A 56,041-nucleotide genomic window follows, 5' to 3' on the forward strand; every position below is an offset into this window, starting at 1 on the left:
ATCCACCGCCATCGGGATACCTCATTCTCCCGGCATAGCGCGGCCCACGGCAGCCGTCACGACCCGACGTAACCCGCACCGTTAAAGATCTCTAGCGACGCGTGCCTGTTGTACGGCTCGTCGCAGTACGGCCACGGCTCGCCGGCGGGCCACAGGAGCGGCCCGCCGGCGAAGCTGTCGTGCACGGTCGGCGACCCGGGCCCGTGGGTGCGGCCGGGTCGCCGTGCGCGCCAGCGGAGCCAGCTGAGGGAAGAGCGCGGTGATGTCGAACGGCCGCGGCGGGGTGGTAAATATGGCGCTGATGGCGGTGATGCTGCCAGCAGCGTCTGACAATGGGTGTACCGATCCCGGTCAGCTGACACCACACAGCTTCCCTGAGTCAGCAGGCAGACCAGAGGAAGATCCCAGCAACATGGAGTCCGGCCAGGTAGATCGTCGCGCTCTTCTCGTAGCGCGTGGCGATGCCCCGCCTCCACCCAGACCAGCAACGCCTCCTCACCCACATCGGCATCACAGGCTGAGACCGACGTGCCAGCATGTCTCCGGTGCATGGCTTCGACGCTCCTTCCGTGCCGCACAAAGCCACTTACCGTCAATTGCATGGCCCACGGGGTGTTTCACACAGGTACGGCATAGAGATCAACCTGACGCGCGAAGACCTCGAGCACCCGGTGGTTTCGTTCCATGGGGTCCTGTTCAGCGGCTCTTCACATCGGACGCCAGCCCACCGGCTCGTGCGCCAGCCGCCGGACACGGTGTCACGCGGTGCGCCTTCGCAGCCGTAGCGCCGGCACCACTGGTCAGGCTCGACGACCCGGCAGGCCAGCACCGCCCGATCTGGTTCGAGCCGTTGGCCGGTGACGACGAGGCCGAGCTCGTCAACCCGGCAGAACGTGGTCAGATCAGGGCTGGTGAAGCCTGCACGAGGCGTACCTCGGGCACGTCGAGGTCTTCCAAAGGAGGTGCACAGAACCGGAAAACTCGATCCGACTCAGGTTGTCCCGCTCGTCTTCGGCGGCAGCCGAGGACGACTGGTTTACTAAGCGCGTATCCGTTGCCCTCAGCCCGGTGGGAAGAGCACAGGCATTTCTCCGGCTGGCGTCCCGGGACGTCAGCAATTCCTGCATATCCGCGGACATCCGGGCGGCGGTCGGGTCGTCGAACGGGAAGTACGCGCATAATCCTCGAACTTCGAGGTCAGCGCGGCCAAGCTGTAGTGGTGACGGGGCGCGCCTCGCCCCCGGTCAGACGCCCGGCACCGCGACCGGCCTGGCCAGCACCTGGTCCAGGACGTCGGCGAGGAACCGTGCCGGATCCGGGACCGGCGCCGTCACCCGCATCGCAATGATCGCGTCCGGTCGTACGAGCAGGGCTCCGTCGTCGGACAGCCAAGGTGCGGAGACCCGGTGTGCCGGCAGGCCGACGTGCGCCGCACCGGCGAGCCACCGGTCGCCCGCGGCGCCTACCAGCAGGGTCCACCGGGACGCGACCAGGTCGAGCGTGGAGACCCCGTCGACCCACGCGTGGGGCACCCGTGAACCCGGCGACCCGTCCAGCGCCACCGCCAGGTCCACCGTGGACGGGAGTTCCGGCTGTGGGTCGACGACGGCGGCCGAGTCGTACCGCTGGCCGAGGTGTACGACCGGCGCCGCCCAGACCCCCGCCGCCGCCCTGGCGGCGTCGGCTTCGGGTCCACGCCCCCAGTGCAGCTCCGGATCGGCGAGCCTGCGCATGGCCTGGTCCAGCGTCGCCGCGGCGACCGGCTCGCGCTCTTGCGCGTAGGTGTCGAGCAGGCCGGCACCGGCCTCACCGTGGTGGACGGCGGCCAGTTTCCACGCCAGATTGTGGGCGTCGGCGACGCCGGTGTTGAGGCCGAACGCGCCCAGGGGTGCCACGGTGTGCGCGGCGTCGCCCACGAGGAACACGCGGCCGACGGCGAAGCGGTCGGCCAGGGAGCTCCGGGGCCGCCACGGCAGAACGCTGCGCACCTCGACGTCGAGGCCGGGATCGCCGACCGCCGCCCGGATGACCGCGACGCAGCGCTCGGGCGTGAAGTCATCGGGCCGCTCGCCCCCGTCGATGTCGCAAGCGATGTGGAAGACCCAGTTCCTCTCGCCGTCGACGGTCACCAGTAGGCCGGGCGCCTCCGGCGTGGTGATCGTGCAGGTACCGAAGGACATCCCCCGCAGTTGGGGTCGCAGATCGGCCCGGAACAGGATATTGATCTTCGACTTGCCCAAGTCGCCCGCCCCGGAGGTGCCCACGCCGAGCGCGGTCCGCACGGCGCTGTGCGTGCCGTCCGCGGCCACCACGTGCGCGCAGCGCAACGAGTAGCGGCCGTCGGGCCCCTCCAGTTCGACGTCGACCCCCTCGGCGTCCTGTGCGATGCCGAGCAGGCGGGTCGACCAGCGCAGATCCGCTCCGCGGCGCGCCAGGTCGGCCGCCACCACGGCGTCGAGGCGGTCCTGCGCGCAGACGCCGCGCAGCCTGAACGGCGTCGTGTCCAGTTCAGCGGCGGACGGAGTCGCCATGGCCACGGTCACGACGTCGCCCGAACCCAAGTCGACGACGGTCCGCGCCACCGCCTTGCCCGCGGCGCCCCGGAGGTCGACCGCGGCGGCGTCGACGGCGGCGTCAAGCCCGAGTTCGCGCAGGACCTCGACGGTGCGCGCCCCGATGCCGGTGGCGCGCGGGTGGACGGACGGCCCGGACCGGCGTTCGACGAGCACGGCGGGGACGCCGTGGTGGGCGAGCAGCGCTGCGGTGAGCAGCCCGACACTGCCGCCTCCGACGACGAGCACCGGCACTTCTGGATACACTGTTTCCGTCATGGTTACAGCGTAGCCAGAAGATAGGATGCCGGGCAACGAGGAAAGGAACCACCAGATGACCGAGCCTGCTCCTTCAACGGTGTGGACCAGGCCTCGCCCCGAACCGCGCCGACGCGCGCCAGGGGTGGACCAGTACGTGGCCGCCGCGCTGGCCGTCGCCGACGCGGAGGGCTTGGCCGCGGTCTCGATGCGCCGGGTCGCGGGCGACCTCGGTTCCGGGACGGCCACCCTCTACCGATACATCGCCAACCGCGACGAACTGATGGACCTGATGGTCGACGCGGTGCAGGGCGAGGACCCGCTCCCCGAGCCCACGCAGGACTGGCGCACCGACCTGGCCGCGGTCGCGCACTCGCTGCGCACGACGCTGCTGCGGCACCCATGGTTGGCAGGAGAGCTGGCAGGCCGGCCCTCACTCGGCCCCAACTCGTTGCGACGGTCCGAATCCGCGCTGCGCGCCGCCGTCGCGCTCACGCCCGACATCACCCTGGCCTCACAGGCGCTCGGAGCCGTGCGCGCGTACGTGCTCGGCTCGGTGGCCACACAGCAGGCTGCTCGGCGCGCCGAGCAGCGCACCGGCTTGACCGAGGAGCAGTGGCAGCGCAGCGTCGGACCCTATATCAGCGAGGTCCTCGCGGCGGGCGAGCACCCGATGCTGGCCCGCCGCGTCCACGAAGGCGAGGAGCTCGACCCTGACGTCGAGTTCGCGTTCGGCCTGGACTGCGTGCTCGACGGTCTCGCAGCCCGATTCGGTCGCTGACCTTCAGCACGGCTACCGGTTCACAGTTCCCGACCGCTGCACCCTCGTCTGTGAAGAGCCTGTTCAGCCCACCCTGACCTTCCACGGCCCGTCAGGGCTCAAGGTCGACGGCTTCTTGCGCTCGGGATGTCGAGCGGCACTGAGACCTGGTCGCCTGCCGCCGCGACAGGCGACGGGCGACTGCGTCGGCGGTCAGAGCCCCGGCCCGCAGAATCGTCGCGAGGCCGGCGACGAGGTGCTCGTGCGCGATGTGCCACCCCATTAGCAGAACCTCGATCAGGGCTCGGGTGCCCTCTGCGTCGCCGTGGGCCTTGACGGCCGCCGCCCACCACGCGTTGTGCACCGGGGTCAACCTGCCTGCGAAGCGGGCTTGCTCCAGCGCGGTCGCACCGGGGAAGGCGCCCGGCTTGCGGATCAGGGCTTCGAGGTAGTGGTCCAGTTCCAGGCGACAAGCGCCCTTGGTGATCAGCCGCTCGTGCCGGGCCACTTCCGCGTTCTTGTCGTAGACCACCAGGTGAGAGGCGTGCAACAACACCCTAACCCGCCTGCCGATCAACCGGACCGGCACCGAGTAGCGGTTGGTGCGGACCACGATCTGGCTGTAGCGGTCGACGCGTGGGGTGAACACCCGCCCGGTCTTGAACGGCTCCTCCGGCAGCGGCATCAGCAGCCGCCACTCGACCTCGAAGTACTCGTCGATCGTCCGCGGCCGCGAACCGATTCGGCGCTGGCCGTCGTGCCGGTCCCATTGCTCGACCAACTCGTTCAGCTCCGCTAGTGTCCTGCGCCAGTAGCGCTGTGACCGCGAAGGTTCACCGGGTTGGGTCGTACCGATGGCTCCCTGCACCAGTACAGTCGGCGCACTGAAGGAGCAGAGGAGTCTCGGTGCGCAAGAGAGACAGCAACGCTGATGGCCAGGGGCAGCGGGCCGTGGCCATCAGGTGGATACAGGTCGTGCTGTTCGGAGTCGTAGTCCTGCTGGTCGGATTCCGTGTCTGGGAGCGGGAGCATGGTGGTGGTTCGAGTTCGATCGTGTTCGGGCTGATGGCCGCATCGGCGCTGTCCATCGGCGTGCTGGAACGCTATCGGGCAAACGCCGCCAAACGATCTCGGTGACTCACCTTCCACCGGTTCAGGCCGCTACTGACAGGGGTCGGCCACCCCAACGGATGCCTTTCTCACTGCGGATGCGGGCGCGCTCACGCCGTTGGGCGGCCAGCACGTCGGGATGCCGGGCGTTCTTGTTCCGCCAGCGCAGATAGGCGTGCAGGGCGCATGTCTGCGCCCGGGACGCATAAGCCGGGGTGAAGCACAGCTTGACCTTGTTCATCTTCGCCCAGCGGCGGATGTCGGCGCCTTTGTGGGCGGATAGGTTGTCCAGGATGACGTAGATCGGAGCGCCGTCAGGCCGGGCAGCCCGGATCGATTTCAGCGCGGCCAGCGTGTTCGCGGCCACCCTTCTTGCGGCGGTTGACGCCCCACAAGGTCTCGTCGCCGATCGAGTGGCAGCCGTGGAAGTAGCGCACTCCATGGGTGCGGGGTAGGTCGCGGGATGCCGCTCGGGCCGGCCTTGCTCGGCCCAGCACGATCCGGCGGTGGGCCGGATGCCGAGCGGCCCGAAATCGTCGAACGCGAATACACGGTCCGGGAAACGCTCCAGCACCTCCTCGATGCGGTCCAGCTTGGTGTCACGCTCGGGGTCGGGCGACTCCTTCCATGTCTTGGTCCGCTGGAAGGTGACGCCGCGGCGGGCGAGCAGGCACCGTAACGCCTCGCGTCCGATCCGGATGACGCGGCCGTGCACTTTGCGCAGGTAGGCGGCGAGTTTGCGCAGTGACCAGCGGGTGAAGGGCTGGCCGAGCTTGGTCGGGCGGGTGGTGGCGGCACCCGGTTCCCGCCGGCCGAGGCCAGCAGCATCATCGCGCCGCCGGTAGCGCACCGAACTGGTACTGCCCCAGCGCATGAGCTGCTGCAGCTTCTGACCCTCCCGGTCGGTTAACCTGCGCACACGGATAGGCTCAGCCACCACACCCCCAGCAATCGCATGGACGTCACCGCCCATCCACCCGCCGGAACCACCACCCCGGCCAACCTTCCCGGTCAGAGCACCAGCCAGGGCAACGCCCCGGCGAGCGCATCAGATGTGCTGCTCGGGGGGAAAGCCCGTCCAGCGCAGCTCGGTGGGCAGATGCCTCATGTCGTTGGCGATGAGGACGGAGGCCGGCCGACTGGGCGCGTATCGGATGACCGTGAGTGCCGCGTTGCAGTGATTGAGGCCGAGCCAACGCCACTTCGGCGCATGCATGGCGTCCCGGACGAGCCAGGCGACAAGGAAGTTGTGAGTGACGACCAGCTCGTGCCGGTCCTCTTCGCCGTCCACCGGTCCGGTAAACAGATCCAGCGCCTGGCGGGCCAGCGCAGGTCCGTGCTCCCGCTCCTCGTCAGTGGCACCAGCGAGAAACCGGAGATAGTAGTCTGCCGATTCCTCCGGAAGCTCGCCCCTTTCTGGCATATAGGGTACGTAGTCACCGGCAACCTCTGAGACCTGCAGAGGGACGTTCTTCAGTTGGTCGCCAATCAGGTGTGCGGTCTCCTCTGCCCGCGACAGCGGACCGTGGTGAATGGCTGCGAAGGGGATGTCCCGGAGGCGTTGGCCGAGCAGCGTGGCCTGTCGACGGCCACCCTCTGTCAGCCCGCTCTCGTCCGGCGATGCCTCGCCGTGCCGGACGAGATAGAGGTAACGGGTGGCCGTGCCGGTCATCTCAAACTCCTCTGCGCTCACTAGCGATCTTGTACATCAATGGACGCTGCCTCCTCCGTGCCGGTTCCCTCTACCCGTCAAAGAGACAGGATCTAGGCCGAGTTGGCAGATCGCCAACTGGGAGGAGACCGATCCGTCCGGCACGCTCAGCCGAAGGATGGTCGCCGGGGTGGGGACCCACTGGGCGCCGGTCTGGGACGTGATGCGGACGCTTGGCGAGTTGCATGGCCCAGAGCACGTGCGTCTCGTGGTCTGGTTTGACTGATCACGGAACCGGCTTCTGCCCCTCGACACAGCTTGACTTCCCCACACAGCTTGACTTCCCCACACAGCTTGACTTCCCCTTTGGGAAGCCACTGAGCACGTAGATGGGCACACGGTTCCGTGCGAGCCGTCCCACTCGGCATGCCGGCAGGCTCCGGCCAGCGGCGTCACGCCGTCAGCGCCGCCTCCACCTTCGCCAGTTCCTCCTCCGGATCGACCGCCCGGGACAGTACGTCCAGGTCGTCCCAGTTGTAGTGGGCGCTCACGTCGTCGTCCCAGCGCGCGGCGGCGGTCCGCAGCGGCTCGATGGCTTCCGCGAGGCGGCCCAGCCGGTGCAGGACGAGTCCGTAGTACCCCGCGGCCTCCGTCCTGTACGCGGAGTCGCCGCCTTGTTCCCACGCCATGCGGAGAAGCGGTTCCGCCTCGGGGTACGCGCCGCGCTGGGCCTTCAGCTTGCCAGCGAGCATGGCGTTCAGCGGGGACCCATCAGAGGCCGCGCGCGCGTACCAGCGCTCGGCCTCCTGGTAGTCCCGGTGGTGCTCGGAGAGCCACCCCATCTTGCGGCACGCGTCGTGGTGGCCCGCCTCTGCGGCTGTCCGGTACCACTGGTCGCGCAGCGCGGGCCTGCGCAGCGCGCCGTACAGCTCCGCGAGGTCGTACGCCGCCTGTGGGTCCCCGGCCAGCGCGGCAGGCTCGATCCAGCGGACCAGGTGACGGGCGGCCGCGGCGCCCCAGTCACCGAGGATCTTCCCGTACGCGTACGAGGCGTGCACGTCGCCCGCCTCGGCTCGCTCGCGCAGCATTGGCAGTCGGCGCAGGTCCTTGCCCGGGGCGACGGCGCCGCCCTCTCGGATCGCGGCGATCCGGGTGAGCTGCTCGACGACGTCCTCGTCGTCCTCGCCGACCTCCCGGAACCAGCGCTCGGCCTCCTCGTACCGCCGCTGCCGCTTGCACAGGATCCCGAGGTTCCACTGGCTCGGCCGATGCCCGTGGGCGGCTGTGAGGCCGTACCAGCGCTCGGCGTCGTCGAGGTCGCCGCGCTGCTCGTGCAGGACACCGAGTGCGTACGCAGCGCCTTCGTAGCCCTCCTCGTGGGCTTGGAGCAGCAGGCCACGGGCCTCGGGCCAGGACGCCTCGCCGCCGGTCTCCGTCAGGAACACGGCGTGGTCCACGCGGGCGGAGGCACTGAGCGCAGAAGCCCTGCGGTAGTAGCCAGCTGCCTCGGTCGCCAGGCCCGGGTAGTCACGGAAGTGCTGTTCCAGGGCGAAGAGCGGGCGCAGCGCCTCAGCGGCGGCATCCCCGTCCCCGGCGGCCTCGGCGGCATCGAGCCCCGCCGCGACGCGGTCGAAGTCCTCCCGGATCGACCTGAACAGCTGCGCCCAGCGGAAGACCGCGATATCGCCCAGATCGATGTCGCTCAGCAGGAACTTCGCCGCCTCCTCGAGTCGCCCCTCGGCCGCGAGCAGTTTGCCGAGCTCGATCTTGCAGTCGAGGTGGCGCCCACCCTCCCAGCCGCGGCGGAACCATTCGGCGGCCTCCGGATTGCCGTCCTCGCGGAGCAGTACGCCGAGTCCGTAGGCGCACCCGGCGTGCCGGTCGGCGACGGCGCGGTAGATCGCGTCCGCGGCCTGCCGATCACCCCGGATCTTCCGGTACCGGGCAAGGGTGTAATGCGAGAAGGCATCACCGGCCGCCACGGCCTGCTCCCAGTACGGGATGCCCTCGTCCACGTGCGAGCGCAGCACGAAGAAGTCTGTATGCCGACGGGCGGTCTTGGTGTCACCGGCGCGGGCGGCGGCGACGAGCGCCTCTCCGTGGGCCTGTATGTCCTCCGTCATGATCACATCGTGCCAGGCAGCGCCAAGGGCCAGCCACTGGGTACCTGTTGCCGTCCGGCAGAGCCGGTGCGCAAGGGACCGTCTCGACACGGCCGGGTCCGTCGAGGCGCGGTCCGGCCCCGACGTCGAGTTGGAGGCACATCCACCACGCTGGCCCCAACACGAGGTCTACGACGCGGCACGCGCTGCGCAGGAGAACGGACTCGAGATCCCCGGCAAGCGGCCGGACTGCTGGGGAGCGCGCGGCTAACGGCTGGGCTGGGAGCCCGACTGGCTCTCCACGACCGCCGGCCGCTGGAACAACCCGTACAGCTGGCTCCACGCCGCCGACGACGGCGACTTTGAGCTGTAGCACCGCCCCGGGACAGCCGCTCTGCTTGCCGACGTCGTCTGCTGCCCCGGGACCCATCCCAACCCGTACGAGACGAGAGGGAGATCCTCATTATGGGCTCAGTTCTGCACGCACAGGCCCGGTTCGGGCAGCGTGCACTCTTACTGACCACCGCCGCCATTCCGCTGACCGGCTGGACCGTTTACGCCATCGCCCTGCACCGGCGCCTGGCCGCCGCGAAGAAGGACCCGCTCACCAGGCTGCTGCGCCGCGACGCCTACACCGCCTTGGCCCGGCAGATCCCGTCCCGCAACGGCGACGACGTGTGCATGGTCCTGGTCGACGCCGACCACTTCAAGGACGTCCACGACACGCTCGGGCACCCGGCTGGGGACGCCTTCCTCGCCGCGTACGGCACCCGGCTGACCGCCTGGGCAGGCCGCAACGCGTCCGTCGGCCGGTTGGGCGGTGACGAGTTCGCTTTCGTGCTGCCGATGTCCCGCGACCGCCGCGAGGCTCGACTCGCGACGCTGGTGACGATGCTGCACACGCCGTCGTCCTGGACGACGGCCAGGTGGTGAACGTCGCCGCATCGGTCGGCGCCGCGACCCCGGACGTGATCGGCAGCCGCGACCTGTCCCTGCTGCAGCGGGCCGCCGACGCCGCCCTGTACGACGGCAACCACTCCGGCCGCGCCCACCTCGCCACCGCCGCACACACCACAGTCCCATCCATCAACGGACGCCGGGCCGGGCGTCCCGGCACGGCGACGTGGGGGCATGCGGCATGAGCACCGGAACCCTTCCGCCGGCGGGCGACTGGCTCCACGGCATCAGCGTCAAGCAGCCGTGGGCCGCGTGCATCGCGCCGGGGCCAAGACGACCGAGAACCGCCCGCAGCGCTGGTCCTGGCGCGGCTGGCTCCTGCTGCACGCGGGCCTGCAGGTCGACCAGCCCGCCCTGTGCCTGCCGCTGGTCGCCCGCACGATCCACGGCTGCGACCTGCCGACCGGCGCCGTGATCGGCGTCGCCCGGCTGACCGGCTGCCGCCAGGACCCGGACGGCTCCCCGCCCTGCGGGCCGTGGGCAGAGCCCGGCCGGTGGCGCCTTGAGCTCACGGACGTCCAGGAGCTCGCCCTGCCGATTCCTGCGCGCGGGCAGCTCGGTCCCTGGAAGCCGACCGAGGACCTGGTCGCGCAGGTACGTCAGCAGCTGCCCGACCTGCGGCCGTGAGCACCCGCCGTCGACCCACACCCGCACCGCCCGAGCCGCCCGCCGTACCGGTCCAACTCTGGACTGGCACGACGGGACGCACTTCGCCTGGCCCGAGCGGTGCGTGCTGCCCCCCGGCGCGTCCAGGACGTCGTCCTGAACACCCCCGGCGCCCGTGAACTGCTCGCCAACCTCGCCGACCTTCCCGCCGGGCCGCGCCGCATCGCCATCGCATGCGCAGGCGGCAAGCACAGGGCAGGTGGCCTCACGGAACTCCTGGCCCGCGAACTCCGCGACCGCCAGGGCGACGTCGAACACCTCCACATCCATCTGCCACGCGTGCTCACCACGACCGACCCCACCCGCACCACCACCGAGCAGGAGCCCCCGATGTACGTCGCCGGAATCGACGGCGCCGCTGCAGTGCAGTTCGACTGAGACCTCGTCGCCTGTTCCTGAGCCACATCTCCCTTGGGCTGGGCCACCGAATCGCCAGCAACACGTGCGGCCCGGACCGTGACGTCCTGGCCGCACGCCCGAAGCCGCGCTGGATCCGCAGGAGCAACTCTTCCGACGACCAGTCGGACGGACACGCGCCGCCCGGTGCAGTACCGAGGCGGCGCGTCACATCACAACGGAGCGAGCGGTGCCTGATGCGGCATTAGTAAAGGATCCGCGGGCTCTGCACATTCATGTAGTAATGCAGCCCGGAACCGAAATCCGCCCAGAAACCGACCTGCACTACCACCGGCCCCCCGGTCTTGGCAATGTCCACCGAGGCTCGGTTGAAGTAATGGTTCCCGGATCCACCTGGGACCCAACTGCCGGTCCACTGGTCGGCACACCCGTAGTCGAACAGCCACCTGCCGGTGTCAGCATCCACGAGCTGTGCGCAGGGGTCAGACGGGTAGGCGTTGTTGACTCCGACCCCCGCAATGATCGAGGAGGGGTCATTCGCGTTGTAGGCGATGCAGGCGTCTATGTTGGCGCCGCCCCAGTTCGCCCACGAGTGGTTCGGCGTGTTGTCGGACCGGCACGCGTAGCCAGCTTCCTGCGCGGAGGCGGCGGGTGCCACGGACAAGATGCCTGCCACGGCGGCACCGAGTGCAGCCGACGTGGCAAGAAACCGCTTGAGCATGAGGTCTCCTCTATTCGTGGACATACCCCGAAAGCTTCGGAGGCATGGTCGTACTGGCTTGTCCGGCTTATCCTCCGCAGGTCGTGGCCCGCTCGCGACGTACTGCCATCCCTTGTGTCACGGCGGCTCGAAGCGCGCTCGCCGCGAACCTGTGCCAGGAAACCGAAGAAACAATCAACTCTGCGGCCTCGCTGTGGTCCTGAGTGGAGGCCAAGTGTGTCTTCGACGATGACCCTCTCCTCCGGCTTCCGCCGGAGGAGACCCTGGGTCACCTTGGCCTCCGGCGCCGTGCCGGAGGCCCCATCGTCGCGACCAACAATCGTCTCTCCGCACCCCGACGGCCAGGCTTTTGCGCGAGGATGCAAAGGATCCACGACCAGCACGGCCAGGGAACCGCGCCAAGGGATGCCACGTTGATACAGATCCGCCTGACGACCGACGACCTCGAACAGATGCAGGTTGCTATCCTGACTTCGAACATGAACTTGCCTTGAGCGGCAGGAACTTGGCCGTGCGACTCCCACAGGCCGCCGCCTCTCGGCGTGGCGCCTCGAAGTCGCCCGCAACTGGAACCCGCATCACAGCCACACGGTGTGCTTGGACCGGATCCGGGCCCACTAGGCCGTGTTTGAGATGTGGTCAGGATGCTTGACATCCCTGCACGCATGGAGATTCAGGCGCTGGGTTTGTCAGCGTGAGGGACAAGGACACGCGACGACACGGTCCGGTACGGGTTACTGATCTCTTCGGGTTGTTTTCGGCAGCTGGGTGAGAGTGAGTCCGGTGCCGGTGAGGCAGCCGTCGATCATGTCGGGGCGGAGCTGGATATGGCGTAGGCCCCCGCGGAAGGTGCGTTCGACGTGCTCGTCGTCGGTGAAGGCGGTGTTGGCCAGTGGGCCACGCCGTAACAGCGACCAGGCGCCCTCGACCGGATTCAAGTCCGGTGCATAAGAAGGCAGTTGAACGATGGTCAGCCAGTCGTGTGCGGCCGCGTACTCACGCATTCCGGCTGCCCGGCGGGTGTTGAGATGGTCCCAGATCAGCACGATGGGAGCCTGGAGCTGGATGTGGGCACGCACGACCAGGTCACGGTAGTCGCTCCAGGCGAAGGTGTCGCGTCCCTTGCCCCGATGCCTACGGCGGCGGCGTGGCCGGTAGATCAGCCGGGACATCTCGCCTGGCCTGTAACAGCACATGGCGGCGATCGACAAGCGGCGCCAGGACCGGCCCCGCACCCGCACCACCGGCGTGTGCCCACGCCGACCCCAGGTGCGGGCACGTGGCGGCGTCATCGAAACCCGGCCTCGTCCTCGAAGACGACGTACACCCCCAGCACCGCCGCAGTCATTCCACCTGCGGCCACACATCCTTCTTCCAAAGACCCACCGCATGCTCATCGCGCTCCAGCGCCCGGCGGGCGGGACACTGCCAGGACCATTCGCGCCGGTGCAGCAGCCGCCACACCCCCGCCGAAGAACAGTCCAACCTGAACTTCCGGGCAGTCAGCACCCCGATCCGAGCCAGCTCTCCAGCTCGGCGAACTGCTGGTCGGACAGCTTGGGCTGTTTCGGCGGCCCCGCAGAGGCGGGCGCGGCCATCCCGCCCCCGCCAGGCGCGACGCCAGCGTTCCACCGACCGCTCACTCACCCGAATGTCCTTCGCGATCACGGCAGTTCTCTCACCACGCCCGAACCGCTCGCCAGTCTCGTACCGGATCCGCTCGCGAAACCGTCGGCGCTCCGGGGGTCAGTCCACCACCCTGCGCATACCGCATACCGCCGGCCTATCGCAGGGATCACCACACGTCACCACCCCCGACAACAACCCGAAGACCTCACTAGTACAGGGCCTCGCCCATCGGTGAGGCGTCGCCGACGACGTAGCCGCGGATCGACGCCAGGTATTCGTCACGACCCACCCGGCCATCGCCGTCGGCGTCCAGTGCATCGAAGGCGGCGGCAGCGTTTCCGGGCGCATTGTTCAGGGCAGTGCGCAGGACCGTGAATTCAGCCTTGTCCAGGGCACCGTCCCCATCGGCGTCGGCGAGGTCGAACAGGGAGCCCAGAGCGAACCGGCAGATGCTGTCGAACTTGTCGGCACCGACCCATGCGTCGTATTCCTCGAAGGTCAGCTTCCCGTCGCCGTCCGCGTCCATCGCTCCCCACGCCTTGTGGGCTTCCCGGCGGGCGGCGACGACGAGCGGGTCGCCCTCCGAGCGTCCCGTGGCCTGGACGGCCCGGTCCACCCTGGAAAGGTAGTCGTGCGCCGAGATGACCTCGTCCCCGTCCGCGTCCATCATGGCGAAGATACGCCTTCGCGCGATGGTGGCGGCTGCGACGCTGGTACGTCCCACTGAAGATCTCCTCCTGCTCGTTTCCTGCTCGACGAGGACTCGTCCGGCGCTTGCTACCCGTCGACTTCCAGCATTCATGCGACCGCAGCCGACCGTATGGAGTCCGACGGGAGTACAAGCGCGTCTAACCGCGCACGGATTGGGCGTGCGCGGATCATGCGCTTCTAGGCGCCGGGTCATGGGATGCGCCCCTGGGTAAGCCAAGGGCCGTTGGTGAGAGCAGGACGTGCTGGAGGGAACATGGTCGGTAGGCGTGGTGTCGCAGTGGCCCTGGGGTCTGTGGTGCTAGCGGGATCGTCGGTGGTGTGGGCGCCCGCGGGTCAGGCCAACACCACGGAGGAGGGGAGCGTCGGCTGCACTGGCCGTAGCGAGAGCCGGTACGACCCGCCGCTCACGCTCCTGGCCCGGCCGACCCATGTTCACGCGGACATCACCTACACATGCGGTGCCCACGGCCATACCGTCCCCGCCATGGGCTCCTTCAACTCGGACGTACCGACTGCTTCCTGCGTCGCTGTGTCCGGCGGAAGTGGGACGGAAGCCGTCCGGTACGCCGACGGCGGCACGTCTCTGATCGTCTACGACAGCGCCACGACCCTCCGCGTCGCAGGGGTCCTGGTCGTGATTCAGCGGGGCCGGGTCAGCGAGGGACGTGGCCATGGGCATCCCGTACAGCGGACCATCACCGGGCTGCCCCGCGAACTGCCCACGGAATGCCTCACATCCGGCCTACAAGGAGGCGGTAACGAGGTTCAGCTGGAGATTGAGCCGTAGCTCTCGAGCCATAGGCAGGCGTGCGAACTCTGATTCCGAGGCGTGCTGGTAACGGATAGTGGCGGACCCCGTGTCCGCCTTGCACTCCGAGGTGCGCAGATGCCGTACCGTTCAGGCTCGCAGACGGCCACGTCCGCCTGGCCATCACGTGATTCACCGGACAGGCCCTAGCGCTGGATTCCTCAAACGGAGTACACGTATCGGCGGCGTAGGACGCGGTTGAAGGTGCAGGCCTTCCCCATACCCAGGGCCGGGCTCGTGTATTGAGCTGGGCTGTTGCCAGGCGAGTGGCTTGGTCAATCTCGGGTGGCCCGGCGAAAGACTGGCCTGCGAGGGCAGCGTTGCGGAAGATGCGCCACCACCTTCCTGGAGGTTGAGCCAGCAGGCGCCGACGGGGATGAAGACGTGCCGGATTCCGGGATGGTCCTGAAGCCATGTCCGGGTGGACAAACTGTTGTGCGAGGACAGGTTGTCGGTGACCACATAGATGTCGCCAGCCGGGTTGGCCGCCTCGCTTTTCCCTCGAAGTCCGCGTCCTTCGACCGGGTCCAGGAACGGGTGCGGCGCCAGCGCACGCCCTCAGCCAACAGGATGCGGCGGACCTGGCTGCGACCAACCTCGATGCCCATCCGTCCGGCCTCGGCGGCCAGCGCGTCGAGGGTCCACTCCGGCGGCCCGGACTCATCCGCCGCGGCCAGCTCGCCGTCGGCCTGCACGTTCAGCCGACCTAGAGGTGAGGGACAGCGGGCGGCAGCGGCCATCGGCGCTCAGGTGGACTTTGGTGGTGAACCCGCCACGGGAGCGGCCCGGGCCCTCACCCGCTGCACCGCCACCACCTGGCGGCCGAGCAGCCTCAACCCGAGCCTCTCGCTCTGGTGTTCTGCCGTGACGGCCCCCTTTGAACAATGCGGGGCCAGCGGTGGGGTTCTGCGGGCGCCGGCTGCGTGCTGGTGGGCCCAAATCACCGTGGAGTCCACCGAGATGTGCCAGTCGATCTCGCCGTCGGTATCAGCAGCGGCTCGGACCTGCTGGAACAGCCGCACCCAGGTGCGTCGGCCGACCAGAGCCCGTGGCGCCCGCACCCGGTGCAGTATCCCGTAGATCACCTGCCGATGGTCCCGGCAGCGACGGCTCCAGTTGCTCCCACTGCCCGTCCGAAAGATCTCCCCGCCCCATCACGCCTCGGTCAACGTTCCAGGCCGGTGGCCGCACACGGCCCTACAGTGAGGACACGCCAGAGGACAGCACCACGTGGACGTGGACGACGACGTCGGGATCCCGGTTCCCGCCGACGGCGAGACCTGGGCAGTCGGCGCGGTCATCCTCAACCGGGACGGCGGGGCCTTAGCTCAGAAACGCAGTCCCCACAGGCAGCTCTTCCCCGACTGCTGGGACATGGTCGGCGGCCACGTCGAGCCCGGCGAATGACTCCTGGAAACGCTCGCCCGTGAGGTCGAGGAGGAGACCGGCCGGCGCCTGCTCGGCGTCCGGCGCCTGCTCGGAATCACCACCCACACAGGCTCTAGGCGTCCTGACGGCCGTAGCGTGCTCTGTTCCACACCACTTGCTCGGCGGTCAGTGATGACGAGATCTTGTGCACGTCGCCGACGAGGTCGTTGCCGCGCCGCCGAGGCCGCCCCCACTCGCGTTCCCGGAAGGCCATGACGGACACCTGGGAAGCGGGCTGCCAGTGCAGGGTGAAGGCCGGGGCATTGGCGTCCGGGACGTCCTCCAGGCACACGCCGCGGTTCGACAGCAGTCGCTGCAGTTTGTCGAAGCGGAGGTGACGGTCAAAGCGACCGTACCGCTCGCGAATCGCCTTGTTGACAATGCTGCTGCCCCAGTTCGAAAGCCGATGCACCTGCAGGGCGAAGTGGTGCCCCTCCCATGGATGGTCGGGCGATTCCCGGACCCAGAAGAACTCGACCAATCCGTAGTCGCGCCACATGCTGTAGTCGTCAGTGGAGTTCTCGGCGAAGTCGGAACTCAAGATCGCGCTGACCTGGTCGGGACTGTCCGTCGGCTTGGCGCCGAGGACCGTTCCAGACATGACCACGTCCACGTAGAACGCGAGGGAATGCGGAGTCAGCTGGTCTCTCCTTGACTGAGCCGAGGTGGCCGGGAGCGGCCGCCTCACCATGGGCGACAGGGGCACCACGAAGATCCGACGGGCAGGCCCTACGCCCGGTTGCGTGGGTGGTTACGCGCGGTGCGCTCATTGCCGTGCTTGTAGGCCCCTGTCCAGCGGGCCATCACCAGTTGGGCATCCCCCGCCTCGACCTCCGCAAGGAACTTCTGGGCACGCGCGCCGCGCAACGTGCCCGCCGGACGGCCCTGGTGGGTGATTGTCACGGTGCCGTCAGGGCGCTGGGCAAAGGCGAATCCGAAGGGTCTTGGCATGGCCGGGATAGTAGGCAATCGAGCCGACAATCCGCATCCGCATTTCGGTCAGCGAGCACCGGCACTGTTTACACACTCGGTGCGGTGTGGCTTGAGGCCGAACGCCCGCCAGATCCATGACACCGTCGACTGCGACATCCCGGACCGACGGGCCATCGACCGCGTCGACCAGTGGGTGGCGTTCTTCGGCTTTGTCTCCAGGGTGAGCCGCACCAGTTCGCTGACCTGCTCGTCGGTGACCGTGCGCACCCGGCCGGGCCGGGGCGCATCGCCCAGCCCGTCCAGCGCCGGTGCTCGCTGTGACGGGGCGCCGCCCGATCTCTGCCACTGACCAAGGCCGCATAGCGGCTATCGCGGCCGCCAGGCCGCTGTGGCGCGACGAAGTCGGCGTGGGCGGCAGGACAGCGGGTCCGACGTGGCGCACTCCAGCACCGCGCAGATGATGTCCAGGTCATCGAGGCGGGCAGTCGTCGGCGTTCCCGACCACAGCGCGAACATCTTGCCGTGCTGATCTCCAGCCCCGCCTCCGCCAGGCGGCGGCGCATCTCGGTCAACTTCCAGATCCCCGCTCGGCGGCTTTCATCCGCAGGTTCCAGCGCATGTCCTCCTCCTCGCCCCAGGCCTAGGCGGGACATGACCCGCTGGTTCACCGCTGCCCACGTCTGTTCGATGAGGTTCTCGTGCACGTGAATGCACTCCCGGAGTCCGTGGCACTGGTCGAGGAGATCCTGGGCCCTGACGGACCCCATGCCGTCGGCAAGTTGATCACTGCACCGCGCAGCCCGGCCCCACTCCAAGAGCGCACGACGCACCAGGTCGACCTCGTGATCGGCCCGCAGCTCAGCCACGAAGCGATCGCACTACCTGGTTAGTCGTGAATCGCCACGCCGACGGGCAAGCGGACCGGACGGCCTACCTCCGCATGCCTGCCCCTCACGAAGGCGCCAAAGTGGATCACAACAGGCCTGTTGGAAGGGAGCATCCGCCCGTGGGGATCCCGAGCCCGTGTCAGTTCCTGAGGACGGGCACAGACAGAGGCAAGCGCCGGCCAGGGCGCCCCCGGCTTCGTGCCGCAGCGGTCACGGGCATGCTCGCCACGGCAGCGGCGGGCTGTGCCGTCTCCGGCCCGACGGACCGCGCCGGCACTTCCGACGTGGCGGTCGACCGGCAAACGACACCCACGGTGGCCGTGGTGAACCACACCTACCAGGTACCCGATCCGCAGCCGACCACGGAACCGGGCACACTGATCGCGGCCACAGACCATGGCCCTGATGCGCAGCTGGAGAGCGCGCGGCGCTGGACGGTGCTGTACCACTCCACCAATGGACGCGGCGCGCACGTTCCCGTCAGCGGCACCGTCCTGCTGCCGTCGGGCAGCGCTCCCCAGGGAGGTTGGCCGGTGGTGTCCTGGGCGCATGGAACGACCGGCGTGGCCGACGCCTGCGCACCCTCGCAGTCTGCGAACCTGGGCTCGGAGGCCTTCGCTCAGGAACTGCGCGCTCTCCTCCGCGCCGGGTACGCCGTCACTGCCTCGGACTACCCCGGACTCGGCACGCCGGGCCCGCACACCTATTTGGTCGGCGCGGACGAGGGCAACGCCGTGGCCGACATCGTCACAGCGGCTCGCCGGCTGGTGCCCAGCCTGGCACCGGTGTGGTTCGCAGTCGGGCACTCACAAGGGGGCCAGGCCGCGCTGTTCGCCACCCACACCCAGCGCCGGACGGGCGGCCAGCGCCTTGGCGCGGCAGTGGCCGTCGCCCCAGCCAGCCACCTGGAGGCAATGCTCGCGGGGGTGAAGGCCTCCCATGTGCCCAGCGAGCTGTCCTTCGCCTTCTACTCGCTCGTCGGCCTGTCCGCCACCGAGCCGGGTGGTCCTGCGGCGGATCTACGTTCGCTGCTGGGGACCCAGGCAGCCGCTACGGCCTCCCGGGTCATCGCCGACTGCGTGACGCACAGCGATCCCTTACTCAAGGGGGTGAACACCGAGCAGATGCTGCCTATGGAAGGGGATCAGCTGCGGCGCATGGGCGAGCGGATGGGCGCCTACGGCGATCCGGACCGCTCCGCCATCACCGTCCCCACACTCGTCATCCAGGGTGGCGCCGACCAGGATGTGCCGCCCGCCTGGACCGACGAGGTCGTGGCCCGCCTGCGTCGCCTCGGCTCCCCCTCACTGGTCTACCGCGCCTACCCCGGTGCAGGCCACGATCAGGTGCTCGGCCAGTCCATCTGCGATCTGCTGGCCTTCCTCCACGCCCACGGCGGAACCCGCCCCGGTGCCTGCACCCCGCTCCCGAGCAGCCACGGTTGAACCGGTCGGGCAGGCCGCCGAAATCGGCCGAGGTGTGAGTGGTGGCCGTCGCGATCTTGTTCACCGACGGCTTCATGGCTGGTGGGGGGCTGCCACGCCAGCTCATGGAGATCTGGCTCGGGTACGGCAGCCGCCGCCCCGGTGCCGGTGATCAGTATGGGGGTGGCGCATGGGCAGTCGTGCCGCCCCACCGCCAGCCACCGCCTGCCACCGCCAGCCACCGCCAGCCACCGCCAGCGGACGGATTCCACGGCGAATGGCGCATGCTGCCGTTTCGTGACCGCACACGATGCTGACCAGCCGGTATGCGCGGCGAGGTCGCAGAATGCGAGGGTGGTCCTCCGTCGAGTCCCCCGAGGCCCCGGTTGCCCCACACCGTGGTCGGCCTGACTCCCCTCTGGCATCAGCGGAGACATGTGTCAGAGTGGGGACATCTGGACGGCGCGGTCAGCGCGGACGAGACAGGGGAGGACAGCCTGTCATGTCCATATATTTCCCTCCTCGCAGTGCGGCGACGGCCCACTCGGTCTCCGCCGACCGGCGGAGCGAGGAGTACGCGGACCTGTTCGGGCAGGCCCCGGTGATCTTCGCTGCGCTCAGTGGCCCGGGACATCTGCTGGAAGCGGCGAACTCGGCATTCTTCGAAACCCTCCGATGTGACCGCGGGCGCCTCGGCGAGCCGGTCGGAGAGGTGCTTCCGGAACTGGCTTCGCAGGGCGTCCTGGACCGGCTCGATGCGGTCTACCGCACCGGCGTGGCATACAGGGCCCGGGACGGGCGACTTCTGCTGGGCGGGCCGGGCAGACAGCGGGAAGGGTTCTTCGACTTCACCTACGAACCCCGCCGGGACGCCGCCGGCCGGATCGACGGGGTCGTGGTGATCGCGGTCGAGACCACCGCGTACCACCACGCGCATCTCCTGGCCGCCGAGCAGCGCCTGCTGCTGGAACAGATCGCACGTGACGCCCCGCTGGACGAGGTCCTCCGTGGCATGGCCACGGCGATCGAGGAGCTCTCCCCGGACATGATCGTCTCGGTGCTGCTCATCGATCCCGACGGACAGCGCCTGCGGCACGGCACCGGCCCGAGCTTGCCCGACTTCTACAACGAGGCCATCGACGGGGCACCCATCGGCGAGGGCATCGGCTCGTGCGGCACGGCCGCCTTCCGGCGCGAACCGGTGATCGTCACGGACATCGCCACCGATCCCCTGTGGCAGGACTACCGCGACCTGGCGCTGAGCGCCGGAGTCGCGGCGTGCTGGTCCACACCCATCCAGGACGCGGACGGCCGCTTGCTGGGCACCTACGCGATGTACCACCGCACCCCCAAGGCTCCCGAGGACAAGGACGTGGCGCTCAGCGCCTCCTTCGCCCGCATAGCCGCGCTGGCCATCGAACGACACGCCGCGGTCGAGGCAAGCCACGCCGCCCAGGAACGCGAGAAGGCCGCCCGGGAGGATCTGGCCTTCCTGTTGGAGGCCAGCACCGCCATCACCGGCGAGACACACTATTCGGACAGCCTCCAGCGCATGGCCCGGCTGACCGTCCCGACCCTGGCGCCGCTGTGTGTTGTCCACGTATCCGAGCGCGGCCAGACCCGCCGCATCGCCATCGCTGCGTCGACCCGGGAGGGGGAGAAGCTCCTCTCCTCCCCCGCGCTGTGCGACGAGGTGGACGCCGCTGTCGCCCGCGTGCTCGCCTCCGGCGCCACCGAGTCCGCCCACGCGAGCGGCCTGCGCGCACAGCTCGGCGTCAGGGATTACGTGTGCGTGCCGCTGGCCACCAGGGGCCGCACCTTCGGAGCCCTGACCCTCCTGGCCACCGACCTGCCCCTGGACCAACGCGAGGTCGCCCTGGCCCAGGAACTCGCCCGCCGAGCCGCTTCGAGTGCCGACAACGCCCATCAGTTCACCGACCGCGTCCGGCTTTCCCACGATCTTCAGGCAGGCCTGTTGCCTCCCGAGCTACCCAGGATTCCCGGCGCCACCCTGGCGGCCTCGTACCATCCGGCCGGTGAGGGCCTTGACGTCGGCGGTGACTTCTACGACGTCTTCCCGCTGCCCGCCGACCGCTGGGCATTCATGATCGGCGACGTCTCCGGACGTGGCGCGCTGGCAGCCACCACCACTGGATTGGTCCGCCATACCGCACGCGCCGCCGCCCGCCTCCTCGACGAACCGGCGGCCGTGGTCGCCGCCATCAACGACGCGTTGACGGGGAACACCACCGATGACGACCAGTTCGTTTCGCTCGTCTACGGCGAGCTGCGGCACACCGCGTCCCACCTCACGCTCAACCTGATACGAGCAGGGCACGTACCGCCGCTCGTGTGCCGCGCCGACGGCACGGTCGTAGAACTCACGCACCCGGGCCCGCTGTTGGGTATCGGTCCTGATCCCGCCTTCTGCCCGTGCGGCATCGACCTGTACCCCGGCGACAGCCTCGTCCTGGTCACCGACGGCATCACCGAGGCCCGTTCCGCCGACGGCGAGTTCTTCGGCGAGGAGCGCTTGTCCGACGCGCTCGTCGCCGTCCGGACCACGACGCCCACAGCCCCTGCCGTCGTCGAGTCCATCACCACCGCAGTCACCTCGTTCGCGGGCAATGCCACGCTCGACGACCAGGCCGCACTGGTGATCACCGCCATCTGACGGTCCCGACGGCGCGGCATACCTTGGGCCGCCGCCTGGTGCCGGCCCGACTGTGGTGCGACTCCCGGTTTCGAGGCATCTGCCGCAAACGATCAGTGCAGGGATCTTGGCGGCGCTGTTCACCGGACGGACCCGACAGGGCAAGTCACCCGAAGGGCCCAACAAGAATCACAACACTCGTACGGCGGGCCTGGCGTGCCGCCGGTCGACGCTTCCGGAAGCCTAGGATCCGGCACCGGACGAAGGGGTGTCGTCTGCCCTGCCTTGTACGGGCGGGCTCACCTCACAACCGGAGGAGATGGGATCTTGCATCACGCCGGCAGAACCTGCTGGAAACGTTTCGCCGCCGTCCTGATCCCCGGCGTCGTGGCCTCCGCAGCCCTCGCCATCGCCATGGCACAGGGAGCCCTGGCCGCGTCATTCTTCATCTCCGGCCAACGATTGCAGGTGACCGCGGACACGCTGACCATGCGCGGCTTCAGCCTCTACGGAATGGTGGACGTGCCGAAGAAAGGCACCCCCACGCCGGTCATGGTCATTGGAGCGCGACAGGCCACGGTCAGCGGATTGTGCCAGTCCGTCGTGGTCGACATCCCGGTACTGGGCCCACAGACGTTGAGACTCACCGGCGGCAACGATCAACCGGCCGAGGCGACGAACCTGTTCCTCGACGCGACATCCGAGTCCGTCGGACGAGCGCATTTCAAAGGGGTCGACACCGGTGTCGCGCAGGGGGCGATCACCAAGGGACCGATCAATCCGGGCGACAGGGACTCTCGGTTCTTCGACCCCAACGGTGTCGGGCAGCAGGCCGTGTCCGCCACGCTGACCAACGTGCGCGTGACGGCGGTCGCGGTCTCGGCCGGCACGTTCAACATTCCCGGCCTCTATGAGCAGCTCAAGCAGGGCCGCCACGAATGCTTCTGATCTGTGGCCACGTCGTATGCGCCCCAGGCTCATTCGTCATCCGAGCCCGGAATGTTCTCGCCCCACCCTGATCAGGACAGGACACGTGTTCATCGACTTCCTCCGCCGCCCCGCGAAACTTCGCGTCACCGCCGCCGATGCCCGGCGCAGGTTCAGAACCTGGCGCGGTGAGCGCCCCTTCTGGGCCGGGGTGTTCACCTTCAACGCAAGCCTCCCCATCCTGTATCTGCCATACGCGCACCTTGATCTCGGCGGAATTCCGCTGGCCTTGTCGACCACCTCGGGCTCCGGATCCCTGATCATCGGCATTCTGCTCATGGCCCTGGGCCTCAGCCTCTGGTACCAGCAGCGCCTTCGCGTATTCGCCGGCATCGCCACCCTGCTGCTCGCCCTCGTCTCCTTCCCCGTCGCGAACTTCGGGGGCTTCTTGCTCGGACTCATCTCCGCCCTGATCGGCGGCTCCTTGGCCTGCGCCTGGATCCCGCCCACCGCCGCCGAGCGGCCGGCTGCTTCGGGAGCGACCGAGATCGCGAATGAGACGCGCAGCGCCTCCGTAGCCGTACCGGCGGCGGGAGAGCCGACGTGACAAGTGACAACCGCACCGGGCAGGCCGCGGACGCACCGGTTGTCGAGCCCCGCCGCTCGAGCCGCAGGGGGCCGCACACCAGCGGCATGATCGGCCGGGTGCAGCGGCCCCTTGTCTGCATACTGGCCGCGGCAGCCGTCCCCCTGGCCCTGCACCTCGCTACACCCATGGCGACGAATACGCTCGCCCCCGCCGACACCGCCGAATCCGAGACTCCCTCGAGCTTCACGCCGACACCCACGGACGCCGGGCCGGCACATGCGAGCAGCACGCCGACACCCACGGACGCCGGGTCGACACATGCGAGCAGCACGCCGGCGCCGTCAAGCTCAGCGCGGGCATCTGTGAGCACCGCACGAGCAACCGCGAGCGCGTCCCCGGCTCTTTCCAAGGCACCGCTCGACCGGCCACCCGTCCGTCCCGCGAACCCCTCCTGGGTACTGCGAACCGACAGACTCGTACTCCGCGGTGCCGGCTTCGAGGGTGTGGTCACCGTCCGCACCGCGGCTGGGGCCGTGCGGGTGCTGAAGTTCACGGCCAGATCGGTGAACGCCGTCGGCCTCGACGTGACCGCAGGCCGTGGCCGCGCCGCGATGCGGCTGCGAGCCGGACCCAAGACCACGGCCACACTCAAACGTAAAGGCGGCAGCGGTGTGGTGACCCTCTATGTGCGCAAGCTGTCCGGCACGGTCACAGGCCTCGGTGGCGCCCCGCTCCCGGCCGACCGCACCGTCACCATCACCCCCGGTACCGTACCGAGCTGGTTGTCCCACCCTGCCGTTCCCGCCCGCACGCTCTCCTTCAACAACGCGACCGTTGCACAGATCGCCCAGTTCGGGGGCGATCTGACCCTCAGTGGCGCGGTCTACCGAGCCACGGCCGGGTGACCGCCGACGCATGGGCCCCTTCCCCGCGCCGGGAGAACAGAACCACCTCCGGATCGAGCCACACACTCGCACAGTGCCGGTGCCGGAGGTACCGCACACCGGCCGCGCGCGCCATGAATGCCCGACACTCCGCCGCACCACAGGCAGCAGCGCGACCCTCGCGAACTCCTCCCCGGCGCGAAGCCGGATCGTGTCCCACGGCCTGCGCCTACCGACCGGACGCGCCACACGGACGGCGCTTCTGGCACAGCGGTGGTGGGCCGCATCTTGCTGCCCGAGCCCACCCCCCTGCATCGCCCGCACCCGTCGGCTCCTGGCACGCCGCGGCGGCAACGTTGCCGTGGTCCTGGTCGACCAGGACCACTTGAAGGCCGTGAACGACACGATGCGCCAGCCTCGCGGGCATTGCCGCCGGGTCCTGCTGTCACGCGTCACGTCGTCGCGCTGAATCCGGCGCGGCGGAGGGTGCGGGCCCGATTCGTACCCCGAGGAGCAGACGTCCGGACCAATGCGGGATCCGTCGTCTCGTCCACCTGGACGCGGTCCACGGCCGTGCACTGCTGCAGCTCTGCCCCTTCCCGAGGTGGGCTCGCAAGGCGTCGCACCGGCCCGACTCCTGCACCGGGCTCTAACATGCATGCGGGGCACAGGTCCGCTTGTCAACACCCCAAGGCGCCGCACCGGTAGAGCACTTGACCACCGAGCGCACCAGTGCACTCTGCGCGGCAACGCACGCCGCAGCCGGGTGCGCATCATGCAAACCGCCCGAACAACAGGCCATCCCGTCCACCAGCCACGCCTGTTCGGTCCAGCACCAAGCCTGGAACGACGGACTGCTCGACCATGTCGCCCCGCCCACACCGCCTGCGGGCACGGCGAACGAGTACGTACAGGGGCTGCGGCCGCGCCACCTGTGGCCGTGCCCTTCCCGGGCGCTGGTGAAGGCGTTCCCGACCGGCCACGGTTTGGCAGGCTTGCCTCCATGAGCAGTGTTGATGGGGGCGTGCGTGCGCCGAGGATTCTGGTGGTCGATGACGAGCCCGAGGTGCGGTACGCCGTGGAGGACGGCCTCGCCGTGGAGGGGTACGACGTGCGTGGGGCGGAGGACGGGCAGGCCGCGCTGGCGGAGGTGGCGTCCTGGGAGCCCGACGCCCTGGTGCTCGACGTGATGCTGCCGGGTCTGGACGGGCTGGGGGTGTGCCGTCGGCTGCGGGCGGTCGGCGATCGTACTCCCGTGCTGGTGCTCACAGCGCTGGGCTCGGTGAGCGAGCGGGTGGACGGACTGGACGCGGGCGCCGACGACTATCTGGTCAAGCCCTTCGCGCTGGACGAGCTGGTGGCGCGCATCCGGGCGCTGCTGCGCCGCAGCGCACCCGCCGAGCCCGCGGAGGCGGCGGGGCTCGTCTTCGCCGATCTGGTGGTCGACCCGGCCACCCGGACCGGGCGGCGTGGGGCGCGCGCCATCGAGTTCAGCCGGACGGAGTTCGCGCTGCTGGAACTGCTGCTGCGCAATCCGGGCCAGGTCCTGACGAGGGAGACGATCCAGGAGCGGGTGTGGGGGCGTGCCTTCGGGCCGGAGTCCAACTCGCTGGCCGTGTACGTCGGTTACCTGCGGCGCAAGCTGGAGGCCGACGGCGAGCCACGGCTGGTGCACACCGTGCACGGCGTCGGATACCGACTGGACCTGCCGTGACCGCCCCGCGGCGGCTCCAGTGGCGGGGCGGAGCCCCACGCCCCGGGTGGCCCCGGCGACCCCTGCGGACCCGGCTGACCCTGGCCGCCTCGCTCGCCGTGGCGGTCGTCGTGGTCGGGGTGTGCGCCGCCGCCTTCCTGGTGATCCGGTACCAGCTGCTGCGCCAGCTCGACCTGCACCTGACCCAGTCGGCGCGGCTGGCCGCCCAGCAGTACCGGCACGAACCGGCCGGCGTGGTGCAGGGCGAGTGCCGGTACCTCGCCGCCCCGGCCTGCGCCCAGCTGGTACCCGCCCGGCCCGGCGACGACCCCGAGAAGTCCTATCTGCTGCCCGTCACCGGCACCACCCGCGCGGTCGCCGCCGGCACACACGGCGCCTACTACAGCGAACTGCGGCTCGCGGGCCACCGCGCCCGCATGTTCACCACACGGCTGGACGACGGCCGGGCCCTGCAGGTCGCCGTGCGCGCCGACACCGTCGACCGGGGCGTGCGGCAGGCAGCGGAACTTCTCCTCGCCGTGGGCGCGGGCGGCATCCTGCTGGCCGGTGGCCTCGGCTTCTGGGTCTCCCGTACGGGCCTCGCCCCGGTCGGCCGGCTGACCGCGACGGCGGAGCGCATCACCGCCACCCGCGACGCCCGGCACCGCATCGAGCTGCCGCCCGGCCGCGCGGGCCGCGAGGACGAGCTCACCCGGCTCGCGACGGCCTTCAACACCATGCTGGAGGAACTGGAGAAGTCCGTCAGCGCCCAGCGCCGGCTGGTCGCCGACGCCTCGCACGAACTGCGCACTCCGCTGACCGCGCTGCGCACCAACGCCGAGCTGCTCGCCCGGTCCGCCCGCCTGACCGACGCCCAGCGCGAGCGAGCCGCCGGGGCGCTCGGCCGCCAGCTGCGCGAGGTCACCGTACTCGTCAACGACCTGATCGAGCTGGCCCGGGAGGAGGAACCGGATCCCCTGGTCGAGGACGTGCGGCTGGCGGGCGTCGTCGGCCACGCCGTGGACGCGGCCCGTGACCACTGGCCGGAGGTTTCCTTCCGGCTCTCCGTCGCTCCGGGAGCGGGAGGCGGCACGGTCGCCGGCGTACCGGCCCGGCTCTCCCGGCTGCTGTCGTGTCTGCTCGACAACGCGGCGAAGTTCAGCCCGCCCGGCGGACCCGTCGAGGTGACGCTCACCGGCTCGGAGGACAGGCTGGAGGTCACCGTCCGCGATCACGGGCCCGGCATCGCCGGCGAGGACCTGCCGTACGTCTTCGACCGCTTCTACCGTGCCCGCACGGCCCGCGCCCTGCCCGGCTCCGGGCTCGGCCTCGCCATGGCCCGCCAGATCGCCCACGCCCACCACGCCGGCCTCACCGCCGAACACGCACCCGGCGGGGGCGCACTGTTCCGGCTCCGCATCCCGGCCCGGCACCGAGAGCTCTCACAAAGTTCTTAGACCGCCCCGTGACAGTGATGCCCCATGAAGGCCAGGAAGATCAAGAAGACCAAGAAGAAGATCGTCGCGCTGAGTGCCGCCCTCACGGTGATCGGGGTGGTCGGCACGGCCACCGCGTTCGGCACGGGCGGCCGGGACGGGCGGCAGGTGGAGGCGCACGGCAACCGGGTCACCGTACCCGTCGCCGGTGGGAAGGCCGTGGTGGACACCACCTCCCTGGCCGTGCGCGGCCAGGCGGACGACGGACACGCCTGGCAGCTGTCCGCTCCGGCGGCCGACGCCCTCGGACCCGCCGGGACAATCTCGGTGCACGGGGACAAGGCCACCTGGGGGTACCCGGCGAAGGGGCTCATGGTCACCGCGGCGGCGCGCGACGGGCGGCTGGCGGTGACCGTGCGCTCCACCCGCAAGGGCACCCTGACCTGGCCGGTGACCGCCGTCGACCCGGACACGAGCGAACTGCAGGTCCCGCGCGGCGAGGGCCTGTCGGTGCCGGTCGCCGACCGCTGGTGGAACTCCACGGGGGCCGGGCTCGCGGGCTCGGAGGCGGGTATGTCCGACGGTCTGACCATGCCGTTCTGGGGCACCAGCCTGCGCGGCGGGCACGGCGCCAGCTACATCGCCGAGTCCGACATCGGCACCACGCTGAAGTTCGTCTCCGCCGACGGCCGGCTGCACACGGAGACCGAGCACGCGTTCTCCCCGTCGCAGGACACGCTCGACTACACGCTGACCTTCGCGCTCACCGACGGCTCACCGGTGGCCGCCGCTCGCGACTACCGGTCCCGGCTGCAGGCCGACGGCGGCATCACCACCCTGCGCCAGAAGATCGCCCGCAACCCCGAGGTCGGCAAGCTGGTGGGCGCCTTCCACGCCTACACCTGGGGCCAGGCTCGCACCGCCCAGGGCATAAGGCGCCTTCGGGAGCTGGGCATCGACAGGATGTGGCTCGGCTACGACGCCGACGGCTCCCCCATGGACCGCTCGGCCGTGAGCCTGGCCGAGCGGTCCGGCTACCTCGTCGGACCGTACGACTCGTGGGCCAACGCCCAGGACCCCGCCTCCGCCGACACCTCGGTGTCCAAGTGGCCCGCGCCCGTGTGGCAGGAGGCCTGCGTGCGGGGAGCCGACGGCAAGATCGTCACCGGTTTCGGCGGACGCGGCTGCTACGTCAGCTCCGAGGCGTTGCGGCGCGCCGAGCCGACCCGGCACTATCTGACCGACCGCACCCGCGAGATGACCGCGAACGGCGCGAACAGCTACTTCCTCGACGTGGACGCCGCCGGCGAACTGTTCACCGACCACTCCCCCGCGCACCCGATGAACCAGGCGCAGGACCGCGAGAACCGGCTGCGGCGGATGGCCTGGCTGTCCGGCCACCGCAAGCTGGTGCTCGGCTCGGAGAGCGCCGGTTCCTGGGCGAACGGTGCGCTCGCCTTCAGCCACGGCTCCGGGACCCCGGTCCCCGACCAGCTGTGGGCGCTGGAGCGGGACCGCGCCACCTGGGGCGGCTACGCGCCGGCCGGCGCGCCCGGAATCTTCTTCAAGCCCGTCCGGTTGCCGGCCGACGTCGCCAAGGCGATGTACGACCCCAGGTACCGGGTGCCGCTGTACCAGACCGTGCTGCACGACTCGGTGATCAGCACCGAGCGCTGGGAGTTGTCCTGGTCGAAGCTGCCCGACCAGAGCCGCACCCGCGCGCTGCTGGCCATGCTGTACAACGTCCCGCTGAACCTCGTCCTCGACAAGGCGGAACTGGACGCGCACGGCGAGCAGATCGCCCAGCTGCAGAAGTACTTCGAACCCCTGCACAAGGCCGCGGCGACCCAGCCTATGACCGGCTTCCGGCTGCTGACGCCCGACCGGCTGGTGCAGCGCACGACGTTCGGTGACGGCGTCCTGACGGTCACGGCCAACTTCTCGACCCGCACCCACGACGGTCTGCCCGCAGGCTGTGTCGACGTGGTGGTCAAGGGCGGCAAGGCCCAGCGGTTGTGCCCGGCCGCCCTGTGAGGCCAACTGGCGTGCCAGTACGTACGAGGCGCAGGACGCCAGGCTCGCCGACACGGCGATACAGGCACCGGTGGCGATCCCGGCAACGGCAACACCGTCCCACATGACAGAACCGCTCGTCGACCCCGTCCAGGTACGCCAAGGGGGTTGCTCCGCTTGACGCGATGGTGCTGGCTGTCCCTCCAGTGAGTTCCGTACTCGTACTGGTCGCCGCACCGGAGTCGCGGTGCCGCGGTCCTCGTCACCGGCTCCATCACGGACGCGACCTGTGCGCGCTGGGCCGTGGCGGACAGCGTGGCGGACCTGCGCACCGGCCGTCCCATGAACACCACCGACCGGCGCGCGTGGGCAGCGTCACCAAGACGTTCACCGCGACGGCCGTCCTCCAACTCGCCGCCGAGCGGCGGCTGTCCATGCACGCGCCCGTCAAGTACTACCTGCCCGGCCTGATCCACGGACACGGGTAAGGACGGCCACCGGATCACCGCCCGCGGTTCCGGCGGCACACCAGCGGGCTGCCCGACTACCTCGACGCACCCGAATGGAACCCCAACTCGCCGAGATGCGGCAGACGGTGACAACGAATCCCGACCGGTTCTGGCCCGGCGCCCGCTACGGCCTCGACCTGATCCCCTCGCCCCTGTCCTGCGGTGGCACATGGTGGGGCCGCGGGCAAAGTACCGGGCGGGCGCCCAATGCGCCGACGTGACCGTCCCGTTGGATTCCGTGCGGGCGAGGCCGCTGCCCGGGTCCCAGAGTCGGCCGTCCCGGCGCTGGGGCGATGAGTTGCCCTCCTCCCCCGTACTGCCGGCCGTCTCGTCACATCCCCCGTCGGAAACATGCGCGGCAGCAAGGAGGGCGGTATCACTATGTCTCTGGGAAAGAGCGAAAGCAACTCTTGAATTCACATTCTCACACAGCGAGAAGTTCGATGTTGAACCTTCTCGGGGAGCGAGAAAAAGGTGGCCCTTTCTCGGCTGGTGAGAAATATGTATGAGGCAGGGTTCCCAGTTCGGGGGCGACGCGTGGATGCCCTAGCCTGTCGGCGTACCCCACCCTGCCCCCGTCGATAGGAGTACCGTGCGCGCCATTGTCATGAGGGAATTCGGCGGCCCTGAGGTCCTGCGACTCGAAGAGGTTCCCGACCCCGAACCCGCGCGTGGACAAACCCCGCTCGATGTGCGGCTGGCGGGTGTCAATTACGCAGATGTCCACGTTCGTGGCAACACCTACCTCGCGCCGGTCGCACTGCCGTACGTCCCGGGCAACGAGGTTGTCGGCACCACGCCGGACGGCAAGCGTGTCGTGGCGCTGACGCAGGGCGGCGGCTACGCCGAGAAGGTCGCCGTGCACCGCAGGCTGCACTGGGAGATCCCGGACGAGATCACCGACGAACAGGCGGTGCCCCTGGCTCTGCAGGGGAACAGCGCATACCACCTCCTCTTCACGGTCGCCAGGATCGCCGAGGGGGAAACGGTCGTCATTCCCGCTGCGGCCGGGGGCGTGGGGTCGCTGGCCGTCCAGCTGGCGCACCGGGCGGGCGCCCGCGTCATCGCTCTTGCCAGCACCGCGGAGAAGCGTCAGCTGGCCCTGGAGCTAGGCGCGGCCGTGGCCGTCGACTCCTCCACCGAGGACGGCCTTGCGGAGCGGATCCTGGACGCGGCGGGAGGGCCGGTCCAGGCCGCGCTGGAGATGACCGGCGGCAAGACGCTGCACCAGACCCTCGAAGTGCTGGCTCCGCGCGGCCGACTCGCCGTGTACGGCTTCGCCGGCGGGGAGCTCGCCGATGTCTCCGCGCACACACTGCTCCAAAAGTCCATCACCGCCGCGGGTTTCTGGCTCCCGCACCTGTACACCGACCGGACGCTCCCGCTGGCGGCGTCCATGAGGGAGCTCTTCGACGCCGTCGGCAACGGCACGCTCAAGATCGTCAGCGGCGGTACCTTCCCGCTGGCCGACGCGGCAAAGGCGCACAGCATGCTCAACAGCCGAACCGGCATGGGCAAGTTCAGTCTCGATACAGTCACGCATTAATCTTGGTGCCCGGAACGTATGCGGTAGCACCGACACCGGTGCGGCCGCGTTCCCGAAGAGGGGCGCGCGGCGGGGACGAAGGGGGTACGGCTGATGGGCGGGCAGCGCGGAAGCGGGACCGGTTACGCCGAACGTTTCATGCGAGTGCAGCAGGCGTTCATCACTCTGGGCCCCGGCGCCCACCGGTTGTCCGCACTCGCCAGGGCAGCCGATCTCGATGACTCCACCACTGGCCGCATGCTGACCGCCGGCACCTACAACAGCACCTTCGTCCGGGTCGACCGAGGCTTGTACGAGCTCGGCAGCACGGTCGCCGACCTGGGGCTCCACGCCCTTTCCGAGGACAGACTCTCCGGTGGCGAGGCCAACCGTGTCCTTCAGGGCCTGCGAGAGGCGACCGACAGCGGTCTGGTCTTCCTGTACATGCGGGCCCCGTTCGGCACGGCCGGCAGGCAGTGTCTTGACATGGCGGTGGGGGATTCCGACCTCGTCGAACTCGGCATGACGCCGCGCGAGGTGCTCTCCGTCACCCGTTCGCTGCGCACCGGTGCCTCGGGCCGGACGATCCTCGCCTACATGCCCGCTCAGATACAGCAACGTGTCGCCGCCGACCCGGTCCCGGAGGAAGCGGGCCCCGGCGTCATCCGGGACGGCGACGAGCTGCTCGCCTCACTCGCAGACATCCGCGACCAGGGTTACGCCCTGGGGCGCCAGGAGTGCATGGCGAAGTGGAACTCCGTCGCCGCTCCCGTCATCTGGGACGGTGCGATCTGGGGGGCGGTCCTGCTGCTCAAACCCATGGACGTCATGCCGGAAGCCCCCCACCGCTATATCCATGCCACCATCACCGCGGCGGCCCGGCTCAGCCGACTCGGCGGAGCCTCGTCGGTCGACTGACCGCCGACTCCAGGCGCTGAACGCGCCATGCCCCTACATCGCGGGCGCCCAGCAGCGCTGCGGGCATCGCGGCCAGTGCAGGTCGATGACTCATTACGCCAGCCGGTCTGTACGGCAAGCGTCAGCAGCCCCTCTGCCTCTGCCGAGGCGAGTTCCGCCACCTCGGCGGTGAGAGCTGCCCGGGCGGCAGTGGCCGGCTCCTCAGCCGTTGCCGCTGCGCGGCCTTCTTCTTCGCCTCAGCCTGTCGGACTGCCGCTTCGCACTCGGCCAGGTGACGTTCGACCTGGTCAGCGCCCCGCGCTCCCGCTCCTGGCGCTTCCGCTCCTGGCAAGGACCATGACCAAGTGCCTGTCCACACAGGAGTCTGTGGACACGGCTTGATGATCCAGCTCAAGAGAGTTCGGTTTCTCGCGACGGACACCGCATGCCTCCTCGTAGAGCAGACGAAGGCACCACCTGTACCGCTACGCACCACTGCCCTTGGTCCGACTCGCGAACCCATGAGGTACCTGTGGCTCTCCTCTCCACACTCCGTCTTCACCGCCACCCGCGATCGCGGGGGCGTCTCGCCGTCGGGTTGCTGGCACTCATCGCCGGAACCCTGCCGAGTGTGTCGGCCGACGCCGCCACCCCGCCCTCCGGATCGGTCAGCGACACTGCGCCCACGACCACGTGGAGCGCCGGTCCCTTCGCCGTCCCGAACGTCTCCGGCAGTGCGGGAACGGTGAGCTGCGGGAACGCGCAACTCTGCGACGACTACACGCTGAAGGTGTCAGTGCCCGTGGGCTACGACGCCGCTCACAGCCTGCGCATCGACGTCAAGTGGCCAGACTCGGCCGCCGACTTCGACCTGTACGTCCTCGACGCCAACGGCCGCGAGGTGGCCGCCTCCGCCTCTTCCAGCGACCCCGAGACCGTGCTGCTTCCGGCTGCGTCGGCGTCGTACACCGTTCGCGTGGTGCCGTACGCGCCGCTCGGTGACAGCTTTACCGGCACCGCGAGCCTTATCGCCAACCCGGCCGATCCGCCGCCGAGTACGGCCACCCCTCCGACGTACGCGCACTCCTCGGCACCCGGCAGCATCACGGACGCGCACAACGCAGGTGAACCCTCGATCGGCGTCGACCGCGCGAGTGGCGCCGCGATGTTCCAGGCGTACACTTCGACGCTCAAGGTCACCTATGACAGCGCCGGCGCCGCCACGTGGCAGGACAAGAGCGCGAACGCGGCCAACGGCTGCCCCCAGGGCAGCACCACCAGCCTCGACCCGATCCTGTTCACCGACCCGGTCACCCACCGCACCTTCGAGTCGCAGCTCGCCGGCAAGACCGCCCTGACCTGCTACACCGACGACGACGGCGAGACATGGACACCGACGGGCGGCTCGGGCATCAACTCCGGTGTGGACCACCAGACCATCGGCGGCGGCCGCTTCACCACGGCCCAGCCGGGCGGCGTCACGCCGTACCCGAACGCCGTCTACTACTGCTCCCAGGACATCGCCGACGCTTCCTGCGCGGTCAGCCGGGACGGCGGTCTGACGTATGGGCCGGCCGTCCCGATGTACTCGCTATTGGACTGCGGCGGCCTGCACGGGCACGTGAAGGTCGCCCCGGACGGCACGGTGTACGTGCCCAACAAGGGCTGCGGCGGCCACCAGGCTGTGGCCGTCTCCGAGGACAGCGGGCTGACATGGGCCATCAGCGAGAACCCGGCCAGCACCCCTGGTGACTCCGACCCGAGCGTGGGCATCGGGGCCGGTGGGACCGTCTACATGGGCTACCAGAACAGCGACGGCACGGCCCGTATCGCCGTCAGCCACGACAAGGGCAAGACGTGGCCGTACGACCAGAACGTCGGCGCGGCCCTCGGCATCAAGAACGTCGTATTCCCCGTCGTGACCGCGGGCGACGACAACCGCGCCGCCTTCGCCTTCCTGGGCACCACCACGGGTGGCAACTACCAGGACGCGGGCGCCTTCAAGGGCGTGTGGCACCTGTACGTGGCCACCACCTACGACGGTGGCCAGTCCTGGGTCACCGTCGACGCCACGTCCACCGACCCCGTCCAGAGGGGGTCGATCTGCACGGGCGGCACCACGTGCGGCAAGGACCGCAACCTCCTGGACTTCATCGACGTCACGATCGATGCCCAGGGCCGCGTGCTCGCCGCCTACGCCGACGGCTGCACCGGTACCTGCGCGACCGGCGGCGCGCAGAACTACGACGCACTGGCCTCCATCGCCCGCCAGTCCTCCGGCAACACGCTGTACGGCGCATACGACGCCGTGGTCCGCGGCAAACACAAGCAGCCCGAAGTAGGCCACTAGATGAAGTCATCGCCCTCGGCCGCCCTACTGGTAGGCGCCGTCCTCAGCCTGGCCGCGGTCGCCGGATGCTCGGCGACGAACAGGCACGCCGAGCCCCCGCGGGCAACGCTGTACGCGGCGGGGGAGGCAACTGATCCGCCGGTCGGGAAAACGGCCGGCGCTGCCCACGGCGGCGGCTGTCCCACTACCGCCTCACTGCCGCTCCCCAAGGACTTCCCGGAGAACCTGCCAGTACCCGACGGCGCGGTCGTGACCTTGGTGGAGCACCGCACTGGCGGCCGACTCGTCGTCACCACTGTCGTACGGAGCGGGTTCCACGCCGCCCTGTCCTTCCTGCACAAGCAGCTCCCCAAGGCCGGATACGCCCCGAAGGAGGGCGAGGTGGAGAAGGACGACGCCGAGTCGAACTTCTCCTCCACGACCGTCCGGGGCCGCTGGACCCTGCGGAAGATGCCCGACTGCGAGGGAGGGGTGTACCTGACGTACCTGACGTCCGCCGCCTCCTGAACTCGGCCCGGCCGAGGCCTCTGCCCCGGCCGGTGGAACCGCGAGTGGCCATCTTTCACGGAGAGCGGCAGCGCGTGCGGCGTCGGCCGAAGGGTGGCCCCTCGGGCCACAAGACCGCTGGTGAAAAGGTGCATCGCAAGCCTGACTGCCCGGCCTGCCAAAGGACGGTGACGCGGCAGCCCCGGACCAACGATCAGGGAGATCACCGGCAGGATCCGGCGCCTGCGCGGGCGTCCGGGTTTACCGGCACCGGGAAGGATGCCGTCGACCAGGGCCAGGGTCTGCGTGACGTAGTTGACGTTGGCTGCCGTAGCAATGGCCTTGAACGGGGTGCCCTTGCCGTCGCGTGCAGCTCGGCGATGTCGTTCGTGGCGCGGTCGTACCGGTTCTCGCCATGCAACCGCGCCATCGTCGCGATGTGTTCGAAGACGTGGGGCGCGCCCCGGTCAGTTCGTAGACGGGGCGGGACGGCGGAGCCGGGTTGAGCAGGAGGTGCTACGACCTCCGCCACGTCGGCTGCGGCGACCGGCGAGGTCCGGGCGGAGCCGAACGGAAGGCGGACCGTCCCGTCGCGCAGGATCGAGGAGACCGCGCCCCGGGGCGAAGAGCGGATTGTCCATGAGCACCGTGGGCCGGACATGGACGACGGGCACCCCCGACCAGTCGAGAACGTGCTCGGTCAGCCAGTGCAGCCGCTGCTGCCGGGACTCGGCATCGCTCGTGAGGTTCATCTGGCACACCGTCATCTGCGAGATGTTCACCAGCAGATCGAGGCCGTCGCCCTCCCGGCAGGCTGCTGCTAGCGCCGTCGCGGCCTCCAGTACGCGGGTGACGCACTCATCCCGAAGTAGGCCCGGTGGCAGCCCGCCAACGCCGCCACCACGTCGGCGCCACGGGTGGCCTGGGCGGCCGAAGCGCTGCTGATGGACGGCGTGGCCGATGCCGTTGCCAGCCGGCGAGTACCACATGCCGAAGCGCCGGGCCGCGCTCTCCCGAAGAAGGCGGTCGTCGGCGTTGCGGCTGTCGACCTCCAGCACGAGGTGGTCGACGTAGGCGACGGCACTCCCGGCCCGCACGTCGTCGTATTTTGAGCCAACTTGACAACGGCTGAGCCTCGATTGCCGGGAGAGAGGTTGTCGTGCTCGCGGCGAACTCGTTTACTGCGGGCAGCAGTTGAGACTCAAGGAGGTGCACCAGTCTCATGATCAAGCGAATTGCTGCCCTGACGGCACTTATCCCGGTCATGCTGAGCTCTACGGTCGGGGCCGCTTCGGCGCACTCCGCGCCGCACGTCACCCCGGCTGTGGTCACGCTGACCTACGACGCCCGCGATGCCGGTCAGTGGGCGGGCCCGATCAAGCAGGCCGTGCAAAACTGGAACAACGCGGTGCACAACGTGCGCCTGGAGCCGGCGAGCACCGCCGGCTCGGCCGACTACGTCTACGAGGCGACCAGCGGCTGGCCGCAGACCACGTTGGGGCCGATCTTCCCCGGCGGCAACGGTGACGTGCAGCTAGGCCGGCAAGCGGTGGACGAGGGCTACGACGCGACCCGGATCGCGGCGCACGAAACCGGGCACATCCTCGGGCTGCCCGACCACTACAGCGGCCCGTGCTCGGAGCTCATGTCCGGCCACGGCCCCGGCACGTCCTGCACGAATGCCAAGCCGGACGCGGCCGAGGCGGCGCAGGTCGACAAGAACTACGCCACCGGCACGCCAGCGGTGCGCCCGCATCACCACCAAGTGGTGATCGACATCTGGTCCGGCCGGGTTCTCAACGGCTCGCACTGACTGGCCAGCAGCACGCCTGCCACGGCGACCTGCTGCGGCAGAGGGCCGGCCGGTTGACGGGCGCCGTGGCGTCCAGATTGGCGGCCTCGGCGCGGATTTGAGCATCGGTTGCGTGTCCGACGTGTACCACTTGGGCTTGGGTGCGTGATGCCCTGGCGCGCATGAGTGGGTCGTCGGCCTTAGGCATGGCCAGATCCTCGGGCCCCGAGGTCTGCGACCAGTTGGCCAGTCCGCCCGGGCGATGGCGTCACGTCCGCCGGACGTTCCAGCCCGACGTTGAGCACGGTGGCACCATTGAACGTGACCATGGTGGGCAAGTGGCGCAGGTAGCCGATGCCGCGGACGCCCATTGCCAGCACGAGGAACCGTGTGTCGAGGTCACGGTTGCGGATGGTGGCCATGGTCGATCCTGCGGTGGAGAGTAGGTGTCCGTGGCTGACGGCACGGCCATCCGGCGGCGGTCGGGGAAAGCGCGGCTATTCCGTAGTCGGATCCGATGTCTTTGTGGAACCAGTCTGCGTCGGCTTCGAAGCCCTCAGCCTTCCCTCGGGCCGAGTCCGTCCACGCAGGCCATGGGCAGCTTCGGCAGCAGGGCGGGCACCTGCTCGGGCGTGATGGCCTGGTCCGGCCGGAAGACCAGGCACCCCAGGCACCCCAGGCACCTGCCTGCGCAGCAGCGAAGATCGTCTCGTACACGTCGACAGTGGCAATGTCGTCGGGGGGGCGGACGGTTCGGATGAGCGTGGCGTGGGTGGATCCAGCCGGCCCGTGGTGGGCAGCTGGGAGGACACTCCGCTGGCGAGCCGTGCAGGGAACGGTTGGGCAATTTCATGCCGGCTTCGAAGTCGCGGCGATGTGTCAGAAGTCAGGCCAGAGGAGGCCAGCCGGGTCGTATACGAGTCCGGTCCCGCAGGGGCCCGCGGGTGTCGGTGTCCGCGCCGCGGAGCAGAAGCTCGTGGTAGGGGCAGGCGCGCGGTTCGTCCAGCGCCTTCCACTCACGCCGGTCGAAGACGGTGGCCACGGGGATGGGGACGGGGACCTGCTGATGCTCTGCGAGGAGCGAGGCGGGCCATGTCCCCTGTGGTGGTGTAACCGCGTCGGGGGATCTTCGGTCGTGGGGTAGATCGAGTCCATTCCTTGATGGATGGAGCCAGCCAGGACTGAATCCGGATCTTGAGTGGTGGGTGCCTCTGCGGCAAAATCGACAACCATGATCAAGGGGGAATCGACTTTGGCGGGCAGCACGTTGGCAGGCCGGCTTCCCGGCTTGGTGCGTGTTGTACTCGTGTCGGCGGTTTGCTGCATCACAGCGGTCGGGTGCGGTGGGACTTCCACGGGTCCGACCGACGAGGGCGCTGCCAGTCCGTCCGCTGCCAGCCCGTCCAGCGGCCGAGTACCGGTCGTGGACGCCACGCAACTGCAGTCCGTTTTGCCCACAGGTCTCAACATGCCCGCGGACTTGTCTGAGGAACGAACGGTCCATGCCTGGGACTTAGCGAAGGAGCCTTCCCAGTGCCAGGACGAGGAGTGGCCCGATGGCTGGTGCGCCAGGGCTGGCGCGGTGGGCCTTTCTGCGTTCACCGATCTTGCCGATCAAGAACTCGGGATTCACCTGGTCTCTTTCCCCGACGAACAGTCGGCGACTCAAGCTTTCAAAACGAGGGATAAATCGGATGATATGGGGCGCTATCCAGGTCCGGCCGGAGGGTCTGTGTATACGCTCGACCTCGTTGCGCCGAGGGACAATTTGCTCTGGACGGGCAGAGGCACGACCTTCCAGCAGGGCACGGTCATCGGCAGGATCGAGTACGCATGGAAGCCGGGAACGCACGTGCCAGCCGACCGTCTGTTGGCGGTGACGCGCATGGTGATCCAGCGGATCGATGAGAAGGAAAAGGGCTTGAACCCTACGGCCTCGGCGCACTGAGGCAACGGACGTCGTACGGCGTCGGTCGCCTGCCGTCCGCGCGGAGGTGGACGTCGCCGACCTTCACAAGGTCTCACTGACCTGTGCCCCCTGGACGACGACGCCTCCAAGCGGACTCGCACCAACCACGCCAGGCTCGGCGCGCTCGATGACCTGTCCGTGCTGAGAGCGCACCCAGGCGGTCATGGCTCCTGCGGTGCTGTAACCGCGTCGGGGGGATCTTCGGTCGTGGCGTAGATCGAGTCCATGCCGCTCTTGGGGAGGTAGCTGCGTGGGAAGGCGATCCATTCGTCGTGCATCTCGATGAGGACGGCGGTGGTGAGCCGTTCGAGGGCGGCGGGGTTGGGGAAGATCTGGACGACGTCGACGCGCCGCTTGATCTCGCGGTTGACCCGCTCCAGGGGGTTGGTGGACTGGATCTTCTTCCAATGTCGCTCGGGGAAGTCAGCGAAGGCGGTCAGGTCGGTCTTGGCTTCCAGGAGCATGACTTTGACCTTGGGGAATTGCCGTCCGAGCATGTCAGCGACGGTGTCGAGCTGGGAACGGACCAGCTCGGCGGTGGGCTGGGCGAAGATCGTGCGAATCGTCGCGGCCACCATCTCGCCGGAGTCTTTGCTGATCACAGCGAAGACGTTGCGCAGGAAGTGAACGCGGCATCGCTGGTAGGCGGCGCCGAGCATGACCTTGCGGACCGCCTTGACCAGCCCGGAATGATGGTCGGCGATGACCAGGCGGACACCGGTCAGGCCGCGTTCGCGCAGGGAGCGCAGGAACTCGGTCCAGAAGACCTCGATCTCGCTGTCGCCGACCATGAGTCCGAGGACTTCGGGGCCGCCGTCCTCGCTGATGCCGGTGGCGATGACCACGACTTGGGAAACGATCTGCTGCGAGATCCGGGCCCTGCAGTAGGTGGCGTCGAGGTAGATCTAAGGGAAGCGGACGTGGTCCAGGGGCCGGGTACGGAACACGTTCAGTTCCGTGTCCAGGGCGCCGCAGATGCGGGAGACCTCGCTGTTGGAGATGCCGGTGTCCGCGCCCAGGGCCTTGACCAGGTCGTCCACGCTGCGGGTGGACACCCCGTGCACGTATGCCTCCATGATCACGCTGTAGAGGGCCTGGTCGATTCGGCGCCGGCGTTCCAGCAGGGACGGGAAGAAGGATCCGGTGCGGACCTTGGGAATTGCCAGGTCCAGGTCCCCGGCCTGCGTGGTCAGCACCTTCCAGGCCATCGCGCGTCCTCTCGTGAACTAGCCTCTCTACTCGGAGAGTTGCGCACTGGTCGCCCCATGACCAGGGGCTATGCGGAGATCGCTGTTACACCACTCGGTGGGACACCATCGCGAGGCGACGAAGGGAGTCCGCAGGTCGGGGGTGCGTGCATGTGCTCGTCAGCAAGGTCGTGGCCGACGTCGGCACGGGGATCGGGAAGTGCGGGCGACGATCGTGTTCGTAGCCACGTCGGGCCGCACCCGGCAGCAGTTGTCATCCGCCTCGTCGGGGCCGTCAGGAGCGACGGCCCGCCAGCGTTTCGCGGAGTGGTCGAGACGCGTTCCGGTGCGCTGCCCGGTCCCTGGGAGGGTGTCAGCAGGCGCTGTACCTCTCGTGATGAGTTGAACGCTTCACTTCGTGGGAGGCAAGAGCGCGCGCATGGCCAGGCGGAGGGTGTGCCGCTGCGGGAGACGATGGCTGCCCTGTCGGTGGCGGAGGAGCCCCGGGAGGGCCACCACCCTGTCAAAGAGTTTGATGGCGGGTCGATGCGGAGCCGGGCCGGTGTTCCTTCGCTTCGGCCGCGCCCAGATGCTGCCACTGCGGGCTGCGACCGGTAAAGCCCGGCGCGAGGCAAGGGACGAGTGGGGGTCAGTCGTCCCGTGTGCGCCAGTCGCGGCTGAAGTCACCGGCGAGCGGTGGAAGGCCGTCCACCCCGCCAGCTGGGGCGCCCCACGGGACACCCATCCGGACCCGTGCCACCCTGCAAGCAGCGGCCGTCATCGCCGAGCGCCAAGGCGTACAGACCGAGCCCGACCACCCGGGCACGTGGACCAGAGCGTTCCTGAGCAGAGAGCCGGCGGCGGCTGGCTCTCGCGCTTGCGCACTTGACCCGGGCCGGGCCTGTTGTCAGTGGCCGCTGTGAGGCTGGACGGCCCGGAAGCCGGGCTTTCCAACATGCTGCGTGACTCTTAAGCAGCAAAAATGATCTTTTCATCCTGGTTTGTGGACTGCTAGAAATAGACCATGAAGGGGCGTTTTGTGCTGTCCAAGGCGCTGGACCCCGTCGGCGTCGGGACGCCCTCGCCTGCCCCGGGCCGGCGTCGCTCCCCGCTAAGTGTGCGCAGCCTCGCGGGTCAGGTGTTCGTGCTGCAGCTGGTCCTCCTGATCCTGTTCGGCGTGGCAGCGGTCACGGCTCTGGTGCTCCAGGCCCAGGGGGCGAGCGTGCAGGAGGCGCGGGAACGCTCGCTCGTCGGTGCCGAGGCTTTCGCGAACGCTCCGGGGACGCTCGCCGCAATGGAGTCTGCCGACCCGAGTGCGCTGCTGCAGCCGAGGGCGGAGGCGGCCCGTAAGAAGTCGGGGGTGGACTACATCGTGGCGTTCAGCCCGGCCGGGTACCGGTGGACCCATCCCAACCCGCGTTTGATCGGCAAGCATGTGACCGGCACCTTCAACGAGGCTTTGGCAGGGCATCCCCACACCTCTACTTTCGGTACGCCCGTCGGCCAGGCCGTGGATTCGACCGTTCCCGTCTTGGACAGCCACGGCAAGGTCGTCGGGCTGGTGGCCGTGGGCATCACGGTCAAGAGCGTGCACCAGCGGGTGGCCGGGCAGCTGCCGATCCTCTTCGGCGCCGCCGCTGGTGCGCTGCTGTTGATGACGGGCGGATCGGCGCTCGTGAGCCAGTGGCTGCGACGGCAGACGCGGGGTCTGGAACCGGCTGAGCTCCGACGGATGTACGAACACCATGACGCCGTGCTGCACGCCGCGCGGGAGGGCGTGCTCATAGTCGACGCGGGCGGACGGCTCGTGCTCGCCAATGACGAGGCGCGACGGCTGCTGGGACTGCATCAGGGCGCGGAGGGGCAACCAGTCGCCGACCTGGGCTTCGAACCGGTACTCGCGGAGCTGCTGCTCTCGGGGCAGTCGGCGACGGATGAGGTACATGCGGTCGGCGAACGTCTGCTGGCGGTGAACGTACGCCCGACCGCGCCCTACGGCGGGCCCGCCGGCAGCATGGTCACCCTGCGCGACACCACCGAGCTGCAGGCTGTCACCGGAAAGGCTGCTGTGGCGGAGCACCGCCTGAGGCTGCTCTACGACGCCATGACCGGAATCGGCACCACGCTCGACATCGTCCGCACCGCCGAGGAACTTACACGGTTCACGGTCCCCCGTTTCGCCGACTACGTCAGCGTCGATCTGGTCGACTCGATCCTTCAGGGCGGCGAGCCGGAGGGCACGATGATGCGCCGTGCGGCCGTCACCGGCACCCACGAGGACCATCCGCTGTACCCCGTCGGCAAGCTCATCGACTTCGGCTCCGAGACCCCGCAGGCGATCGGGTTCGGCACCGGCGAACCCGTCCTCGAGGCGGACCTGCCCGCGCTGACCGGATGGCAGGAGGAGGATCCCGTCAACGCGCGCCGGATCATTGCCCACGGCATCCACTCGATGATGGTCATCCCGCTGCGCGCCCGCGGCATCCTCATGGGCGTGGCCAGCTTCTGGCGCTCTGAGCGGCCCGAACCCTTCGAGGAGGAGGACGTGGCGGTCGCCGAGGAGCTGGTGGCCCGGGCCGCGCTCGCCATCGACAACGCCCGCCGCTACACCCGCGAGCGCACCACGGCCGTCACCCTGCAGCGCAGCCTGCTGCCGCGCCGCGTCCCCGAGCAATCAGCGCTCGACGTGGCCTACCGCTACCTACCCGCGCAGGCCGGGGTGGGCGGCGACTGGTTCGACGTCATCCCGCTGCCCGGCGCCCGAGTGGCGCTGGTCGTCGGCGACGTCGTCGGCCACGGTCTGCACGCGGCGGCCACCATGGGCCGGCTGCGCACCGCCGTGCACAACTTCTCCGCGCTCGACCTGCCCCCGGACGAGCTCCTGGCCCACCTGGACGAGCTGGTCAGCCGCATCGACAGCGCCGAGACGAGCGAGGAGACAGGCGCGGGCATCACCGGAGCCACGTGCCTGTACGCCATCTACGACCCCGTTGCCGGGCAGGTCGCCGTCGCCCGGGCCGGCCATCCCGAGCCCGCCCTCGTGCTGCCTGATGGCACCGTCTCGTTCCCCGACGTGCCTGTCTCACCGCCCCTGGGCCTGGGCGGCGGTCTGCCGGTCGAGGCCGCAGACCTGGTTCTGCCCGAGGGGTCGCGGCTGGTGCTGTACACCGACGGATTGGTGGAGGACCGCGACCGGGACCTCGACACGGGCCTTGAGCAGCTGCGCGCCGCCCTTGCCGCCGCCGTGGACCGTACGCCGGAGGAGACCTGCGTGGACGTCCTCGGCGCGCTGCTGCCCGCCCGGCCCAGCGACGACATCGCCCTGCTCGTGGCGAGCACGCGGTTGCTGCCCGCCGACCGGATCGCCACGTGGGAGGTGTCATCCGACCCCGCGGCCGTGGCGCCGGTCCGCTCCGACTGCGCGCGGACCCTGGATGCCTGGGGCCTTGACGACATCGGGTATGCCGCCGAGTTGATCCTCAGCGAGCTGATCACCAATGCCATCCGCTACGGCTCCCAGCCCATTCGGGTCCGCCTGCTGTACGACCGCTGCCTGATCTGCGAGGTATCCGACGGCAGCAGCACCTCCCCGCACATGCGGCGGGCGGCTCTCACCGACGAGGGCGGTCGCGGCTTGTTCCTGGTCGGCCAGTTCGCCGAGCGATGGGGTACCCGCTACACGGCCCGCGGCAAGGTGATCTGGAGCGAACAGGCGCTCCACGATGGGCAGGGAGAACCCGGCCCCGAGGCGATCGAAGACCTCCTCGATCAGTGGGACGACTCTGCCCTGTAGAAGCAGCTGGCGCCCCGGGCGCACGTCGTCGCCGGTCAAGGGTGCGTGTGGCGCTCGTCGGGCAGCCAGTGCAGGGCGAACCAGACTTCCATGCGGACGCCGGGGCCCTGCAGGCCGACGTCGAGAAGCTCGGCGACCCGGGCAAGGGGGTGGCGCACGGTGTTGCGGTAAACCTGCAGGGCTACGGCGGTGCGGTCCCAGCTGCCGTGCAGGGTCAGCCATCTCCGCAGGGTGTCCGGCAGGGCAGTGGCGCCCGGTGCGCTGGCCGAATCCAGCGGGGCGAAGCGGGTCCGGGCGAGTTCTTGGGCGTCGGCAGGCGCAATGAGCGCATCCATGCTGAGCGCGCCCGGGCAGTGCACGACGGCAGGGGCCTCGACGGCGATCGCACGCTCCTGGGCGTGCTCGGCCTGGGGTCGGCCTGTGGCAGGTCGGGGACGGATGCGGGCGCGCTCAAGCCGAGGACCCAGCCGAGGTCGGCGGCCTGTGCCGGGGCGCTGGGCCGGGTATCCGGTCCGCTGGGGATCAGTGCGCTCAGGCTGGGGCCGTCGACGTACCGGTAGGGCGTGCCCGGTGCGCTGCCCCGTGTCGCGAGCTGGGCCGGATCGTCGCCGCTCGCCGGTGTGAGGGTGGAGCGTGCGGGGATGTGCCGGCCGTGGACCACGATCCAGTGCTCACCGGTCATCCGGCCCGCGAGGGCGGGTGCGACCTCGGCCGGGACCCCGAGCTTGAGCCTCACCAGCGCGCCGACGCTGTGGGTGTCGGTGCCCCAGAGCGTGCCGCGGGCTGGTCAGCCGGGCCGGCAGAACGGCTTTGCCCACGGGGCGGACACCCACAGCAGCGAAGCGGGTACGTAGCTCCCCTCGCGAGCCCTGCCGCCAGGCCAGGGTGGTGCAAGAATCCTGTCCGAGGCTGGCGGCCAACTCGCAGGTGTACGTTGGTGCCGTAGGCGGCGTCGGCCACCACGACCGGCGGCCTCATGCCCCAGTCGGCCAGCGTGTCGAGCATGTCCAACGCCGAACGCCACTTCTCGCGGTGCGTGACCTCGGGCGGAACGCGGGTGGCGGTCCGGCGGTCGATGTCCGGCACCCGCTCTTCAGGCAGGAACAGGCGCCATTGCAGCGGACAGAAAGCGGTGTCGCTCGCGGCATGGAAACCGACCGCGCCCAGGCAGTTGGCTCGCTTGCCCAACGCTCCGCAGTACTGCGCAGCCACGGCGACCGATATCCGGCCGTCCTTCGGCACCGATGCAGGTGATGCTCGTTGCTGTCCGGCAGCCGCGAAGCCATCGCCTGGATCGACTTACGGCGACCGTCCAGCATCAGCCCCGCAGGTAGCCGTCGCCCTGTGCCCGTCGATCCTTCAATCACCCGGAAACGGCTTACTCGAAGTGCGTCCACGCACCCAACATCGGGGCGGAGCTGGATGTGGCGTGGGCCCCGGCGGAGGGTTCGTTCGAGGTGCTCGTCGTCGGTGAAGGTGGTGTTGGCCAGTGGCCACGCCGTAACAGCGACCAGACGCCTCAACCGGATTCAAGTCCGGTGCGTATGAAGGCAGTTGAATGACGGTGAGCCAGTCGTGTACGGCCGCGTACAAACGCATTCCGGCGGCCCGGCGGGTGTTGAGATGGTCCCAGATCAGCACGATGGGAGCCTGGAGCTGGATGTGGGCACGCACGACCAGGTCACGGTAGTCGCTCCAGGCGAAGGTGTCGCGTCCCTTGCCCTTGTGCTTGCGGCGGCGTGGCCGGTAGATCAGCCGGGACGTCTCACCCGGGCTATAACAGCACATCGCCGCGATCGACCAGCGGCGCCAGGACCGGCCCCGCACCCGCACCACCGGCGTGTGCCCACGCCGACCCCAGGTGCGGGCACGTGGCGGCGTCATCGAAACCCGGCCTCGTCCTCGAAGACGACGTACACCCCCAGCACCGCCGCAGTCATTCCACCTGCGGCCACACATCCTTCTTCCAAAGACCCACCGCATGCTCATCGCGCTCCAGCGCCCGGCGGGCGGGACACTGCCAGGACCAGCCGTGCCGGTGCAGCAGTCGCCACAACCTGCTTCCGGGCAATCAGCACCCCGACCCCGAGCCAGGATCCACCGCTGGTCCTCCCAGCCATACACGGCCGGCCCGCGCCAACTCCCTCTCCAGCTCGGCGAACTGCTGGTCGGACAGGTTGGGCAGTTTCGGCGGCCCCGCAGAGGCCAGCGCGGCCATCTCGCCCTCCCGCCAGGCGCGACACCAGCGTTCCACCCACCGCTCACTCACCCGAAGGTCCTTCGCGATCACGGCAGTTCTCTCACCACGCCCGAACCGCTGCGTCACCCGTGTCGGTCAGTTGTCCGCGAGTGCCAGCTTGATGCCGAAGCCGACGAGTACCGAGCCGGTGATCGCGTCGATGGCCTGCTGCACCGAGCCGCGGTTCAGCCACCGGCGGACGAGCTGGGTGCCGAATATCAGCGCGCTGAACCAGACCAGCCCCTCCAGGTCATGCACGGTCGCCAGGACGACCCCCATCAGCAGATGCGGGGCGCCAGTGGGGATGAACTGGGGCAGCATCGCCATGTAGAAGACGCCGTTCTTCGGGTTCAGCAGGCTGGTGCCCAGCCCGCGCGACCAGGACCGTGCCCATGTCGCCTCCGCGGTCGTGGCTCTCGCTCCGCCCGCCGCATCCTCCGACACGGACCGGCCGCGCTCCTTGAGCGTCCGGCGCAGCATGCCGATCCCCAGCCACGCCAGGTACCCGGCACCGGCCACGCGCAGCGCGTCGTACAGCAGATGGGATGCCTTGAGCACCGCCGCGGCACCGACCGCTGCGGCCACGCCCCACACGAGCACGCCGCAGAGGATCCCCAGCGCCGTCGCGAAGGCCCGGCGCCTGTCCAGGGTGATGGCGGAGCGTAGCACCAGAGCGGTGTCCAGTCCCGGCATGATGGTCAGCATGCCTGCCACTACGGCGAAGGAGGCGATGGCAGAGGAAAAGGTCATGCGGTCATCCTGAAGCCGCGGCCGCGATCACGTCCAACACGGTCTGCTTCACTCCATATCAGCAGGACTGATGCCGCTGCTCGCTCGGCGCTTCGGCCCTGTGTCCGCCGGTACGGAGAAGTGAACCTCGACATGGACGCCCGCCTCGACCTCGCTGCGCTCTTGGACAACCGCCCGTGCCGGCCGGTGCCGCTGCCGGGAGCGGCTTGTGGTGGCCCGGGGTCGGCACGAACGGCCTGGGCGGCTACTTTCCCTGTTTGTTGCCGGAGGTGTCGCACAGCGCGCGGTCGACGAGGTCGCTGGCGGCCTTTTGCTGCCGGATTGTTTTATGGAGGTCGTTGAAGCTGGTGGACATGGAGACGGTGACGGTGCGGCTGCCGTCGTCGGTGGCGCCGTTCAGGGTGATGTAGCCGGCTTCGCCTCCTTCGTGGCTCCAGTAGCTGCCGCCACAGCTCAGGGGGCGGTTGACCAAGCCGAGGCCGTAGCGTCCGCCGGGCCAGAACGCGTCGAAGGGCTTGGGGACCGGGACGGTGTTCTGCATTTCGGCCACGCGCACCTCGGACAGCAGTTTGCCGCCCAGCAGTCCCTGGAAGAAACGGTTGACGTCTGCCGTAGTGGAGACATAGCCGCCGAGGTCGGGGACGATCTGTTCGGTGACGTCCGTCCGTTCGCCGGAGGCGAAGATCTGGTAGCCGTCGGCGTGCGGGCGGCGAAGGGTGGACGTGGTGCCCGGCAGGTAGGTGTGGTTCATGCCGAGCGGTTTCAGGATCCGGCTCTCGACCTCCTCCTGCCATGCGTGCCCGGCGGCTTTCTCGACGATCATGCCGAGGACGACGTAGCCGGTGTTGGAGTAGCTCCAGCCGGTGCCGGGCCGGAAGTCCGGGTGGTGCTTCATCGCCCGGGCGACGATCTGTTCGGGGGTGTAGGTGTCGTAGCGGTGCTGGTAGTACTGCTGCGGGGTGTCGTAGCCGGGAAGGTCGTCGTGGAGGCCGCTGGTGTTCTGCAGCACCTGGCGCACGGTGATCTTCCGTCCGTCATTGCCGTTGCCGTCGATCAAGCCGGGCAGCCAGCGGTCCACCGTGTCGTCCAGTGACAGCTTGCCGTCGTCGACCAACTGAAGGATCACCGTGGCCATGAGTGCCTTGCCGGTACTGGCTATCCGGAAGTAGCCGTCGCGGGGCACCGGGTGGTTCGCGCCCGCCACGGCGACGCCGGCGGTGGCCACCAGGTCCCGGCCGGAGGTGGTGGTCACCCGTGCCTGGACGCCGGTGATGCCCAGCGCCTGGATGGCATCGGTGTCCCGGCGCAGGTCGTCCTGCTGGTAGCCGGGCGTGGACCTCGCGGTCGCGCCGTCCGAGGGCTGGACGGCTATGGCCACACTCGCTGCGCCGACTGCGGCCACAGCGACCGCGAGCCACCGTCGGCCGATCCGGCGGTGACGTTGCTGGGACGAGCGGTTCTGCGGCGCGGAGGCCGGGGTTGTGGATCTCATGAATCACACGCTAGGTAGGCGTCGAGTTGCGTGTCGCTACCACAGGCGGCCGATGGGAACCTACAGGTGGCTGTAGTGCCGCGGGGGCTCCCGGCACGTACAGTGGCGCGTCCGAGGGCCGCTCCCGGTCCCGTACGACAGACGAGGGCGAACCAGTGCACGGCGTGATCGGCGAGGCCCGCGCACGGTTGGTCCAGACCGGGCGCAGCGGACGTTACCTGCTCGGCACCCTGATGACCGCGACGGTGACGCTCGTGGCGGCGCCACTTCTGTGCGTACCGTCGCTGGCGGCTACCTGGGCGGAGCGCCACCGCCGGCGCGCCGGGGCGGTGCTGGGCCGACCGGTGCAGCCGCGCCCGCGCGCCCTGCGCCGCGACCTTGCGTGGCTCGTGACGCAGGTGGCCACCGGCCTGCCCGCGGGCATACTCGCCCTGCTGTGCCTGGGCAACCTGCTCCTCACCCTCGTCGTCACCGTGGGGTGGTGGGCCTTTCCCACGTCGGATCCGCCACGGCTGCTGCTGCTCGATGTCCGTATCAACAGCTGGGCCTCCGCGCTGACGATCAACCTGGCACAACTCCTGCTCCTTGCGGCGCTGGGGGCCATCGCGCTGCCGCCACTCGCCCGGATGCACGCGCGGTGCTGCCTGGCAGTCCTGGCACCGTCTCCCGCGGAACAACTGGCCGCGCGCGTCACCGAGCTCACCCGGACGCGCACAGACGTCCTTCAGGCGCACAGCGCGGAACTCCGCCGGATCGAACGCGATCTGCACGACGGCACCCAGGCCCGGCTGGTGGCCATCGCCATACGGCTTGCCGTGGCCGGGGAGAGCCTTCCCCAGGACCCGGACGCGGCCGCCGCGCTCGTACGGCAGGCCCAGGCCGAGACCGAGGAGGCCATGACCGAGTTGCGCTCCGTCATCCGCACCATCTACCCGCCGGTCCTGGCCGACCAGGGCCTCGTCGGCGCGCTCGGCACCCTGGCCGACAGGGCCGGCGTGCCGACCCGCATCGACATCGGCGACCTCGGTGAGGTCCCTGCCGCGGTCGAAGCGGTCGCCTACTTCGCCGTCACCGAGGCGCTGGCGAACATCGCCCGGCACAGCCGCGCCACCAAGGCCGCCGTCCACGTCACCCGCAACGGCGCGATGCTGTCCGCACAGATCACCGACGACGGGACCGGCGGGGCGGACGCATCCCGAGGCAGCGGCCTGGACGGAATTCGCCGCCGCGCCGCCGCCCTGGACGGCACCATGAAGATCAGCAGCCCGCCGGGCGGGCCGACCACCATCACCGTGGAGCTGCCGTGCGTGTAGTCATCGCCGAGGACAACGTCCTGCTGTCCTCCGGACTCGAACTCCTGCTGGGCTCCCAGGGCTTCGAGGTCGCCGCGATCACGGAGGACGCCGCCGGCTTCCTCGCCGCCGTCGAGACCCACCGCCCGGACGTCACCATCGTCGACGTGCGGCTGCCCCCGACCTTCCGCGACGAGGGTATCCGCGCCGCCCTCCGGGCTCGCCGCGACCGCCCCGGACTTCCCGTCCTGGTCCTGTCCCAGTACGTCGAGCAGGAATACGCCGGCCGCCTCCTCTCCGACACCCGCGGCGGCATCGGCTATCTGCTCAAAGACCGGGTGAGCCGCATCGCTGAGTTCACCGACGCACTGCGCCGCGTGGCCGCCGGCGGCACCGCCATGGACCCCGAGGTCATCGCCCAGCTCCTCGCCGTCCGCAGCGATCCCGTCGACGCCCTCACCCCGCGCGAACGCGAGGTCCTGGCTCTGATGGCCGAAGGGCACGACAACGCCACCATCGCCCAGCGGCTCTTCGTCACCGACAACGCCGTCCACAAACACATTGGCAGCGTCTTCCTCAAACTCGGCCTGTCGGCCGGCGACAGCGGCCACCGCCGCGTCCGCGCCGTCCTGACCTACCTCCGCCGCCATGGCGGCACCGAACCCAGCGCTGTCGAGTAATCGACCGATCCCGCCTCGGCCGCCCGCCGGCGATGACCGGCGAACAGGTACGTCACGCCCGCGACCTGCTCGCCCGCCCGGAGAACACCGCACCTCGATCGCGAAACTCCTCGGCCCGCGCTGAAGGACGGTCGCCTCGCGCTCGCCGAGGCGACCAACAGGGCAGAACTGCCCCGGCCAGGCCAGAGGACTGATCACCGCCGTTTGCGGCTGGTGACACGGTTCTTACCGGCACCCCAGGTTGGCCCGCACCTTGATCTGCCTGTGGTAGCCGGGCTCGTCGGCCAGGCGCAGGATGTGCTGGGTCTTGGCGATCCGCCCGTAGTGCGCGATCGCGTCGCCGCGCGGGGTGGGGCGCCCGTCCCGCGACAGCATGCGGATCACGTCGTACGCACGCACCACGCCCGTGTGGATGGAGCCGATCCTAGAAGGCACCATTGTCCGCACTGCGGTCGGTGCGCCACATCTTGCACTAGGTACTGCAGTGGGACTTCACCATTCCTGCAAGGACTCGCACGAGTGCAAGTTGGGCTAGTGCTGGGTGGTGTTCGTTCCGGATCACGGAGCAGTGGGAGCCGCTGCCGGAGGACGGTGTGCTGGGGGGTCCGTGACCTGCCAGCTGCGTTGGATCCGGCCCCTGCGGACCGTGATGATGGACGAGTCGGCCACACCGTCTGTGTGCCGCATCACGGCACACCAAGTAGCTCCGAAAGCAGCCGGGTTGTATGCGCCGGGCGCGAGACGTTTCATCAGGAGCGCGTTGTGGTCCTTCAAGGGTGCCCCCGACGCGTTTTGGTGGTGTCGCCCACCGTCGGCGCCCCTGTGCGCCCCTTGCCGACGAGGGGCGTGGACGCGTCAAGTAAGGGGGGCACGAAACCGTGCCCCCCTCCGGCCGCGCGGGCGGCTGGAGAGCCGTCGGGAGGCTCCGGGTTCACTCGAGACTCCGGCACAAGGGAGGCGATCGGGAATGACGGTGGAGCCGAGGGTGCCCGCGGTGCGTGATGCTCAGGCGGTGCTGCGGGCGGCGGGGACGGAGACGTCGCCGGTGCTGCGGGCGGCGGTGGAACGGCTACCGGTGGGGATCCGGCATCCGGTGGGGGTGCACTTCGGCTGGTGGGACCGCACGGGCCGCCCGTTGCGGGGGCGTGCGGGCAAGGCGGTGCGTCCGGCGCTGGTGTTGCTGGCGTGCGAGGCGATGGGCGGGTCCCGGGAGGCCGGGCTGCCGGCGGCGGTGGAACTGGTGCACAACGCCTCGCTGCTGCACGACGACATCATCGACGGCGACCGGCTGCGCCGGGGACGGCTCGCGGTGTGGGCGGATCTGGGGGTGCCGGCGGCGATCCTGGCCGGGGACGCGCTGTTCTTCCTCGCCGTCCAGATCGTCGCGGAGGCACCGGGGCCGCTGGGCGCGTCGGGGCCGGGGACGGTGACGGCAGCGGTGCAGGAGCTGATCGACGGCGAGTACGCCGACACCCTGCTGGAGACCCGCCAGGAGGTGCCGGTCGCGGACGTCGTGGCAATGGCCCACGGCAAGACCGGCGCGCTGATCACCGCCGCCTGCGCCCTGGGGGCCGTGGCCGGCGGCGCACCCCCGTCGCGGGTGGACCGGCTGCGGGCGTTCGGCACGCACCTGGGGGCCGCGTTCCAACTCGTCGACGACCTCCTGGGGATCTGGGGCGATCCGGAGCGCACCGGCAAGCCGTGCGGGGCAGACCTGGCGGCGCGCAAGAAGTCCCTGCCGGTGGCCGCCGCGCTCGCCTCCACCAGTGAGGCGGGCCGGGAACTGGCAGAACTGTACGTCGGCCCCGGGCCGCTGTCCGCCGCCCGGACGGCACGGGCCGCACAACTGGTGGAGGCCGCCGGGGGCCGCGCCTGGGCCGCGCGGGAGGCCGACCGGCACATCCGTACCGCCCTGGAGCACCTGACCGCGGCCCGGCCCGCACCGGTGGCCGCGGCGGAACTGACCGCTCTGGCACACCTGATCACCGGCCGGGACCACTGACTCCCGCGCATTCCGCCCGTAGACAGGGAGATGACTCCGTGACCAGCGTCCCGCCCACCATCGAGCCCTACGACGGCTTCCTGACCTTCTGGATCCCCCTCGAATCCGCGTACGCCCCAACGCTCAGCAACTCGTGCACGACTGCGTGGCCTGGGCCCGCAAGAGCGGCCTGGGCGGCGGAGATCCGCAACTCGCCGAACTCTACGGCAACGCCGGCGCGCTTCTCACCGCCCATGTCTTCCCCCGGGCCACCGGGCCCCTCCAACAGGCCCTGGCCGACTACGGGGCCTGGGCCTTCGAGTCCAACGACCGCGTCGTCCCCGACCGGAAGGGGCACCTGGGCGAGGTCGTCCACGCCATCAACCGGTGGGCCCAGCTCATGCGCGCTCCCGGCACCTGGATGACGGATGCCGTCCCCTTCGAGGAAGCCCTGCGCGACGCGCTCGAACGCATCCGGATCCATGCCAGCGACGTGCAGTATGAACGGATGGTGCGCGGCCAGGAGACCTGGCTGCAGTACATGCTGTGGGAGACCGCCCTGCGCGAGAACAACCGGCCCCCCGGCGTCAACGAGTACCTGGCCATGCGCACGGGCTCCGGAGGCACCTACGCGACCATCGGCTACCTCGACCTCGTCCAGGACATCGAAACCACCGCCCCGGAACTCGCCGCGCCCGCCGTACGCGCCGCGGCCCACGCAGGCATCCTCACCGCAGTCCTCGACAACGACCGGTACTCGTGTTTCAAGGAAGAGTCCCTCGGCCAGGACAAGTACACCCTGACCGGCGCCCTGCGCACCGACGATCCAGCACTGAAGCGGCAGGAATCCCTGCGCCGCACCGTCCAGATCCGCAACACCGTCATGGCCATGTACCTGCACCTGCGCGATCAGGTCCTCACCGACGCCAGTGCCCAGCTCCACTCTTACTTCGAGGGAATCGACCGGGTCATCGCCGGGAACTTCAACTTCGCCACCACCGCCCTGCGCTACCTCGACCCCGCCACTGCGGCCCTGTGCCGGCACACCACCACCGCACCCCCCGACCTTGCCACCGACAACCCGTTGCCCTACCCCGCCATCTCCTGGTGGTGGGACCTGCTGAAAGCCCCTCACCGGCACGGCGGCACTGGCCAGCGGCACCCTGGCGGGTGCGGAACTTGCGCGCCCGTACGCGTGCTCTGACCCCCTGTCCGCAGCGGAGCCGGCCCGGGCCGCCTTGTTGATGGAGACAACCGGGGGCCGCGCGTGGGCGGTACAGGAAGCCGGGCGGCACGTCAACGCCACTCTGGACGATCTGATAGCCGCCCGTCCCGACCCAAGGCGGCGGTGGAACTGGCCGCCCTGCTGCAGATGATCGCTCACCGCAATCGGTGATAAGGAGATCACCAGGCATGCCTGCTCACACCGCGCTTTGCCCGGACCCTGGCGAGCCTGTCGGGCACGGACATCAAGCTCTTCACATGTGTCGGTATCAGACGGTTCGCCAGCGCGGGAATGCCGTTCATCAGCCCGGAGGCGGCAGTCGCGATGAACTGCTTCATCTACTGGGCTTTCCTGTGGGACGACTACATCGACAGCACCGGCGGCCTCTGCGAGACGTGCGTCGCATGATGGAGGAATGTCTGCCGCCCGAAGGCGTGCAAGCCCTCAAGGTCGAACATATGCACTGGCTCGGCGGCCAGCTGTGGAAACGCGCTCTTCAGCAGAGGCCGGTACCTCCCTCGATGGGTGAGTACCTGCGGATGCGCCGGCAGCGTGGTGCGTGCCTTCACCCTGGCCGTCTTCCACCCCTGCACCGTCATCAACGACCTGATCAGTATCGTCAAGGAGGCTGCAGCCGGAACGCACCAGGTCAACATCCTCACCGTGATGGCGGCCGAACATCACCTCGAACCGGCAGAGGCGCTGCTCAAAGTCTGGGAACTGTACGAACGCATGGTCATCGTCATGCTCCGCCTGCAACGCCAGCTCCTCGCCGATCCACGCCCCGCAGTGGCCCGCTACGCCAGCGACCTTCCCCAGTGGCTGCCCTCCACCATCGACTGGACCATACGCAGCGCACGGTCCAGACATCGCATGGTGGTGGGACCACCTCAAGCGGTGACCATGCCTGTGGACCATCGCTACAGCGGTCTTCCGCAGCTCCGTTTTGAGTAATTGGAGACCGGCGAAGGATCAAGGCATTCCAGAAACCTTGTCGGATCCTCATGGTCAGAGCACCAGCCAGCGGCGAAGGCCAAGCTGAACAGATTGACTTGACAGGGAAGACCCGCACGGTGCGCACCGCGTCCGTGCCGACCGCATGGTTGGCCGTGGCGACGATCCGCGCGCTGATCAGCCGGAGCTGGGTGGCGTAAGCGGCCGAGTCCGGACGAAGGTCCAGCTGACTGGTCTCCGGGTCGAACGCAATGGCCACGACGTGGCCCGGCAGCTGCGGGGCGACGGCGGCGGCGATCTCGGGCCAGCGGTCCAGGACACTGCCACCGGCAGCCGCCCAGGCCCGGTCGGCCATCAGGACGTCTCACCACCGCCACCGCCACCAGCCGCCAGGTCTTCTGCTCACCCACCTGCAAAGAGACCAACCGCCAGAACAAACCCGTCCAGCAGACCTGCCCGGCCTGCCAGATCGAGTTCATCACCACGGCCGGCCGACGCCGGATCTACTGCTCGGAAGAGTGCCGGATGACCTCCCCCACCAGCGAGGACGCCCGGGAGAAACGCACCTGTCCCGTCTGCGAGGGCCCCTTCGAGTCCCTCAGGGCTGTCCGCCAGATCTACTGTTCACCTGCCTGCCGCAAAGACGCCGAACGCAGACGTGACCAGGCCCGGGACGAAGACCGATCCCGCTGGCTCGGCGAGAGACACCGCCCCCACTGCCGGAGTTGCCACCGCAGCCCAAACCGTTCAGCCGAGCATCATCACGACAACCAACCCTGGAACGCGACCCGTTGGAGCCGACGGCGACCCGAAACTGTCCACACTGCCAGCAGCCGGTCACCATCATCGCGCTTCTGGCAACCCCGGAGTCGGCCCGCCCGTCAGTCCCCAGGGCCATCCCCGACATCGTTCCGCTGCGAAGGACTCCTTGACGTCCACCGACGGTCACTGAGCACCGGGCCCGCACGGTCAGGGCATCGGCCACAGCCGGTCCAGTTCGCTGCCGATCGCATCCCGCAGTACATCGTGCTGCGGGCCGAGCTTGAATCGCTCGTCACTCCACCGGTCGCGCGGATAGAGCCACACCGGCTTGCCCACCAGCTCGGTCGGCTCCCACTCGAACCGCGGCCAGACATGGGCATGCAAGAACGGGTCCGTGTTGCCGAGGATCTCCAGGTTGACCCGGCGGAACTCGGGGTCCAGTCGCTGGCAGGCGCGCTCAACCGCTTCTCCGAGCTGGTCCATGCCGGACAGAAACGACAGCCGTTTGGCCCTCGGCAGGTCAGACAGCCGTTGAACACCCGGCTCGTCCGCGAGGAGAACTGAGTACCCGGGCAGGAACTGAACGTCGCCGATCACCGCGAAGCCAGACTCAAGGCGCCGCAACACGGTCGGGTTCTCACCCCGCAGAGCAGCCCCGATCCGGTCCATCCGCCAGTCACCGGTCATGGCCCGAGCCTATCCGAAGGTGATCAAGACCTGCTCTTCGCTCCCCACCCTCCCCACTCACTTCAAGGACCAACCAGGCGAGGCAAGGAGCGGCCCCGGCCGTTTTCAAGAATCGCCATCATTGTCAGACGCTGCGGGCAGCATCACCGCCGTGAACGCCATCCGTACCACCCCGCCGCAGCCAGTCGACGTAACCGCGCTCTTCCCTCAACTGGCCCCGCTGGCGCGCACGGCGACCCGGCTGCGGCGGGGTGGTACGGATGGCGTTCACGGCGGTGATGCTGCCCGCAGCGTCTGACAATGATGGCGATTCTTGAAAACG

The 56,041-nt window shown here is 69.4% G+C and carries 42 protein-coding genes and 12 pseudogenes; 28 read left to right on the top strand and 26 right to left on the bottom strand.

The window, feature by feature from the left end; all coding sequences use genetic code 11:
- Positions 1-107 precede the first annotated feature (107 nt).
- From ACWC0C_RS42200 to ACWC0C_RS42210, 3 genes and pseudogenes are all read right to left on the bottom strand, one after another.
- Positions 108-294: pseudogene (locus ACWC0C_RS42200) on the bottom strand (hypothetical protein); the annotation flags it as partial.
- Between the two features lie 419 nt (positions 295-713).
- Positions 714-970, bottom strand: a pseudogene (locus tag ACWC0C_RS42205) (hypothetical protein); the annotation flags it as partial.
- 274 nt (positions 971-1,244) lie between these two features.
- Positions 1,245-2,831, bottom strand: a complete 1,587-nt coding sequence (locus tag ACWC0C_RS42210; protein WP_450870021.1) for an FAD-dependent monooxygenase — start codon at positions 2,829-2,831, stop codon at positions 1,245-1,247.
- Between the two features lie 55 nt (positions 2,832-2,886).
- On the opposite strand from ACWC0C_RS42210, the gene ACWC0C_RS42215 reads away from it, so the two are divergent.
- Positions 2,887-3,591 (top strand): TetR/AcrR family transcriptional regulator C-terminal domain-containing protein, encoded by a 705-nt coding sequence (locus tag ACWC0C_RS42215; protein ID WP_449201069.1) that lies wholly within the window; start codon positions 2,887-2,889, stop codon positions 3,589-3,591.
- Positions 3,592-3,682: 91 nt separating this feature from the next.
- Here ACWC0C_RS42215 and ACWC0C_RS42220 read toward each other — a convergent pair whose 3' ends face one another.
- On the bottom strand, positions 3,683-4,351 hold the full coding sequence (locus ACWC0C_RS42220) for a Mu transposase domain-containing protein (RefSeq protein WP_450870023.1): 669 nt from the start codon (positions 4,349-4,351) through the stop codon (positions 3,683-3,685).
- Positions 4,352-4,476: 125 nt separating this feature from the next.
- Between ACWC0C_RS42220 and ACWC0C_RS42225 the strand changes: the two genes are divergently transcribed.
- Entirely contained in the window at positions 4,477-4,707 is a 231-nt protein-coding gene (locus ACWC0C_RS42225) for a hypothetical protein (RefSeq protein ID WP_449201071.1), read from the top strand.
- Positions 4,708-4,723: 16 nt separating this feature from the next.
- Here the strand turns inward: ACWC0C_RS42225 and ACWC0C_RS42230 are convergent.
- From ACWC0C_RS42230 to ACWC0C_RS42240, 3 genes and pseudogenes are all read right to left on the bottom strand, one after another.
- Positions 4,724-5,146 (bottom strand): annotated as a pseudogene (locus tag ACWC0C_RS42230) (transposase); the annotation flags it as partial.
- Between the two features lie 582 nt (positions 5,147-5,728).
- On the bottom strand, positions 5,729-6,352 hold the full coding sequence (locus ACWC0C_RS42235; RefSeq protein WP_450870025.1) for a histidine phosphatase family protein: 624 nt from the start codon (positions 6,350-6,352) through the stop codon (positions 5,729-5,731).
- A 431-nt stretch (positions 6,353-6,783) separates the two neighbouring features.
- On the bottom strand, positions 6,784-8,454 hold the full coding sequence (locus ACWC0C_RS42240; protein ID WP_450870026.1) for a sel1 repeat family protein: 1,671 nt from the start codon (positions 8,452-8,454) through the stop codon (positions 6,784-6,786).
- A gap of 444 nt (positions 8,455-8,898) precedes the next feature.
- On the opposite strand from ACWC0C_RS42240, the gene ACWC0C_RS42245 reads away from it, so the two are divergent.
- From ACWC0C_RS42245 to ACWC0C_RS42260, 4 genes and pseudogenes are all read left to right on the top strand, one after another.
- On the top strand, positions 8,899-9,366 hold the full coding sequence (locus ACWC0C_RS42245) for a GGDEF domain-containing protein (protein ID WP_450870027.1): 468 nt from the start codon (positions 8,899-8,901) through the stop codon (positions 9,364-9,366).
- The gene (locus ACWC0C_RS42250; protein ID WP_450870028.1) at positions 9,363-9,575 is read left to right on the top strand and encodes a hypothetical protein; all 213 of its coding nucleotides are present in this window, start codon (positions 9,363-9,365) and stop codon (positions 9,573-9,575) included. The genes ACWC0C_RS42245 and ACWC0C_RS42250 overlap by 4 nt, the downstream gene beginning before the upstream one ends.
- A pseudogene (locus tag ACWC0C_RS42255) lies at positions 9,572-10,017 on the top strand (hypothetical protein). The gene ACWC0C_RS42250 and the pseudogene ACWC0C_RS42255 overlap by 4 nt, the downstream one beginning before the upstream one ends.
- 99 nt (positions 10,018-10,116) lie before the next feature.
- Positions 10,117-10,434, top strand: a complete 318-nt coding sequence (locus tag ACWC0C_RS42260) for a hypothetical protein (protein ID WP_450870030.1) — start codon at positions 10,117-10,119, stop codon at positions 10,432-10,434.
- Positions 10,435-10,657: 223 nt separating this feature from the next.
- On the opposite strand, the gene ACWC0C_RS42265 is transcribed toward ACWC0C_RS42260, so the two are convergent.
- From ACWC0C_RS42265 to ACWC0C_RS42280, 4 genes and pseudogenes are all read right to left on the bottom strand, one after another.
- The gene (locus tag ACWC0C_RS42265) at positions 10,658-11,134 is read right to left on the bottom strand and encodes a hypothetical protein (protein ID WP_449201079.1); all 477 of its coding nucleotides are present in this window, start codon (positions 11,132-11,134) and stop codon (positions 10,658-10,660) included.
- A 734-nt stretch (positions 11,135-11,868) separates the two neighbouring features.
- Positions 11,869-12,908 (bottom strand): annotated as a pseudogene (locus ACWC0C_RS42270) (IS630 family transposase).
- 63 nt (positions 12,909-12,971) lie between these two features.
- On the bottom strand, positions 12,972-13,487 hold the full coding sequence (locus ACWC0C_RS42275; protein ID WP_450870032.1) for an EF-hand domain-containing protein: 516 nt from the start codon (positions 13,485-13,487) through the stop codon (positions 12,972-12,974).
- Between the two features lie 1,691 nt (positions 13,488-15,178).
- Positions 15,179-15,437: pseudogene (locus ACWC0C_RS42280) on the bottom strand (IS5/IS1182 family transposase); the annotation flags it as partial.
- 75 nt (positions 15,438-15,512) lie between these two features.
- Here ACWC0C_RS42280 and ACWC0C_RS42285 point away from each other — a divergent pair.
- Positions 15,513-15,689: an NUDIX domain-containing protein gene (locus ACWC0C_RS42285; RefSeq protein ID WP_450870034.1), complete on the top strand. Its 177-nt coding sequence runs from the start codon at positions 15,513-15,515 to the stop codon at positions 15,687-15,689.
- A gap of 94 nt (positions 15,690-15,783) precedes the next feature.
- Here the strand turns inward: ACWC0C_RS42285 and ACWC0C_RS42290 are convergent, their stop codons facing one another.
- From ACWC0C_RS42290 to ACWC0C_RS42300, 3 genes and pseudogenes are all read right to left on the bottom strand, one after another.
- The gene (locus ACWC0C_RS42290) at positions 15,784-16,323 is read right to left on the bottom strand and encodes a hypothetical protein (protein WP_450870035.1); all 540 of its coding nucleotides are present in this window, start codon (positions 16,321-16,323) and stop codon (positions 15,784-15,786) included.
- Positions 16,324-16,439: 116 nt separating this feature from the next.
- Positions 16,440-16,661, bottom strand: a complete 222-nt coding sequence (locus tag ACWC0C_RS42295; protein ID WP_450870037.1) for a hypothetical protein — start codon at positions 16,659-16,661, stop codon at positions 16,440-16,442.
- A 75-nt stretch (positions 16,662-16,736) separates the two neighbouring features.
- A pseudogene (locus ACWC0C_RS42300) lies at positions 16,737-16,946 on the bottom strand (helix-turn-helix domain-containing protein); the annotation flags it as partial.
- Between the two features lie 802 nt (positions 16,947-17,748).
- Between ACWC0C_RS42300 and ACWC0C_RS42305 the strand changes: the two are divergent.
- From ACWC0C_RS42305 to ACWC0C_RS42365, 13 genes are all read left to right on the top strand, one after another.
- Entirely contained in the window at positions 17,749-18,975 is a 1,227-nt protein-coding gene (locus tag ACWC0C_RS42305; RefSeq protein ID WP_450870039.1) for an alpha/beta hydrolase family protein, read from the top strand.
- 481 nt (positions 18,976-19,456) lie between these two features.
- Positions 19,457-21,628 carry a SpoIIE family protein phosphatase gene (locus ACWC0C_RS42310; RefSeq protein WP_450870041.1) on the top strand — a complete coding sequence of 724 codons (2,172 nt, stop codon included), beginning with the start codon at positions 19,457-19,459 and terminating at the stop codon, positions 21,626-21,628.
- Positions 21,629-21,934: 306 nt separating this feature from the next.
- Positions 21,935-22,555 carry a DUF6230 family protein gene (locus ACWC0C_RS42315; RefSeq protein ID WP_450870043.1) on the top strand — a complete coding sequence of 207 codons (621 nt, stop codon included), beginning with the start codon at positions 21,935-21,937 and terminating at the stop codon, positions 22,553-22,555.
- A gap of 85 nt (positions 22,556-22,640) precedes the next feature.
- Entirely contained in the window at positions 22,641-23,141 is a 501-nt protein-coding gene (locus ACWC0C_RS42320; RefSeq protein ID WP_449201087.1) for a DUF6114 domain-containing protein, read from the top strand.
- Between the two features lie 344 nt (positions 23,142-23,485).
- The gene (locus ACWC0C_RS42325) at positions 23,486-24,028 is read left to right on the top strand and encodes a hypothetical protein (protein WP_450870044.1); all 543 of its coding nucleotides are present in this window, start codon (positions 23,486-23,488) and stop codon (positions 24,026-24,028) included.
- Between the two features lie 982 nt (positions 24,029-25,010).
- Positions 25,011-25,721: a response regulator transcription factor gene (locus ACWC0C_RS42330; RefSeq protein WP_450870046.1), complete on the top strand. Its 711-nt coding sequence runs from the start codon at positions 25,011-25,013 to the stop codon at positions 25,719-25,721.
- Positions 25,718-27,157, top strand: a complete 1,440-nt coding sequence (locus tag ACWC0C_RS42335; protein ID WP_450870047.1) for a sensor histidine kinase — start codon at positions 25,718-25,720, stop codon at positions 27,155-27,157. Before ACWC0C_RS42330 ends, ACWC0C_RS42335 begins: the two co-directional genes overlap by 4 nt.
- A 24-nt stretch (positions 27,158-27,181) precedes the next feature.
- Positions 27,182-29,170: a glycoside hydrolase gene (locus tag ACWC0C_RS42340; protein WP_450870048.1), complete on the top strand. Its 1,989-nt coding sequence runs from the start codon at positions 27,182-27,184 to the stop codon at positions 29,168-29,170.
- A gap of 344 nt (positions 29,171-29,514) precedes the next feature.
- A complete protein-coding gene (locus tag ACWC0C_RS42345; protein WP_450870050.1) occupies positions 29,515-29,637 on the top strand; it encodes a serine hydrolase in 123 nt (40 codons plus the stop codon).
- A gap of 613 nt (positions 29,638-30,250) precedes the next feature.
- Positions 30,251-31,204 carry a quinone oxidoreductase family protein gene (locus ACWC0C_RS42350; RefSeq protein WP_450870052.1) on the top strand — a complete coding sequence of 318 codons (954 nt, stop codon included), beginning with the start codon at positions 30,251-30,253 and terminating at the stop codon, positions 31,202-31,204.
- A 93-nt stretch (positions 31,205-31,297) separates the two neighbouring features.
- The gene (locus ACWC0C_RS42355) at positions 31,298-32,101 is read left to right on the top strand and encodes an IclR family transcriptional regulator domain-containing protein (RefSeq protein ID WP_450870054.1); all 804 of its coding nucleotides are present in this window, start codon (positions 31,298-31,300) and stop codon (positions 32,099-32,101) included.
- Between the two features lie 610 nt (positions 32,102-32,711).
- The gene (locus ACWC0C_RS42360) at positions 32,712-34,430 is read left to right on the top strand and encodes a hypothetical protein (protein ID WP_450870055.1); all 1,719 of its coding nucleotides are present in this window, start codon (positions 32,712-32,714) and stop codon (positions 34,428-34,430) included.
- The gene (locus tag ACWC0C_RS42365; protein ID WP_450870057.1) at positions 34,431-34,937 is read left to right on the top strand and encodes a hypothetical protein; all 507 of its coding nucleotides are present in this window, start codon (positions 34,431-34,433) and stop codon (positions 34,935-34,937) included.
- A 446-nt stretch (positions 34,938-35,383) separates the two neighbouring features.
- On the opposite strand, the gene ACWC0C_RS42370 is transcribed toward ACWC0C_RS42365, so the two are convergent.
- Positions 35,384-36,013, bottom strand: coding sequence for a hypothetical protein (locus ACWC0C_RS42370; protein ID WP_450870058.1), 630 nt, complete (start codon positions 36,011-36,013; stop codon positions 35,384-35,386).
- Between the two features lie 125 nt (positions 36,014-36,138).
- Here ACWC0C_RS42370 and ACWC0C_RS42375 point away from each other — a divergent pair, with 125 nt between their 5' ends.
- On the top strand, positions 36,139-36,729 hold the full coding sequence (locus tag ACWC0C_RS42375; protein ID WP_450870060.1) for a snapalysin family zinc-dependent metalloprotease: 591 nt from the start codon (positions 36,139-36,141) through the stop codon (positions 36,727-36,729).
- A gap of 179 nt (positions 36,730-36,908) precedes the next feature.
- Here ACWC0C_RS42375 and ACWC0C_RS42380 read toward each other — a convergent pair whose 3' ends face one another.
- Positions 36,909-37,130, bottom strand: a complete 222-nt coding sequence (locus tag ACWC0C_RS42380; RefSeq protein WP_450870061.1) for a hypothetical protein — start codon at positions 37,128-37,130, stop codon at positions 36,909-36,911.
- 1,001 nt (positions 37,131-38,131) lie between these two features.
- On the opposite strand from ACWC0C_RS42380, the gene ACWC0C_RS42385 reads away from it, so the two are divergent.
- Positions 38,132-38,656 carry a hypothetical protein gene (locus ACWC0C_RS42385; RefSeq protein WP_450870062.1) on the top strand — a complete coding sequence of 175 codons (525 nt, stop codon included), beginning with the start codon at positions 38,132-38,134 and terminating at the stop codon, positions 38,654-38,656.
- A 182-nt stretch (positions 38,657-38,838) separates the two neighbouring features.
- On the opposite strand, the pseudogene ACWC0C_RS42390 reads toward ACWC0C_RS42385, so the two are convergent.
- Positions 38,839-39,876, bottom strand: a pseudogene (locus tag ACWC0C_RS42390) (IS256 family transposase); the annotation flags it as partial.
- A 1,012-nt stretch (positions 39,877-40,888) separates the two neighbouring features.
- Between ACWC0C_RS42390 and ACWC0C_RS42395 the strand changes: the two are divergent.
- The gene (locus ACWC0C_RS42395) at positions 40,889-43,657 is read left to right on the top strand and encodes a SpoIIE family protein phosphatase (RefSeq protein WP_450870064.1); all 2,769 of its coding nucleotides are present in this window, start codon (positions 40,889-40,891) and stop codon (positions 43,655-43,657) included.
- Between the two features lie 35 nt (positions 43,658-43,692).
- Here ACWC0C_RS42395 and ACWC0C_RS42400 read toward each other — a convergent pair whose 3' ends face one another.
- The 5 genes and pseudogenes from ACWC0C_RS42400 to ACWC0C_RS42420 all read right to left on the bottom strand — a co-directional run bounded on the left by ACWC0C_RS42400 (position 43,693) and on the right by ACWC0C_RS42420 (position 48,138).
- Positions 43,693-43,992, bottom strand: coding sequence for a PucR family transcriptional regulator (locus tag ACWC0C_RS42400; protein WP_450870066.1), 300 nt, complete (start codon positions 43,990-43,992; stop codon positions 43,693-43,695).
- A gap of 477 nt (positions 43,993-44,469) precedes the next feature.
- A pseudogene (locus tag ACWC0C_RS42405) lies at positions 44,470-45,017 on the bottom strand (transposase); the annotation flags it as partial.
- Positions 45,018-45,051: 34 nt separating this feature from the next.
- Positions 45,052-45,977, bottom strand: a pseudogene (locus ACWC0C_RS42410) (IS630 family transposase); the annotation flags it as partial.
- A 15-nt stretch (positions 45,978-45,992) separates the two neighbouring features.
- Positions 45,993-46,646 (bottom strand): LysE family translocator, encoded by a 654-nt coding sequence (locus tag ACWC0C_RS42415; RefSeq protein WP_449199941.1) that lies wholly within the window; start codon positions 46,644-46,646, stop codon positions 45,993-45,995.
- Positions 46,647-46,890: 244 nt separating this feature from the next.
- The gene (locus ACWC0C_RS42420) at positions 46,891-48,138 is read right to left on the bottom strand and encodes a serine hydrolase domain-containing protein (RefSeq protein WP_450870068.1); all 1,248 of its coding nucleotides are present in this window, start codon (positions 48,136-48,138) and stop codon (positions 46,891-46,893) included.
- Positions 48,139-48,293: 155 nt separating this feature from the next.
- Between ACWC0C_RS42420 and ACWC0C_RS42425 the strand changes: the two genes are divergently transcribed.
- Positions 48,294-49,451 carry a sensor histidine kinase gene (locus ACWC0C_RS42425; protein WP_450870070.1) on the top strand — a complete coding sequence of 386 codons (1,158 nt, stop codon included), beginning with the start codon at positions 48,294-48,296 and terminating at the stop codon, positions 49,449-49,451.
- Complete coding sequence (locus tag ACWC0C_RS42430) at positions 49,442-50,110, top strand: response regulator (RefSeq protein ID WP_450870072.1); 669 nt, start codon at positions 49,442-49,444, stop codon at positions 50,108-50,110. The genes ACWC0C_RS42425 and ACWC0C_RS42430 overlap by 10 nt, the downstream gene beginning before the upstream one ends.
- A 246-nt stretch (positions 50,111-50,356) precedes the next feature.
- On the opposite strand, the pseudogene ACWC0C_RS42435 reads toward ACWC0C_RS42430, so the two are convergent.
- Positions 50,357-50,527: pseudogene (locus ACWC0C_RS42435) on the bottom strand (Tn3 family transposase); the annotation flags it as partial.
- Positions 50,528-51,104: 577 nt separating this feature from the next.
- Here ACWC0C_RS42435 and ACWC0C_RS42440 point away from each other — a divergent pair.
- On the top strand, positions 51,105-52,112 hold the full coding sequence (locus ACWC0C_RS42440) for a polyprenyl synthetase family protein (RefSeq protein WP_450870073.1): 1,008 nt from the start codon (positions 51,105-51,107) through the stop codon (positions 52,110-52,112).
- Between the two features lie 133 nt (positions 52,113-52,245).
- On the top strand, positions 52,246-53,295 hold the full coding sequence (locus tag ACWC0C_RS42445; RefSeq protein WP_450870075.1) for a terpene synthase family protein: 1,050 nt from the start codon (positions 52,246-52,248) through the stop codon (positions 53,293-53,295).
- A 200-nt stretch (positions 53,296-53,495) separates the two neighbouring features.
- Here ACWC0C_RS42445 and ACWC0C_RS42450 read toward each other — a convergent pair whose 3' ends face one another.
- The gene (locus ACWC0C_RS42450; protein WP_450870077.1) at positions 53,496-53,654 is read right to left on the bottom strand and encodes a hypothetical protein; all 159 of its coding nucleotides are present in this window, start codon (positions 53,652-53,654) and stop codon (positions 53,496-53,498) included.
- Positions 53,655-53,772: 118 nt separating this feature from the next.
- On the opposite strand from ACWC0C_RS42450, the gene ACWC0C_RS42455 reads away from it, so the two are divergent.
- Positions 53,773-54,270 (top strand): terpene synthase family protein, encoded by a 498-nt coding sequence (locus ACWC0C_RS42455; protein WP_450870080.1) that lies wholly within the window; start codon positions 53,773-53,775, stop codon positions 54,268-54,270.
- Between the two features lie 121 nt (positions 54,271-54,391).
- Here ACWC0C_RS42455 and ACWC0C_RS42460 read toward each other — a convergent pair.
- Together ACWC0C_RS42460 and ACWC0C_RS42465 are read right to left on the bottom strand one after the other, a co-directional pair.
- Positions 54,392-54,625 (bottom strand): annotated as a pseudogene (locus ACWC0C_RS42460) (DciA family protein); the annotation flags it as partial.
- Positions 54,626-55,239: 614 nt separating this feature from the next.
- The gene (locus ACWC0C_RS42465) at positions 55,240-55,719 is read right to left on the bottom strand and encodes an HIT family protein (RefSeq protein WP_450870078.1); all 480 of its coding nucleotides are present in this window, start codon (positions 55,717-55,719) and stop codon (positions 55,240-55,242) included.
- Between the last annotated feature and the right edge of the window lie 322 nt (positions 55,720-56,041).

Source organism: Streptomyces sp. NPDC001709, assembly GCF_053596375.1.

Bases quoted from the DNA above. Each gene is read 5' to 3' on its own strand.
- ACWC0C_RS42340 (WP_450870048.1), top strand. From the start codon at position 27,182: ATGAAGGCCAGGAAGATCAAGAAGACCAAGAAGAAGATCGTCGCGCTG.
- ACWC0C_RS42305 (WP_450870039.1), top strand. From the start codon at position 17,749: ATGCTCGCCACGGCAGCGGCGGGCTGTGCCGTCTCCGGCCCGACGGAC.
- ACWC0C_RS42310 (WP_450870041.1), top strand. From the start codon at position 19,457: ATGTCCATATATTTCCCTCCTCGCAGTGCGGCGACGGCCCACTCGGTC.
- ACWC0C_RS42235 (WP_450870025.1), bottom strand. From the start codon at position 6,352: ATGACCGGCACGGCCACCCGTTACCTCTATCTCGTCCGGCACGGCGAG.
- ACWC0C_RS42245 (WP_450870027.1), top strand. From the start codon at position 8,899: ATGGGCTCAGTTCTGCACGCACAGGCCCGGTTCGGGCAGCGTGCACTC.
- ACWC0C_RS42330 (WP_450870046.1), top strand. From the start codon at position 25,011: ATGAGCAGTGTTGATGGGGGCGTGCGTGCGCCGAGGATTCTGGTGGTC.
- ACWC0C_RS42355 (WP_450870054.1), top strand. From the start codon at position 31,298: ATGGGCGGGCAGCGCGGAAGCGGGACCGGTTACGCCGAACGTTTCATG.
- ACWC0C_RS42465 (WP_450870078.1), bottom strand. From the start codon at position 55,719: ATGACCGGTGACTGGCGGATGGACCGGATCGGGGCTGCTCTGCGGGGT.
- ACWC0C_RS42380 (WP_450870061.1), bottom strand. From the start codon at position 37,130: ATGGCCACCATCCGCAACCGTGACCTCGACACACGGTTCCTCGTGCTG.
- ACWC0C_RS42395 (WP_450870064.1), top strand. From the start codon at position 40,889: ATGAAGGGGCGTTTTGTGCTGTCCAAGGCGCTGGACCCCGTCGGCGTC.
- ACWC0C_RS42365 (WP_450870057.1), top strand. From the start codon at position 34,431: ATGAAGTCATCGCCCTCGGCCGCCCTACTGGTAGGCGCCGTCCTCAGC.
- ACWC0C_RS42295 (WP_450870037.1), bottom strand. From the start codon at position 16,661: ATGCCAAGACCCTTCGGATTCGCCTTTGCCCAGCGCCCTGACGGCACC.
- ACWC0C_RS42265 (WP_449201079.1), bottom strand. From the start codon at position 11,134: ATGCTCAAGCGGTTTCTTGCCACGTCGGCTGCACTCGGTGCCGCCGTG.
- ACWC0C_RS42415 (WP_449199941.1), bottom strand. From the start codon at position 46,646: ATGACCTTTTCCTCTGCCATCGCCTCCTTCGCCGTAGTGGCAGGCATG.
- ACWC0C_RS42420 (WP_450870068.1), bottom strand. From the start codon at position 48,138: ATGAGATCCACAACCCCGGCCTCCGCGCCGCAGAACCGCTCGTCCCAG.
- ACWC0C_RS42375 (WP_450870060.1), top strand. From the start codon at position 36,139: ATGATCAAGCGAATTGCTGCCCTGACGGCACTTATCCCGGTCATGCTG.
- ACWC0C_RS42210 (WP_450870021.1), bottom strand. From the start codon at position 2,831: ATGACGGAAACAGTGTATCCAGAAGTGCCGGTGCTCGTCGTCGGAGGC.
- ACWC0C_RS42240 (WP_450870026.1), bottom strand. From the start codon at position 8,454: ATGACGGAGGACATACAGGCCCACGGAGAGGCGCTCGTCGCCGCCGCC.
- ACWC0C_RS42215 (WP_449201069.1), top strand. From the start codon at position 2,887: ATGACCGAGCCTGCTCCTTCAACGGTGTGGACCAGGCCTCGCCCCGAA.
- ACWC0C_RS42450 (WP_450870077.1), bottom strand. From the start codon at position 53,654: ATGAAGCAGTTCATCGCGACTGCCGCCTCCGGGCTGATGAACGGCATT.
- ACWC0C_RS42400 (WP_450870066.1), bottom strand. From the start codon at position 43,992: ATGGATGCGCTCATTGCGCCTGCCGACGCCCAAGAACTCGCCCGGACC.